The 42,038-nt window shown below is 63.6% G+C and carries 43 protein-coding genes and 5 tRNA genes (1 of these 48 only partly in view); 12 read left to right on the forward strand and 36 right to left on the reverse strand.

What is annotated here, in order from left to right:
- Both BG60_RS25450 and BG60_RS25455 read left to right on the forward strand, forming a co-directional pair.
- Positions 1 to 313, forward strand: the 3' portion of a protein-coding gene (locus BG60_RS25450) for an HlyD/EmrA/EmrK family protein (RefSeq protein ID WP_008349236.1). The gene continues 950 nt to the left of window position 1, outside the view; only the last 313 of its 1,263 coding nucleotides appear in the window; its start codon lies beyond the left edge, outside the window; its stop codon occupies positions 311 to 313.
- A gap of 13 nt (positions 314 to 326) precedes the next feature.
- Complete coding sequence (locus tag BG60_RS25455) at positions 327 to 1,886, forward strand: DHA2 family efflux MFS transporter permease subunit (protein ID WP_034473204.1); 1,560 nt, start codon at positions 327 to 329, stop codon at positions 1,884 to 1,886.
- Between the two features lie 55 nt (positions 1,887 to 1,941).
- Here the strand turns inward: BG60_RS25455 and truB are convergent, their stop codons facing one another.
- From truB to BG60_RS25500, 9 genes are all read right to left on the reverse strand, one after another.
- On the reverse strand, positions 1,942 to 2,865 hold the full coding sequence (gene truB, locus BG60_RS25460; protein WP_034473205.1) for a tRNA pseudouridine(55) synthase TruB: 924 nt from the start codon (positions 2,863 to 2,865) through the stop codon (positions 1,942 to 1,944).
- Positions 2,866 to 3,243, reverse strand: a complete 378-nt coding sequence (gene rbfA / locus BG60_RS25465) for a 30S ribosome-binding factor RbfA (protein WP_008349233.1) — start codon at positions 3,241 to 3,243, stop codon at positions 2,866 to 2,868.
- 94 nt (positions 3,244 to 3,337) lie between these two features.
- Positions 3,338 to 6,319: a translation initiation factor IF-2 gene (infB, locus tag BG60_RS25470; RefSeq protein ID WP_033536385.1), complete on the reverse strand. Its 2,982-nt coding sequence runs from the start codon at positions 6,317 to 6,319 to the stop codon at positions 3,338 to 3,340.
- Positions 6,320 to 6,412: 93 nt separating this feature from the next.
- A complete protein-coding gene (gene nusA, locus BG60_RS25475) occupies positions 6,413 to 7,888 on the reverse strand; it encodes a transcription termination factor NusA (protein WP_008349231.1) in 1,476 nt (491 codons plus the stop codon).
- Positions 7,885 to 8,343, reverse strand: coding sequence for a ribosome maturation factor RimP (rimP, locus tag BG60_RS25480; protein WP_008349230.1), 459 nt, complete (start codon positions 8,341 to 8,343; stop codon positions 7,885 to 7,887). Before rimP ends, nusA begins: the two co-directional genes overlap by 4 nt.
- A 385-nt stretch (positions 8,344 to 8,728) precedes the next feature.
- A complete protein-coding gene (gene rluB, locus BG60_RS25485) occupies positions 8,729 to 10,618 on the reverse strand; it encodes a 23S rRNA pseudouridine(2605) synthase RluB (RefSeq protein ID WP_034473207.1) in 1,890 nt (629 codons plus the stop codon).
- 131 nt (positions 10,619 to 10,749) lie between these two features.
- Positions 10,750 to 11,709, reverse strand: a complete 960-nt coding sequence (gene scpB, locus BG60_RS25490) for an SMC-Scp complex subunit ScpB (RefSeq protein ID WP_008349227.1) — start codon at positions 11,707 to 11,709, stop codon at positions 10,750 to 10,752.
- 352 nt (positions 11,710 to 12,061) lie between these two features.
- A complete protein-coding gene (locus tag BG60_RS25495) occupies positions 12,062 to 13,297 on the reverse strand; it encodes a pyridoxal phosphate-dependent aminotransferase (RefSeq protein WP_034473209.1) in 1,236 nt (411 codons plus the stop codon).
- A gap of 72 nt (positions 13,298 to 13,369) precedes the next feature.
- Complete coding sequence (locus tag BG60_RS25500) at positions 13,370 to 14,272, reverse strand: LysR family transcriptional regulator (RefSeq protein WP_008349225.1); 903 nt, start codon at positions 14,270 to 14,272, stop codon at positions 13,370 to 13,372.
- Positions 14,273 to 14,697: 425 nt separating this feature from the next.
- Here BG60_RS25500 and BG60_RS25505 point away from each other — a divergent pair, with 425 nt between their 5' ends.
- Entirely contained in the window at positions 14,698 to 15,099 is a 402-nt protein-coding gene (locus tag BG60_RS25505) for a transposase (protein ID WP_008349224.1), read from the forward strand.
- A 248-nt stretch (positions 15,100 to 15,347) separates the two neighbouring features.
- Complete coding sequence (locus tag BG60_RS25510) at positions 15,348 to 15,605, forward strand: hypothetical protein (RefSeq protein WP_008349223.1); 258 nt, start codon at positions 15,348 to 15,350, stop codon at positions 15,603 to 15,605.
- Between the two features lie 248 nt (positions 15,606 to 15,853).
- On the opposite strand, the gene BG60_RS25515 is transcribed toward BG60_RS25510, so the two are convergent.
- Together BG60_RS25515 and BG60_RS39105 are read right to left on the reverse strand one after the other, a co-directional pair.
- Positions 15,854 to 16,165, reverse strand: coding sequence for a hypothetical protein (locus BG60_RS25515; RefSeq protein WP_008349222.1), 312 nt, complete (start codon positions 16,163 to 16,165; stop codon positions 15,854 to 15,856).
- On the reverse strand, positions 16,162 to 16,518 hold the full coding sequence (locus tag BG60_RS39105) for a hypothetical protein (RefSeq protein ID WP_167561866.1): 357 nt from the start codon (positions 16,516 to 16,518) through the stop codon (positions 16,162 to 16,164). Before BG60_RS39105 ends, BG60_RS25515 begins: the two co-directional genes overlap by 4 nt.
- Before the next feature lies 1 nt (position 16,519).
- Here BG60_RS39105 and BG60_RS25520 point away from each other — a divergent pair, with 1 nt between their 5' ends.
- Complete coding sequence (locus tag BG60_RS25520) at positions 16,520 to 17,155, forward strand: YdcF family protein (RefSeq protein ID WP_241484886.1); 636 nt, start codon at positions 16,520 to 16,522, stop codon at positions 17,153 to 17,155.
- A 269-nt stretch (positions 17,156 to 17,424) separates the two neighbouring features.
- Positions 17,425 to 17,667 carry a hypothetical protein gene (locus BG60_RS25525; protein ID WP_008349220.1) on the forward strand — a complete coding sequence of 81 codons (243 nt, stop codon included), beginning with the start codon at positions 17,425 to 17,427 and terminating at the stop codon, positions 17,665 to 17,667.
- A 100-nt stretch (positions 17,668 to 17,767) separates the two neighbouring features.
- Here BG60_RS25525 and BG60_RS25530 read toward each other — a convergent pair whose 3' ends face one another.
- Complete coding sequence (locus BG60_RS25530; protein WP_034473211.1) at positions 17,768 to 18,184, reverse strand: gamma-glutamylcyclotransferase family protein; 417 nt, start codon at positions 18,182 to 18,184, stop codon at positions 17,768 to 17,770.
- Positions 18,185 to 18,334: 150 nt separating this feature from the next.
- On the opposite strand from BG60_RS25530, the gene BG60_RS25535 reads away from it, so the two are divergent.
- Positions 18,335 to 19,168: an AraC family transcriptional regulator gene (locus BG60_RS25535; protein WP_008349217.1), complete on the forward strand. Its 834-nt coding sequence runs from the start codon at positions 18,335 to 18,337 to the stop codon at positions 19,166 to 19,168.
- An 18-nt stretch (positions 19,169 to 19,186) separates the two neighbouring features.
- Here BG60_RS25535 and BG60_RS25540 read toward each other — a convergent pair whose 3' ends face one another.
- The 7 genes from BG60_RS25540 to gltX form a co-directional block, all read right to left on the reverse strand.
- A complete protein-coding gene (locus BG60_RS25540) occupies positions 19,187 to 19,651 on the reverse strand; it encodes a GNAT family N-acetyltransferase (protein WP_008349215.1) in 465 nt (154 codons plus the stop codon).
- 175 nt (positions 19,652 to 19,826) lie between these two features.
- Positions 19,827 to 19,903 (reverse strand) — tRNA-Asp (locus BG60_RS25545).
- A 69-nt stretch (positions 19,904 to 19,972) separates the two neighbouring features.
- A tRNA-Glu gene (locus BG60_RS25550) sits at positions 19,973 to 20,048 on the reverse strand.
- Between the two features lie 72 nt (positions 20,049 to 20,120).
- A tRNA-Asp gene (locus BG60_RS25555) sits at positions 20,121 to 20,197 on the reverse strand.
- 70 nt (positions 20,198 to 20,267) lie between these two features.
- A tRNA-Glu gene (locus BG60_RS25560) sits at positions 20,268 to 20,343 on the reverse strand.
- 164 nt (positions 20,344 to 20,507) lie between these two features.
- Positions 20,508 to 20,583: transfer RNA gene (locus BG60_RS25565), tRNA-Ala, on the reverse strand.
- 135 nt (positions 20,584 to 20,718) lie between these two features.
- Positions 20,719 to 22,128 (reverse strand): glutamate--tRNA ligase, encoded by a 1,410-nt coding sequence (gltX, locus tag BG60_RS25570; RefSeq protein ID WP_034473213.1) that lies wholly within the window; start codon positions 22,126 to 22,128, stop codon positions 20,719 to 20,721.
- A gap of 158 nt (positions 22,129 to 22,286) precedes the next feature.
- Here gltX and BG60_RS25575 point away from each other — a divergent pair, with 158 nt between their 5' ends.
- Positions 22,287 to 23,261 carry a patatin-like phospholipase family protein gene (locus tag BG60_RS25575; protein WP_250439922.1) on the forward strand — a complete coding sequence of 325 codons (975 nt, stop codon included), beginning with the start codon at positions 22,287 to 22,289 and terminating at the stop codon, positions 23,259 to 23,261.
- 93 nt (positions 23,262 to 23,354) lie between these two features.
- Here the strand turns inward: BG60_RS25575 and iscX are convergent, their stop codons facing one another.
- From iscX to BG60_RS25630, 11 genes are all read right to left on the reverse strand, one after another.
- Positions 23,355 to 23,552: a Fe-S cluster assembly protein IscX gene (gene iscX / locus BG60_RS25580; protein WP_008349212.1), complete on the reverse strand. Its 198-nt coding sequence runs from the start codon at positions 23,550 to 23,552 to the stop codon at positions 23,355 to 23,357.
- A gap of 14 nt (positions 23,553 to 23,566) precedes the next feature.
- Positions 23,567 to 23,908 (reverse strand): ISC system 2Fe-2S type ferredoxin, encoded by a 342-nt coding sequence (fdx, locus tag BG60_RS25585; protein ID WP_008349211.1) that lies wholly within the window; start codon positions 23,906 to 23,908, stop codon positions 23,567 to 23,569.
- A 27-nt stretch (positions 23,909 to 23,935) separates the two neighbouring features.
- Positions 23,936 to 25,801: a Fe-S protein assembly chaperone HscA gene (gene hscA, locus BG60_RS25590; RefSeq protein WP_034473214.1), complete on the reverse strand. Its 1,866-nt coding sequence runs from the start codon at positions 25,799 to 25,801 to the stop codon at positions 23,936 to 23,938.
- A 37-nt stretch (positions 25,802 to 25,838) separates the two neighbouring features.
- Positions 25,839 to 26,366: a Fe-S protein assembly co-chaperone HscB gene (gene hscB / locus BG60_RS25595; protein ID WP_008349209.1), complete on the reverse strand. Its 528-nt coding sequence runs from the start codon at positions 26,364 to 26,366 to the stop codon at positions 25,839 to 25,841.
- Positions 26,367 to 26,449: 83 nt separating this feature from the next.
- Entirely contained in the window at positions 26,450 to 26,773 is a 324-nt protein-coding gene (gene iscA / locus BG60_RS25600; protein ID WP_008349207.1) for an iron-sulfur cluster assembly protein IscA, read from the reverse strand.
- A 50-nt stretch (positions 26,774 to 26,823) separates the two neighbouring features.
- On the reverse strand, positions 26,824 to 27,252 hold the full coding sequence (iscU, locus tag BG60_RS25605; protein ID WP_008349206.1) for a Fe-S cluster assembly scaffold IscU: 429 nt from the start codon (positions 27,250 to 27,252) through the stop codon (positions 26,824 to 26,826).
- A gap of 48 nt (positions 27,253 to 27,300) precedes the next feature.
- A complete protein-coding gene (locus BG60_RS25610; RefSeq protein WP_008349205.1) occupies positions 27,301 to 28,524 on the reverse strand; it encodes an IscS subfamily cysteine desulfurase in 1,224 nt (407 codons plus the stop codon).
- Positions 28,525 to 28,608: 84 nt separating this feature from the next.
- Entirely contained in the window at positions 28,609 to 29,136 is a 528-nt protein-coding gene (gene iscR / locus BG60_RS25615) for a Fe-S cluster assembly transcriptional regulator IscR (protein WP_008349204.1), read from the reverse strand.
- A 131-nt stretch (positions 29,137 to 29,267) separates the two neighbouring features.
- Complete coding sequence (locus BG60_RS25620; RefSeq protein ID WP_008349203.1) at positions 29,268 to 29,750, reverse strand: low molecular weight protein-tyrosine-phosphatase; 483 nt, start codon at positions 29,748 to 29,750, stop codon at positions 29,268 to 29,270.
- Positions 29,751 to 29,871: 121 nt separating this feature from the next.
- On the reverse strand, positions 29,872 to 31,092 hold the full coding sequence (locus BG60_RS25625; protein ID WP_051996637.1) for a DUF3734 domain-containing protein: 1,221 nt from the start codon (positions 31,090 to 31,092) through the stop codon (positions 29,872 to 29,874).
- 14 nt (positions 31,093 to 31,106) lie between these two features.
- Complete coding sequence (locus BG60_RS25630) at positions 31,107 to 31,901, reverse strand: 3-hydroxybutyrate dehydrogenase (protein WP_008349201.1); 795 nt, start codon at positions 31,899 to 31,901, stop codon at positions 31,107 to 31,109.
- A gap of 289 nt (positions 31,902 to 32,190) precedes the next feature.
- On the opposite strand from BG60_RS25630, the gene BG60_RS25635 reads away from it, so the two are divergent.
- The gene (locus BG60_RS25635; protein ID WP_034473215.1) at positions 32,191 to 33,036 is read left to right on the forward strand and encodes a 23S rRNA (adenine(2030)-N(6))-methyltransferase RlmJ; all 846 of its coding nucleotides are present in this window, start codon (positions 32,191 to 32,193) and stop codon (positions 33,034 to 33,036) included.
- A gap of 14 nt (positions 33,037 to 33,050) precedes the next feature.
- Here BG60_RS25635 and BG60_RS25640 read toward each other — a convergent pair whose 3' ends face one another.
- Complete coding sequence (locus BG60_RS25640; RefSeq protein ID WP_008349199.1) at positions 33,051 to 33,422, reverse strand: hypothetical protein; 372 nt, start codon at positions 33,420 to 33,422, stop codon at positions 33,051 to 33,053.
- A gap of 113 nt (positions 33,423 to 33,535) precedes the next feature.
- Between BG60_RS25640 and copM the strand changes: the two genes are divergently transcribed.
- Positions 33,536 to 33,934, forward strand: coding sequence for a CopM family metallochaperone (gene copM, locus BG60_RS25645; RefSeq protein WP_008349197.1), 399 nt, complete (start codon positions 33,536 to 33,538; stop codon positions 33,932 to 33,934).
- Between the two features lie 96 nt (positions 33,935 to 34,030).
- Here the strand turns inward: copM and BG60_RS37150 are convergent, their stop codons facing one another.
- Entirely contained in the window at positions 34,031 to 34,177 is a 147-nt protein-coding gene (locus tag BG60_RS37150) for a DUF3563 family protein (RefSeq protein WP_008349196.1), read from the reverse strand.
- 234 nt (positions 34,178 to 34,411) lie between these two features.
- A complete protein-coding gene (cueR, locus tag BG60_RS25650) occupies positions 34,412 to 34,798 on the reverse strand; it encodes a Cu(I)-responsive transcriptional regulator (protein WP_008349194.1) in 387 nt (128 codons plus the stop codon).
- A 97-nt stretch (positions 34,799 to 34,895) separates the two neighbouring features.
- Between cueR and BG60_RS25655 the strand changes: the two genes are divergently transcribed.
- Entirely contained in the window at positions 34,896 to 35,102 is a 207-nt protein-coding gene (locus BG60_RS25655; RefSeq protein WP_008349193.1) for a heavy-metal-associated domain-containing protein, read from the forward strand.
- Positions 35,099 to 36,037 (forward strand): dTDP-4-dehydrorhamnose reductase family protein, encoded by a 939-nt coding sequence (locus BG60_RS25660; protein WP_034473216.1) that lies wholly within the window; start codon positions 35,099 to 35,101, stop codon positions 36,035 to 36,037. The genes BG60_RS25655 and BG60_RS25660 overlap by 4 nt, the downstream gene beginning before the upstream one ends.
- On the opposite strand, the gene BG60_RS25665 is transcribed toward BG60_RS25660, so the two are convergent.
- The 3 genes from BG60_RS25665 to imuA are packed head-to-tail and all read right to left on the reverse strand — an operon-like array spanning position 36,031 to position 41,857.
- Entirely contained in the window at positions 36,031 to 39,483 is a 3,453-nt protein-coding gene (locus tag BG60_RS25665; RefSeq protein WP_081851885.1) for an error-prone DNA polymerase, read from the reverse strand. The two genes, BG60_RS25660 and BG60_RS25665, sit on opposite strands and share 7 nt — an antisense overlap.
- Positions 39,484 to 39,489: 6 nt before the next feature.
- Positions 39,490 to 41,049, reverse strand: a complete 1,560-nt coding sequence (locus tag BG60_RS25670) for a Y-family DNA polymerase (RefSeq protein WP_008349190.1) — start codon at positions 41,047 to 41,049, stop codon at positions 39,490 to 39,492.
- Complete coding sequence (imuA, locus tag BG60_RS25675) at positions 40,994 to 41,857, reverse strand: translesion DNA synthesis-associated protein ImuA (RefSeq protein ID WP_008349189.1); 864 nt, start codon at positions 41,855 to 41,857, stop codon at positions 40,994 to 40,996. Before imuA ends, BG60_RS25670 begins: the two co-directional genes overlap by 56 nt.
- Positions 41,858 to 42,038: the final 181 nt, after the last annotated feature.

Consider the following 42,038-nt stretch of genomic DNA (forward strand, 5'->3'; position numbering starts at 1 on the left):
GGTCGTGCAGCGCCTGCCGGTGCGCATCCAGCTCGATCCGAAGGAACTGGAAGCGCATCCGCTGCGTATCGGCCTGTCGATGAACGTCGACGTCACCATCAAGGACGAGCAAGGCGGCCAGCTCGGCAACGCGCAGAACACGGTCTACCAGACGAATGTGTTCGACAACTACGGCGCGCAGGCCGATCAGGAGATCGCGCGCATCATCCAGCAGAACGCGGGTACGGGTGCGGGCGCAGGGTCGTCGGCGCAGAGCGCGTCGCCGGCGCACGGGCGCGCGACGAAGTCGGCGTCGGCCGCCAAGCTGATGTAAGCGGACTCGCCACATGTCTTCGCAAAACGTCGTACATCCGCCGCTGTCGGGCGGAAAGCTCGTCATCGGGACGATCGCCGTATCGCTCGCGGTGTTCATGAACGTGCTCGACACGTCGATCGCGAACGTCTCGATTCCGTCGATCTCCGGCGATCTCGGCGTGTCGTCGGATCAGGGCACGTGGGTCATCACGTCGTTCGCGGTCGCCAACGCGATCTCGGTGCCGTTGACCGGCTGGCTCACGCAGCGTCTCGGGCAGGTGCGGCTCTTTCTCGGCTCGATCATCCTGTTCGTGATCGCGTCGTGGCTCTGCGGTCTCGCGCCGACGCTCCCCTTCCTGCTCGCCGCGCGCGTATTCCAGGGCGCCGTCGCCGGCCCGATGATCCCGCTGTCGCAAACGCTGCTGCTCGCGAGCTATCCGCGCGAAAAAGCGCCGATGGCGCTATCGATGTGGTCGATGACCACGCTGATCGCGCCGGTCGCGGGGCCAGTCCTCGGCGGATGGATCTCGGACAACATCTCGTGGCCGTGGATCTTCTATGTGAACATTCCGGTCGGCATCGCGGCGGCGCTCGCTACGTTCGCGATCTTCCGCGACCGCGATTCCGCGATCCGCAAGGCGCCGATCGACACGGTCGGGCTCGGGCTGCTCGTCGTCTGGGTCGGCTCGCTGCAGATCATGCTCGACAAAGGCAAGGATCTCGACTGGTTCAACTCGACGACGATCGTCGTGCTCGCGCTCATCGCCGTGATCGCGTTCGCGTTCTTCATCGTGTGGGAGCTGACGGCGGAGCATCCGGTCGTGGATTTGTCGCTCTTCGAGCTGCGCAACTTCACCGGCGGAACGATCGCGCTGTCGATCGGATACGGGCTCTACTTCGGCAATCTCGTTCTGCTCCCGCTGTGGCTGCAGACGGATATCGGCTACACGGCGACGAACGCCGGTCTCGTGATGGCGCCCGTCGGCGTGTTCGCGATCCTGCTTTCTCCGATCACCGGCAAATTCCTGCCGCGCACCGATCCGCGTTACATCGCGACCGCCGCGTTCCTCGTCTTCGCGCTGTGTTTCTGGATGCGTTCACGCTACACGACCGGCGTCGACACTTGGGCGCTCACGATACCGACGCTGATTCAGGGCATCGGCATGGCGGGCTTCTTCATTCCGCTCGTGTCGATCACGCTGTCGGGCTTGCCGGGACATCGAATTCCGGCGGCGTCGGGGCTGTCGAACTTCGTGCGGATCATGTGCGGCGGCATCGGCACGTCGATCTTCTCGACGGCGTGGGAGCATCGTTCGATCGTGCATCACGCGCAACTCGTCGAAAGCGCCAATTCGTACAACCCGGTGTTCGCGAATTCGATGCAGCAGATGGGCGCGCTCGGTCTGACGCACGAGCAGACCGTCGGCCTCTATAACAGCATGGCGACGCAGCAGGCCGCGCAGCTCGGCGTGAACGACATGTTCTATATTTCGGCGGGGATTTTCGTCGCGCTGATCGTGCTGATCTGGATCACGCGGCCCGAGCGTTCGGGCGGTGGAGATTCGGCGGCGGCGGCATCGGCGGCGCACTGATCGCCTGACTGCTCCCAAAAGAACAGAGCCCGGTCGACATCGACCGGGCTCTTTTTCATTGCGCCGTGACGATGAGCCGTTCCGGCGCGAGCACACCCTCGCCCGCGCGCGCCACGCCCAGCAGACGGCCGCCTTCTTGCGCATAAACGCGCACGCGGCCTGCTTCGAGACGCGTTTTCACGACGTCCGCGAGCTTCAGACGTTGGCCGTGCAGGAAGCGCTGCGTCGCTTCGTCGTTCAACTGAACCGCGGGAAACGTGGATAGCAGTGCATCGACGGGCTGAAGCCGCTCGTCGCGCTCCGCTTCGCTCAGGCTCGCGAGGTGATCGAGCGTGACCGCGTGTTCGAGCGTCAGCGCGCCGACACCGGTGCGCCGCAACGCCGTCAGATGCGCGCCGCAGCCGAGCGCTTCGCCGATGTCCTCGGCCAGCGTCCGTACGTAAGTGCCCTTGCTGCACGTCACGCGAAACGTCACGAGGGGCAGCGCGCACGCGATCAACTGCAGCGCGTGAATCGTCACTTGCCTGCCCTCACGCTCGACCGTCTGACCGGCGCGCGCGTATTCGTAGAGCGGCTTGCCGTCCCGCTTGAGCGCCGAGTACATCGGCGGGACTTGCACGATTTCGCCGATGAACCGCGTCATCGCTTCGACGACGGCAGCTTCGTCGCACGTCACGTCGCGGGTATCCACCGCCTCGCCTTCGGCATCGCCGGTCGTCGTGCGGATACCGAGGCGCATCGTCGCTTCGTAGGTCTTGTCGGCATCGAGCAGGTCTTGCGAGAACTTCGTCGCTTCGCCGAAGCACAACGGCAGCAGACCGGTTGCGAGCGGATCGAGCGTACCCGTGTGGCCCGCCTTCTTCGCCAGATAAATCCGCTTTGCCTTGATGAGCGCATCGTTGCTCGACAGCCCGAGCGGCTTGTCCAGCAAGAGCACGCCGTCGAGCGCGCGGCGGGGAATCTTCGGACCGCCCCTCACTCACGCACCTTCTTCGTCATCTTTTGCGCGCGTCGCGTTTGCCTCGTCGATCAGGCGCGACATCTCGACGGCCTTCTCGATCGTCTGGTCATAGTGGAAATGCAGCGTCGGCACCGTGTGGATGTGCAGGCGCTTGAACAGCATATTGTGCAGATGTCCCGCCGCATGATTGAGCCCTTCCTGCGTCTGCTTCGGATCGCCCGTCAGCGTCGTGAAGTAGACCTTCGCGTGCGCGTAGTCAGGCGTGAGCTCGACGCTCTGAATCGTCACGAGTCCGACGCGCGGGTCTTTCACCTCGCGCATCAGTTCCGAAAGATCGCGCTGGATCTGATCCGCAATCTGCACGTTGCGGTTCGCGGATGTCCGTTTTTTAGCCATGATTTCGTTTCCGTATTCTTGTCGCGCCGCCTGAAGCAAAAAGGGCGGAGCGAGCCGCAAGGCTCACCCCGCCCTTTTTTCAGCGGCTAGCGCATTACAGCGTGCGAGCCACTTCCGTCACTTCGAAGACTTCGAACTGATCGCCTTCGACGATATCGCTGAAGTTCTTGATCGACATACCGCACTCGAAGCCCTGACGCACTTCCTTGACGTCGTCCTTGAAGCGCTTGAGCGAATCGAGCTCGCCGGTGTGAATCACGACGTTGTTGCGGATCACGCGCACCGACGAGGAACGCTTGACCACGCCGTCCGTGACCATACAACCCGCGATCAGGCCGACCTTCGGCACGCGGATGACCTGGCGCACCTCGACCATGCCCGTCACCGTTTCGCGCTTCTCCGGCGCGAGCATGCCGGACATCGCCGCCTTCACCTCATCCACTGCGTCATAGATGATGTTGTAGTAGCGGATGTCGATGCCGTTCGCCTCGGCCACCTTGCGCGCCTGAGCATCCGCACGCGTGTTGAAGCCGATGATGACCGCCTTCGATGCCGTCGCCAGGTTGACGTCCGATTCGCTGATCGCGCCAACCGCGCTGTGCACGATCTGCACGCGCACCTCGTTGGTCGACAGCTTCTGCAGCGACTGGACCAGCGCTTCCTGCGAGCCCTGCACGTCCGCCTTGACGATGAGCGGCAGGTTCTGCACTTCGCCTTCGCCCATCTGCTCGAGCATGTTCTCGAGCTTGGCGGCCTGTTGCTTCGCAAGCTTGACGTCGCGGAACTTGCCCTGACGGAACAGCGCAATTTCGCGCGCCTTGCGCTCGTCCGGCAGCACGATGACTTCCTCGCCCGCCGCCGGCACTTCCGACAGACCCTGGATTTCCACCGGGATCGACGGACCCGCCGTCTTCGTCGGCTTGCCGGTTTCGTCGAGCATGGCTCGCACGCGACCGTAGGCGCTGCCCGCGAGAACCACGTCGCCGCGGTTCAGCGTGCCCGACTGCACCAGAATGGTCGCGACCGGGCCCTTGCCCTTGTCCAGCTTCGCTTCGATGACGAGACCCTTCGCAGCGGCTTCCACCGGCGCGGTGAGTTCCAGCACTTCGGCTTGCAGCGACACGTTTTCGAGCAGATCGTCGATGCCCCGGCCGGTCTTCGCCGACACTTCGATGAACGGCGAATCGCCGCCGTACTCTTCCGGCACCACGCCTTCCGCGACGAGTTCCTGCTTCACGCGGTCGGGGTTCGCTTCCGGCTTGTCGATCTTGTTGATCGCAACGACGATCGGCACGCCGCCCGCCTTCGCGTGAGCGATCGCTTCCTTCGTCTGCGGCATCACGCCGTCGTCGGCTGCGACCACCAGAATGACGATGTCGGTCGCTTTCGCGCCGCGCGCACGCATGGCCGTGAAGGCCTCGTGACCCGGCGTGTCGAGGAAGGTGATGACGCCGCGCGGCGTATCGACGTGATATGCGCCGATATGCTGCGTGATGCCGCCCGCTTCGCCCGCCGCCACTTTCGCGCGACGGATGTAGTCCAGCAGCGAGGTCTTGCCGTGGTCGACGTGACCCATGACGGTGACAACCGGCGGACGCGGCAGCTTCTCTGCCGTTTCCTCGGTGGTTTCGCCTTCGATCAGCAACGCTTCCGGGTCGTCCAGCTTCGCCGCGACCGCGCGATGGCCCAGTTCCTCGACGACGATCATCGCCGTTTCCTGGTCCAGCACCTGGTTGATCGTGACCATCTGGCCGAGCTTCATCATCACCTTGATGACTTCCGAAGCCTTCACCGACATCTTGTGCGCGAGGTCCGCGACGGAAATGGTTTCCGGCACGTGCACTTCACGGACGATCGGCTCGGTCGGCGCCTGGAATGACGTCTGTTCCTGATGCTTGCCGCGACCCTTCGGACCGCCGCGCCAGCCGCGATCGACACCACCGCTCGAATCGCCACGCGTCTTCATGCCGCGACGCTTCGATGCGTCGTCCTGCTGCCAGCCGCCCTTGCCAGCCTTCTTCTTGTCGCCGGCGCCTGCGGGAGCCGTCGATGCGGGTGCCGGCGCGCCTGCAGCCGGCTTCTTCGCCGCTGCGGGACGTGCCGCCTGCGCGCCTTCCGGCTTCGCGGGCTTGTGCAGCGTGCCCTTCGCTTCGGCGGCCTTCGCCGCTTCGGCGGGCTTCGGTGCAGGCGCGGGTTCCGGCGCCTTTACTTGCGCCTTGCGCGGGGTGTTCATCATTTCGCGGATCGCGCGGGCTTCGGCTTCCGCCGCCGCACGGCGCTTCGCGATGGCTTCCTGCTCGAGCCGAGCCTTTTCGGCCTTCGCCTTCGCGTCTTCTTCCGCCTTCTTCGCGGCTTCACGCTGCGCGGCACGCTCGCTCGCAGCCTTCTCTTCCGCTGCCTTTTCGGCGGCTTCGCGCTGCGCGGTGTCGTCCTGCTTCGGTTCCGGCTTCGCTTCGACGGCCGGTTGCGTGCGCGCTTCCTGACGCGCAGCCTGCGCCGCACGCGAGATTTCGGCAGCCTGAGCCGCAGCCGCCGCGCGGCGCGCCGCTTCCTCTTCCTGCTTCTTGCGCTCGGCTTCCGCCGCTTCCTCGCGAGCGCGGCGCTCGGCTTCTTCGCGCTCCAGCTTCGCCTGCTGTTCCTTCAGCTCGCGCTCTTCGCGCTCGAGCTGCTCGGCGGCACGGCGCGCTTCTTCCTCGCGACGCTGCAGTTCGGCTTCGTCGACTTCCGGCTCTTCGACGTGATTCGGCGCGGCCTCGGCCTGCTCCACACCGGTTTCGTCGCGTTTCACGAAAACACGCTTCTTGCGCACCTCGACCTGAATGGTGCGAGCTTTACCCGTTGCGTCGGATTGCTTGATTTCCGACGTATGCCGGCGGGTCAAAGTGATCTTGCGCTTGTCGGCGTCGGCGGAACCGTGCGACTTGCGCAAATGATCGAGCAGACGCGCCTTGTCCGTCTCGGACAGATCGTCGTTCGCGCTCGCTTTCTGGACGCCAGCCGCCTGCAACTGCTCGAGCAGGACGCCCGCAGGCATTTTGAGTTCCGCGGCAAATTGGGCTACGTTGTTACTCGCCATTCATTCCTCTTGATGCAAGGACCAATCCTTGCGGTTAGATCGGGGTCACGCGGCCAGACAGGCCGCCAAATATCAGTGCGCCATGGTCATTTCTCACTGGAACCAGTGTTCACGTGCTTTCATGATCAACGCCTTAGCGGCATCCTCTTGCATTCCGGTCATTTCGACCAGTTCATCTACTGCCAGCTCCGCGAGATCGTCGCGGGTCTGAATCTGGTGCTCGGCGAGCTTTGCGAGAAGCTCGTTGTCCATGCCGTCGAGGCTCTTCAAATCGAGGGCAACACCTTCCACCTTCTCTTCGTTGGCGATCGCCATCGTGAGGAGCGCGTCGCGCGAGCGATTGCGCAGCTCGTGCACGGTGTCTTCGTCGAACGCTTCGATTTCGAGCATTTCGTTGAGCGGCACGTAGGCGATTTCTTCGAGACTCGTGAAGCCTTCGTCGATCAGGATGTCGGCGACTTCCTCGTCCACATCCAGACGCGCCATGAACAGGTCGCGCAACTTGCCACGCTCTTCGTTCTGCTTCAGCGCGGACTCGTCCGGCGTCATGATATTGATTTGCCAGCCGGTGAGTTCGCTCGCGAGCCTCACGTTCTGGCCGGCGCGGCCGATGGCGACGGCGAGCTCGTTTTCGTCCACGACGACGTCCATCGAATGCTTTTCTTCATCGACGACGATCGACTGGACGGCTGCCGGCGCGAGAGCGCCGATCACGAACTGCGCGGGATCTTCCGACCATAGCACGATGTCGACGTTCTCGCCACCGAGCTCGTTACGCACGGCCTGCACGCGCGAACCGCGGATGCCGACGCAAGTGCCGATAGGATCGATCCGCTTGTCGTAGGCGATCACGCCGATTTTCGCACGCACGCCGGGATCGCGCGCGGCGGCCTTGATTTCCAGCAGACCTTGCTCGATTTCCGGTACTTCGAGTTCGAACAGCTTCATCAGGAACTCGGGCGCGGTGCGCGAGAGTTCGATCTGCGGGCCGCGCGCGGTGCGGTCGACCTTCGCGATGTACGCGCGCACGCGGTCGCCCACGCGCAGGTTTTCCTTCGGAATCAGCTGGTCGCGGCGCAGCAGCGCTTCGACACGGCCCGACTCGACAATGAAATTACCCTTGTCCAGGCGCTTCACCGAGCCGGTCATGATCTTTTCGCCGCGCTCGAGGAAGTCGTTCAGAATCTGTTCGCGCTCGGCGTCGCGCACCTTCTGCAGGATCACCTGCTTGGCGGCCTGCGCGCCGATACGGCCGAATTCGATCGACGGAATCGGCTCCTCGATGAATTCGTCAACTTGCGCGTCGGGCTTTTGCTCCTTCGCTTCGAACAGCAGGATTTCCTGATCCGGCTCTTGCAGGCCGGCCTCGTCCGGCACGACGCGCCAGCGGCGGAAAGTTTCGTGTTCGCCGCTCTCACGGTCGATGGCGACACGAATATCCACGTCTTCCTCGAAGAGCTTCTTCGTTGCCGAAGCAAGCGCAGCTTCCAGCGCTGCGTACACGACGTCCTTGTTGACGTTCTTTTCGCGTGCCAGCGCATCCGCCAGCATCAATACTTCGCGACTCATTGTTTGCGGCTCCTAAAGTCAACCTTGGGGACGAGACGTGCCTTATCGAGGTCCGCGAGCGTGAAATCGAGCATCGCAGCGCCGTCCTTCCCTTCAAATTCCAATCCGATCGTTTCGCCGTCAGGGGCGTGCAGGATGCCGCGGAACGACTTGCGCCCGTCCAGCGGCTTCTTCAATGTAATGGCGACTTCGCTCCCCGCGAAGCGCTCGAAATCCGCCAGTTTCTTGAGCGGGCGGTCGAGCCCCGGCGACGATACTTCGAGCCGGTCGTAGTCGATGTTCTCGACTTCAAACAAATATTGGAGCTGACGGGTGACCTTCTCGCAGTCTTCGATCGCGATACCAGCCGGCTGGTCGATGTAGACACGCAGCATGCCGCCTCCCGAACGCTCGAGATCGACAAGCTCGTAGCCAAGGCTCGAGACCGTGGTTTCAATCAATTCCGTCAGTTGCACAGTAACTCCAAGGTGTTCGCGCGCTCCACGCCGAAACACCTGCGGGCGAGCGCCTTCATGCGGGCGCGCACCCCTGCTCCCGAGATGCCGAACCGAATAGCCAAAAAAAAATGGGCGCAACGCCCACATTTTTCAACCGAGGTCGCACTCAGGGCAGCGAAAGAAAACTACGTGCCCAGCGACTTCATGATTTTAGCCATTTTTCAGGATAAACGCAAACGTAACGCGCACTTTCGCCCCTGTTGGACCCGGTTTCACGCCGGTTTGTCCTAACGATCAGAAAGAGCGAAACGCGAGATTTTCGTCGCCGGGGGCGGACCGATGCTTCGCATCCCGCTTTTGGACTTCCCCCGGCGACGTCTTTGCGATTTTTTACATATCGCGCTCAGCGGCCGCGCGAGCGATTACGCGCGCCCCGGCCCGCGCCGCCGGCTTTGTTCTGGCCAGCGCCCTGCTGTCCGCCGCCCTGGCGATTGCCCCGCGGTGCGTTGCCACCGGCGGCACGCTTGCCGGCGCCGCCCGCGCCCTGCGGACCGCCGCCTTGCGGACGCGCGCCGCGCGGACCCGGCCGTGCGCCGTTAGCGCGATTGCCGTTGGGCTCGTTGCCGATGCGGTTGCCGTTCGGCTCCCGGCCGCCGCGACGGCCCATGCCGCCCCCGTTGCCTGCATTGCCCGTGTTGCCGCCGAATCCGCCCATGCCGCCGAGCCCGAAGCTGCCCGGCACACCGCCCGGCTGGCCGCGCCGGCCGCCGCGTCCCGGCGTCTGCTGCTGCGTCATGCGCGAGTGCGAGCTCAGCACCGGCTCGCGCGTGATGAAGCCCATCGACGTCTGCATCGGATCGGGTTGCACACGCGGCGCGGCGCTGCGTCCGCCCTTCTCGGCCGTCGGCAATTTCAGCCCGACCGACGCCATCAGGCTGCGCACCTGATTGTCCTCGAGCTCTTCCCAGCGGCCGCGCTTCAGGCCGCGCGGCAGCGCGATCGGACCATGACGCGTGCGGATCAGGCGGCTCACCATCAGGCCGGCCGCCTCGAACATACGGCGCACTTCGCGATTCCGGCCTTCCGCCAGCGCGACGTGATACCAGTGATTCGTGCCTTCGCCGCCGCCGTCCTGGATGCGCAAGAAGTTGGCGGGACCGTCGTCGAGCTCGACGCCTTTCAGCAGCTTCTGCTTCATCGCCTCGGACAGTTGTCCGACCACGCGCACCGCGTACTCACGCTCGACGCTGTAGCGCGGATGCATGAAGCGGTTCGCCAGATCGCCGGACGTCGTGAGCAACAGCAGGCCTTCCGTATTGAAGTCGAGACGCCCGACCGCGAGCCATTTGGCGGTTTTCATCGACGGCAGCTTGTCGAACACGGACGGACGCCCTTCCGGGTCGGCATGGCTGACGATCTCGCCCGTCGGCTTGTGATACAGCAGGATGCGCGGCGGCTTGCTCGCGAGCTTGCGCTTGAGCGGCTTGCCGTTGATGCGCACCTGATCGGTCGGCATGATGCGCTGGCCGATATGCGCCGGCTCGCCGTTCACCGATACGCGCCCGGCGATGATCAACTCTTCCATGTCGCGCCGCGAACCCATGCCCGCATCCGCGAGCACCTTGTGCAGCTTCGGCGCGTCTTCGTCCGGTTCCAGCACGCGCTTTTGCGGTGCATTGCGGCCGCGTCGCAGCATCGGGGCGCGCACGCCGGCCGAACCGTTGTCGGCGTCGAAGGCCGGCGAGGTCACGTAGGCGAACACGTCGTCGACGGCTGCAGCAGCCGCGCTCTCGACGGTCGCCGGTCCCGCGTCGCTGCGCTTGCCGCGCTTTTGCTGCGGCGGATTCTTGCGCCGGCCGCCTTCGCGCGGCGCGGGCGCGGCGGCCTGTACGCCGGCCTCGTCCGCTGCTTCGACGCCGGTTTCGCCCGCTTCCGCGCGCGCGCTCTTGCGGCCGCGCGGACTCGCCCCTTCGCCCTTGCGCGGCTTCGCGCCCGGATCCTTGCGCGGGGTACGCACTTGTGCCGCCACGACGCCATCGGGCGGCGTCTCGTTGACGGCGCCCGGCGCGCCTGGCGCAGCGTCGGCGCCCTTGGTCTTCGCGACAGCGCGACGCCGTGCGATCAGGCTGCGCGGCCCGCGGCGCAATCCGCGGCGCGGACGGTCATCGCCCTCGCCGCCTTCATCGGCGCGGTCGGTGCGCGTGCTGTCGCCGGCATCGGCCGACTCAGGTGCGTCCGCGGCGTGCACGGGGCGCGCGGATTCAGGCGAATCGCTGTCGTGGGAGTGTGTCAAAACAACCTCAAATGTCGAATCGCGCGCCCGTCGCGGGCGCGTCAAAAAATCCGCTGACCGGTCCGGCTGGTCGTCTCGAAATAATCTTTATGGAGAGCCGGATTGCCAGATCAGGGGCCATGCAAATTGCGTCAGGCGCGGCGCGCCTTCGGTTCTTCGGAGTCGTCGTCCAGTTCGGCTTCGTTCGATGGACTCGCATCTCTTTCGTCTTCACGCGGCATCGGAACGGGCGCATCGTGCGCGGTGCCCAAAGGCTGTGCGTGAATCCCGGCTGTCGACGCGGCGCGCTCGTCCAGCGCATCCGCACGTTCCGTTCCGAGTCTTTCCTGCTGTTCTTCTGTCTGTTCTTGCTCCGCCGGCCCGGCGGCCGCGCGCTCATCGGCCGAAGCGTCGGGCTCGGCGGATTCCGCCGATTCCAGCGCTTCAACGGCGAAGACCTGCGCCGGGGCGTCAGGTTCCCCGTCATTCGACGCTTGTGGCGTGGCCGGCGGCTCGATGCCCGCCGGCGGCGCATTCCCGGCGATGCTGTCGGGAAATTCGATCGAATGCTGCGCGAGCAGCGATGCTTCGAGCTGCGCCGACGGATTGTCCAGCGCGGGCAACTCGTCGAGCGCGGTCAGGCCGAGATCGTCGAGAAACTGCTTGGTCGTCGCGTACAGTGCCGGGCGGCCCGGCACGTCGCGATGACCGATCACCTCGATCCAGCCACGGTCCTCCAGTTGCTTCACGACCTGCGTGTTCACCGTCACGCCGCGGATCTCTTCGATATCGCCCCGCGTCACTGGTTGCCGATAGGCAATGATCGCCAGCGTTTCGAGTACGGCCCGCGAATACTTGGGCGGCTTTTCCGGGTGCAGCCTGTCGAGATAGGCCCGCATCGCGGGCTTGCTCTGAAAACGCCAGCCCGAGGCAAGCGCGACCAGTTCCACGCCGCGTCCCGACCAGTCGGCCTTGAGCGCTTCGAGCAACGTGCGAACGGTATCCGCCGAAATGTCGTCGGCGAACAGCTTGCGCAATTCATTCAGCCTCAGCGGTTCCTGCGCGCAAATCAAAGCAGTCTCGAGGACGATCTTCGCCTCTTGGGTATTCATGCAGCTTGGGTCAACCCTATATGGTCAATGATTCAATTCAAATCGAGCTTGCGCAGGACCGAACGCCACCAAAATGGTGCGAACGATAAAGCTGGACGCGGAGTTTCAAGACGCGCTCGCCCGATTGTAATCGGTCATATTGATTGGGAGCACGCACCGGGGAGAGGCGTAAAGGGCGATCGGTGAGCGAACGCCGGGCCATCCAGCCGGACGAGGTGGCGCTTTCCTAGGCGAAAGCGCGTGACTGAGCGCCATATTACGCAAAAACAACCGGGGCGTAAAGGTGATCGATTGATCGGCGCCCGGACTCACTCGACGCCGGTCGTGCGCGGCCGACGTCGATCGGCACGGCTCAGGCGACGCCGCGCGCCGTCAGGAATCGCTGCAGGCGTTCGACGCCCGCGTCCAGCCGTGCGGGATCGCACGCGTAGCACCAGCGCACGAAGCCTTCGCCTTCCGGGCCAAACGCGCTGCCCGGCGCAAGTCCGAGACGGGCTTCGCGCACCAGCGATTTGCACAGTTCGAGGCTGTTTTGCGCGCCCGGTAGCGAGAAAAACAGGTACATCGCGCCGTCGGGCGTGCGCACGTCGACGCCCTCGATCGCCTGAAGCGCCTGCACGAGATGATCGCGGCTTGCACGCAGATCCGCGACGAGCGCCTGAGTAAAGCGCTCGCCCTCTTCCACCGCGACGACGCCCGCCTGCTGCACGAACGACGGCGCGCACGACGTGTTGTACTCGACCAGCTTGCCGAGATCGTCCATCAGTTGCGTCGGGGCGACGAGCCAGCCGAGGCGCCAGCCGGTCATCAGCCACGCCTTCGAAAACGAATTCACCGCGATCACGCGCTCGTCGCGCGCGGCGAGATCGAGAAAGGACGGCGCGACGCGAGCGTCATCGCCGTAGTACAGGCGTTCGTAGACTTCGTCCGCGACGATCCAGATTCCGTGACGGCGGCAATGCGCGAGCACGGCGCGCTGCTGATCGCGCGTCATCGTCCAGCCGGTCGGGTTGTTCGGCGAGTTGATCATCAGCATGCGCGTGTTGGGCGTGAGCGCCGCGAGCAGGCGGTCGAGATCGAGCGTCCAGCCACGCGGGCCGTAAGTCAGCGAAACGGTATCGACGCTCGCGCCGAGGATTTTCGGAATCTCGACGAGATTCGGCCATAGCGGCGTCACGGCGACGACGCGATCGCCCGCACCGACCACGAGTTGCGCCGCGAGCATCAGCGCGTTCACGCCGGCGCTCGTCACGGCGATGTGCGCCGGCGTCGTCGCGCCGTGCAGCGCGCTCACGTAGCGGCTGAGCGATTCGCGCAGCGGGGCGATGCCGAGATTGTGCGTGTAGAACGTGGCGCCATCGGCAAGCGCGCGGCTTGCGGCATCGCGGATGAATTGCGGCGTCACGCGATCCGATTCGCCGAACCAGAACGGCAGCACATCGGCGACGCCGAAACCCGCGTTTGCGACCTCGCGGATCTGCGACGGCCTCAACGCCCGCACGGCGTCGCGCGCATTCGGCGCACCCGATGCGTGCGCGCCCGCCAATTGACTCAGTTCGCTGACCACCGCGCCTTCCGATTCACTCATCGCTCGCCCCGTCGTCTTGTCTTAAAAAAGAAGTCTAACGCGCGCGCCGTGATTTTCGCGATGAACGGAGGCTTATCCGAGGTCTTCCGCACGCGGCGGCAGCGAGGCGATCAGCGACCACACCGATTCCGCCGCGGGCGACAGCGAGCGATCGCGCCGCCGCACGAGCTCCACGGTCCGTTCGGCGCGCGGTTCGAGCGGCAACGCGACCAGCGACGAATCCGCCGGCAGCGGCAGCGCGAGCCACGGCAGCACGCTCACGCCGACGCCCGCTTCCACGAGCCCGAACACCGTCGCCGAGTGTCCGAGTTCCTGCACCACTTGCGCCTCGACGCCGTGCTCCTGCATGACGGCATCGATGATCGGCCGGCTGCCCGACGCGTAGTCGAGCATCACGAGCCGCTCGCCCGCGAGCGCTTCCCACGGCACCGCCGTCTCGCGCCCGAGCGGATGATCGCGCCGCGCGACGAGACAGAATGAATCGGTCATCACGGGTTCGCCATGGAGTTCGTCGGAGGAAAACGGGCCGATCACGACGCCGAAATCGACCTCGCCCGACTTCACCTTGCGCAGGACATCAGACTGGACGTCGTCGCGCAGACTCAGCGTGATGAGCGGAAACTGCCGCAAGCACGACGCGATCACGCGCGGCATCAGCCGGCAGGCGACCGTCGGACTCGCCGCGACGATCACGCGTCCGCGGCGCTGCTGGCCGAGATCGCGGACCTCGCGCAGCGCTTCGTCCAGGTCGGCCAGCAGGCGCGACACCGTGCCGACGAGATTCACGCCGACATCGGTCAGCTGAACTTCGCGCGTCGTCCGGTCGATCAGCTTGAGACCAATTTCCCCTTCCAGCTCGCGCACGCACCGGCTGACCGCCGACTGCGTGAGGCCGATTTCATCGCCTGCGCGGCTGAAGCTGCGCAGCCTCGATACTTCGATAAAGACGCGCAGTTGCCGCAACGTCACGTTCAATGACGCGTTCATTCAGATTGCTCATCAATATCCACAATTCATGCACGGATTATAGCGAGCATTGGTCTGAACTCATGCCCGAACGCGCGTTTCGCTGCGGTGCAGCAAATCCTCACGACGCACGCTGGATGGGCCTATTGCACTTGATTGGTGATTGTCCCGATTTCTTAATCAGTGTGTTTCGGGTCTGATACGGGCCATGCTGGCATCGCGTCAGCCTACTGCCATGCGGGTTTCCCGGATTTAGCAACAAGCATGGCACGGTTCTCGCATTTCATTGCGCACAGAGGTTGGAGCCATTCGCGGTTACATCGAACATCGTCCGCCGCAATCGCTCTGGCCTTCCCAGGTATTCGTTCATCGGATTCCGACCAGAGTGCGCGGCGCGGGGCAGCGCACCGGGGTTAGCTTCGCTGAGGTGAGATATGGTGCTGTTCGACGATTTGAGAGATAACGAGTGGGCGCTGGTTGAGGCGTTGTTCTGTTCCGAGCCGGCGCGCAGCGAACGGCGCGGCCGTCCGCGCGTCGAAGCGCGGGCCGTGGTCAACGCGGTTTTGTGGGTGCTGTCGACGGGCGAAGGCTGGTCGAAGCTGCCCGGACGCTACCCGTCCCCGCCGACCTGCCGCCGCCGCTTCGACGAGTGGCAGGCAGACGGCACGCTGGCCGAGATCGTGAAGCGCCTGTCCAGCAACGGCCGTGAAGTGTCGCTGCGCGGACGCATCGGTTCCAGCGCCGCCAAACCGCCCGCGCCGCCGAGCCGCGATCGCCTGCGTGGCGCGTTCTGGACGAACCCGGAATCGTGGCGCGCTCCGGCCAAGATGGCCTGAACGGTTCTTTGCATCGACCGAAGCCGGCGCTCGCTGGCTTCACCCAGACATTTCACCTCTCGCGCGGGCCGCGGCCTGCGCGAATCTTTCTCCCCTTTGCGTTGTCGCATTCGGATGTCGTAGCACAGTCGCGCGCACTGCGTCGTCGACGAAACAACTCTTTACGATTCCTTACAGCGCCCCGGCGGATCGCAGCATAGCTTGGTGATTAATCGAACAAGCCCCACGAAGGCTTCGAGGATTTCACCATGAAGGCATCGACTCTGCTCGCTCATGGCGCCTTCGTCGCGCTGACGAGCACTGCGGCGATGAGCCAGGCGCAGCCGCCACCTCCCGCATCCGACTTTCACGTCAGCACGAAGGCTTCGATGGCCGCGCCGCAGAATGCCGGCCGCAATCGCGATGCGACGCCGCCCGCGCCACGCGGCGACCTGCGCGGCGATATCGCGAGCAACGTGCGCGCGCGTCCCGATACCGAACGCGATGCGCGTTCACAACATCATTGAGTTCGTCTGAACGATGCGCGTTTGACGGAACCACTCCGGCGCGCGGCAGTCACACCTCGTGCCATGAGCACAGCATGGCGACAGTGAGATCCGGTATGCCCGTGTCGTTCGCGATACGGGCACTTTTTTGGGGTATTGCCGTTGGCTGCAGGCAGATTGTCGGCTCTTTCATCCGACGACAACGCTCCCTCGACCCATGCGTCGACTGTCGACCGCTGCCGGCCTCGCTGCCGACGTGTCCGGCAGTGCTAGACTCGCGCCTCCAGGACCGCTTCCTGACCACCGAACGTATAAGGTTCCATGCGGCGCAAGTCCCAGTCGCTGCCACGTTCGTCGCGCGAAAGACGCGTGAATTCGTGCTTGCCGCGTTCGGTCACGACCGCGATATCGACCGGTGCGTGAAATCCGGGCGCGGGCGCCACGGTGCGCTGCCGGGCGAGTTCGAGCAAACCGAGCGCGCGCAAGAGATCGAAAACGTTGGGGCGTTTCGCCCAAGGAACCTGACGATACTGCGCTCGGCGAAGTGCTTCGAGTACAACTTCGTTGGAATACGTGGTCATCTCGTTGTTTCTTCCTGTGCAGCCATGACGACGCTCGTGACGGTCGCAAGACGGTCCGCGACGTCGACTAAACGCGGCGCGCCGAATTCCGATTGCGACGAACGACTCGCAGCCGAATGTTTGGCCACCGCTTGCGTTAGGTGCTGCTTTCTATTACAAGCCCCCGTTGACAGCGCGCTAATCACGCGCTCTGCTGCGACATCCGCCGATGCGTTCCGAAGCACGCGATGACGGAACGAATTGCCCTTAAACCAATACGTTACCCCAATCAAATTGGTTCTATTCACTTTATTGCTGCTTTTTTGTGCGTTATTCGCACTATGGCGACGCCGCCGCATCCAGATTGCGATCATCGTGGCGGCGCTCGCGTGGGCGATCGGCGCGGGATGGTTCGCAACGCCTTTGCTCGATCTCGCCCAGCACGGCTATCGTCACACGGACGTGCCTTCGTTCGCACCGAAGACGACGATCGTGCTGATGGGCGGCGGCACGCATCGCAGCGAAGCGGGGCTCGTTCCGAAGTCCAACGCGGTGCGGCGCATCGACGCCGTGGCAACGCTGTATCGCGAATGCCGCGAAACCGGCGCGTCGTGCAAGGTGATTCTGAGCGGCGGCGATCCGGAACATCACGGGCAGGCCGAAGCCGACAATTACGCGCCATACGTGCTTGCGCAAGGCGTCGTTGCGGACGACCTCGTGCGCGAGAATCAAAGCCTCAATACTTACCAGAACGCGCGAAACGTGGCCGGTATTCTCGGCCACGCACATGACAACCGTTTGATCGTCGTCACATCCGCGTATCACATGCGCCGCGCGTTGCGTGCTTTCGAGGCTTTCGGCTATGCGCCGGTGCCGTATGTGTCGGATGTATGGCCCACTCGCCCGACGTTCTTTCCCCGTGTGCGGGGCTTCACGAACAGCGAGCTCGCGATGCACGAACTCGTCGGGCTCGCGCGCTTCGACGTGTATCGCTGGCTGCATCTCTATTAGCGCCTCGTGATTCGGGAGCGAAGCGCATTGATAAGCACTGGAAAATAATTCGACGCTTTTGCTCGATCATGCGCGTCCGCTTTTCGGACAGACGCACGACACACCCTTGCCCGATTCAAGGCTTATGATTCAGGTTGTCTGATGGTCAGACGCGCGAGGTTAGCGGCTGACTTCCCGCACAGCGGGAGCGATTTTTGCTCAGACACAAGTGTCGTTCCAACGGATCGGACAGACGATTCCCAGGTTCCAACTGCCACTCGGAGGTAACAATGAAGAAAGTGTCCCTGGCTGTTCTGTTGTCCCTCAGCGCGGTCGCATCGGCCGCGTATGCCCAGAGCGATCAAGGCGTGACCATGAGCACCGATCCCGCCAAAATTGCTGATGTCGAGTCGCGCGCGCAGGCTCTGCAGTCGCGTCAGGAAAGCCAAAAGATGACCGAGCAGACGCCTTCTTCGCACAAGTCGATGCATCACAAGAAATCGCACAGCAAGCCGGCGGCCCCGAGCCAGTAAGCCGGTTCCCGCTGCAAGGCGCGGGGCCATTCACGCCGCGGTGAGTCGACGCATCGGCTCACCGCGGCGCGAGCAAAATCAGTTTCCCTGCTTCGCGCATTCAGGCGCGTTCGGCGCGATGCGTCACCCAGTCGCCGCCTTCGATGCACGGCAGCCCAGCAGCGGACGCAGCCCCGACGGGATAGATCAGGCAATCGACCCGATCCTTTCTCCCCTCGATTTCCACCTCCACATGCAGGCGATGCGAGCGGAATAAGCCTTCCACGCCCGGATACACATGTTCGATCTCGTCGAGCACGGGCACGAGCGCGTCCTCGATCCGGTAGACATCGCCGCGAATCGGCGCGCCCTTCTCATCGATCACGAGGCCCGGATAGTTGCCGAAGTCGAAAAGCTGACCCCGAACGTGGGCGGCACCGATCCATTCGGGCGTAGCGATGCCGTTTCGCGCGGCTGCGTGGTTGATATCGTTGGCCTCGCCCGCGCGCAGCGTGCCGTAGACAAAAACGTATTGCATTGGGAAAAACGCTCCTGTTGTCGCAAAAGGTGACGACGGGCATTATGCGCCGGGCAATATTCGCGGTGCGCCCGGGCGAGCGCTTTCGGCTACCATCGGCGCGTGGCGGTCGATGAATCCGGCCGCCTGCAACCATCAACTCGAGCGAACATGGCCACCTTTGTCGAATCGAACTCGTCGGGCGAAGAAGTCGAGCATCTCGACATTCCCGTCGAGCATTCGCCGACGCTCGATCATCCGATTCGCGTGCGCTCGCGGCCCGTTCCCTACGGCGTGCGGATCGCGCTGCATACGCATCCGTGGGCGCAGGTCGCCTATACGTCGCGCGGGGTCTTGCGTGTCGCGACAGCGGATTCGACTTGGATGGTGCCGCCTTCGCGCGCGATCTGGGTGCCGCCCAATGTCACGCACGAGGTCGTGATCGTCGAGGACGCTTATCTGCGGACGCTTTACGTCGACGCGAGCGTCGTGCCGGCGGGTCTCGGCGCGTGTCGCGTCGTCGAGGTGTCGCCGCTTTTGCGCGAAGTCATCGCGGCGCTCGATGAAGAACCGATCTCGCGTCAGCGCGAGCGACTGCTGGGCACGCTCGCGCTCGATGAAATCATCCGCTCGCAGCCGCTGCCGCTCTCCGTGCCGATGCCGAACGAGAAGCGCCTGCGCGCCCTGTGCAACGCCGTGCTCGCCGATCCGTCGCATTCCGATCTGGAGCGGTGGTCATCGGAGGCCGGCGCGAGTTCGCGCACCATCGCGCGGCTTTTCAGACGCGAACTCGGCGTGAGTTTTTCCCAGTGGCGTCAGCAGGCCGTTCTTGCGCGCGCCATTCCGCTGCTCAGCCAGGGCCGTCCGCTCGCGCAAGTTGCGCGTGAACTGGGCTATCAGAGCCAGAGCGCATTCTCCGCGATGTTTCGCCGTGCGTTCGGCGAAAGCCCGCGCGCATTTTTCGCCCGCGATGGCCGCGACGAGCGCGACATCGACGGCTCTTAGCGCGTGTGCGCGCTTTCTTCAGACGCGCCGCACCATGTGCCGGATTGCGCCGAGCTGCGCGAGCCGCGGTCCGGCCGGCCGGTATCCGAGCCGAATGTAAAGACGCGCCGCGGGGTTATCGACGAACACGCGCAACTGACATTCGGCGAGCCCGCGCGCCCTCGCCCATCGATGCGCCGTGTTAAGCAGAAAGGTCCCGGCGCCGTGTCCACGATAGCCCTTCGCGATCTGCACGTCGCGAATATGCAGCGAATTGTCTTCCTCGGTGACACGCATGACGCCAATGGGAACGCCATCCGCCTGCAGGATGAAATTTTCGGACTCGCGCCAGCTGGAAAGGAAAAGATCGCCGCGCCACACGAGATTGTGACGCCGATAGTAGCCCACCATGTTGTCGTGCGTGAGCGCTTCGGCGAAGGCGAAGTCCGCCATGTTCGCCTGGCGCAGTTGATAGAGCGAGAGGTCTTCGGTCGGGTCGAGCATCGCACGGGCACGAGAAACAGGTGCCTAAACACTAAGACAGTGTGCGCGGGCTGGCAATGGCCATTAGCACGGTCGAATGCGCAGGGAACGCGTACGAAAGGGAATCGGATATGGCGAGCGGCGGAAAGCGGGCAAAAAAAATCCAGCCCGAAGGCTGGATTTCCTTAAAACAGCTTGGCGGAGCGGACGGGGCTCGAACCCGCGACCCCCGGCGTGACAGGCCGGTATTCTAACCAACTGAACTACCGCTCCACTTCTTTTCATCGTTCACAGTGTCACTTGTGAACTTGCAGCGCTTTTGACTAGCAGCCGCCGATGTTCTGGCGTCCCCTAGGGGATTCGAACCCCTGTACTCACCGTGAAAGGGTGATGTCCTAGGCCTCTAGACGAAGGGGACTTCAACTTCTGCACACCCTGCGGCGAAAAAAAACCGGCTCTCATTAGCCGGAGTGTTTCTGCTCGCAAGTGTTGGCGGAGCGGACGGGGCTCGAACCCGCGACCCCCGGCGTGACAGGCCGGTATTCTAACCAACTGAACTACCGCTCCACTTCTTTTCATCCGTTCACAGTGTCACCTGTGAACTTGCAGCGCTTTCTACTAGCAGCCGCCGATGTTCTGGCGTCCCCTAGGGGATTCGAACCCCTGTACTCACCGTGAAAGGGTGATGTCCTAGGCCTCTAGACGAAGGGGACAGAAACTTGTGATTCTGTCTTTACTACTGCTCCGCTGATCTACTTGCCGCCGATCAGCGAAGACCGAAATTCTATACAACTTCGTGTTACTTGTGAAGTATTTTTTGCGACTTCCGTTTCCGGAGAACAAGCTTCGCACTACTTCAACTGCTTTTTGCTGTTCTTGGTGGAGGTAAGCGGGATCGAACCGCTGACCTCTTGCATGCCATGCAAGCGCTCTCCCAGCTGAGCTATACCCCCTTGCAGAACAGAAACGAGATTGTATAGGGCCTTTTCGAAGTTGTAAATACCCTCTGACGACTTCAGTGAAACTTTTTGCCTCGACAGACGCCGATGCGCGCAATGGATCACGCCCCGCGATCCATTGCGCGGACCTCAACCCGCCGCCTTTTCCAGACGCGCCAACACGACATCGCGTCCGAAGAGCATCAGGACGGCATCGATCGACGGCGTGTGGGTCGTGCCCGCGACCAGCAGGCGCACCGGCATCGCGAGTTGCGGCATTTTCAGCTTGTGCGCGGCGAGCGTCGCCTTGAGCGCGGCCGCGATCGCTTCCTTGGTCCACTCGATGTTCGCGAGCGCCGCACGCAGGTCCGCGATAGCCGGACGCACCGCATCGGTGACGTGCTGCGCGAAGGCGTCCGCATCGATCACCGGCTCACGATAGAACATGGCGGCGTTATCGGCGATTTCCTTCACCGTCGATGCGCGGTCCTTCAAGAGCCCGATCACCTGATCGAGCGGCGCGCCGCCGTCGATCGCCGCGGCATCGATACCGGCCTGCAGCAGGAACGGCTTCGTCAGCTCGGCGAGACGCGCGTTGTCCGCTTCCTTGATGTAGTGCGCGTTGAGCCAGTTCAGCTTGTCGTGGTCGTACTGCGCGGGCGACTTGCCGAGATGCTCGAGATCGAACCATTCGACGAACTGCTCGCGCGAGAAAATCTCCGCATCGCCATGCGACCAGCCGAGGCGCGCCAGATAGTTGACCACCGCTTCCGGCAGATAGCCATTGTCGCGATAGCCCGTCACGCTCATCGCGCCGTGGCGCTTGCTCATCTTCTCGCCCTGCTCGTTCAGCACGGTCGGCAGATGCGCGTACACCGGCACCTCGCCGCCGAGCGCGCGCAGAATGTTGATCTGGCGCGGCGTGTTGTTGACGTGATCGTCGCCGCGAATCACATGCGTGATCTTCATGTCGAGATCGTCGACGACCACGCAGAAGTTATACGTCGGCGTGCCGTCGGGGCGCGCGATCACGAGGTCGTCGAGTTCCTCGTTCGAAATTTCGATGTGGCCTTTCACCGCGTCGTCCCATGCGACCGTGCCCGAGAGCGGATTGCGAAAGCGCACGACAGGCTTCACGCCTTCCGGAACCGGCGGCAGCACCTTGCCCGGCTCGGGGCGCCACGTACCGTCGTAGCGCGGCTTCTCGCCCGCGGCGCGCTGACGCTCGCGCAGCGCGTCGAGCTCTTCCGTCGACATGTAGCAGTGATACGCGAGCCCCTTTTCCATCATCTGCGCGATGACCTCGCGATAACGGTCCATGCGCTGCATCTGATAGAACGGGCCTTCGTCGAAATCGAGCCCGAGCCACGCCATGCCTTCGAGAATCGCATCGACCGACGCATCGGTGGAGCGCTCGAGATCGGTGTCCTCGATGCGCAGCACGAAAGTGCCCTTCATCTTGCGCGCGAACGCCCACGGATAGAGCGCGGAGCGGATGTTGCCGAGATGGATGAAGCCGGTCGGACTCGGAGCGAAGCGTGTGCGGACTTGGGTGGTCATTGCTGTTTACTCGATGAATGGCAGTGCGCCAGGCGCTGAAATGCCGCGCAAAATGAGACGAAATTATACTCGCCGCCCGCTTCGCGCCGGTCCGCGCGCCTTTTGTTTTATGATGTGCGCGCTTTTCAAGATCTCCCCGAACGCCCGCATCGACGGGCCTGCCGGAACCCGCCGCACCGCTGGAGCACACTTTGAGTTCATCGTCACCCCGTCTTTCGCGCCGCGCGTTTTCGCTCGCGGCCGCGTCGTCCGTTCTCGCCGCCTGCACTACCACGAGCGGCGGCAATTCAGGCGAAACGGCGATCGTCACGCCGCCGGCGCCGCCGAAGGCAGAACCGCAACAACCGATGCGTATCGGGCTCGCGCTCGGCGGCGGCGCCGCGCGCGGCTTCGCGCATATCGGCGTGATCAAGGCGCTCGAGGCGCGCAACGTGCGCGTGGATCTCGTCGCGGGCACGAGCGCCGGCTCGGTCATCGCGGCGCTGTACGCATCGGGGATGAGCGGCATCGCGATCAACAAGCTCGCCCTCACGATGGACGAAGCCTCGATCAGCGACTGGGCGATGCCCTTTCGCGCGCGCGGCATCCTGCAAGGCGTCGCGCTGCAGAACTACCTGAACAGGACGCTCGACAACCGTCCGATCGAAAAGATGGCGAAGCCGCTCGGCATCGTCGCCACGGATCTGAAGAGCGGCCAGCCGATTCTCTTTCAGCGCGGCAACACGGGCGTCGCTGTGCGGGCGTCGTGCAGCGTGCCGTCGATTTTCGAGCCGGTGAAGATCGGCGATCGCGAGTATGTCGACGGCGGGCTCGTGAGTCCGGTGCCAGCGGCGTTCGCGCACAAGATGGGCGCGGATTTCGTGATCGCCGTCGATATTTCGGCGCGGCCGGAAAGCGGGCTGACATCGAGCTCGTTCGACGTGCTGATGCAGACCTTCACGATCATGGGCCAGACCATCAAGGCCTACGAGCTCGACAAATACGCGAACGCGGTCGTTCGCCCCAACCTCAACGCGATGAGCAGCAGCGATTTCAGCCAGCGCAATGCATCGATTCTCGCGGGCGAGGAAGCCGTCGCCAAGATGTGGCCGACGTTGCAGCGACAGCTCGCGGAGCGCGGCGCGAAGGTCTGAACTTCTGCAATGCGAAGCATCGGCGCAAAAGAATGCCCGCAAAACAAAACGGCGGCTTCTCACGAAGCCGCCGTCATGGCGAATTAGAACCGGTCAGTAGTCCGCGTCCTCGATCCAGGCCGCCTGGATTGCCTCGAGAATCTTCTCGTTGGACTTTTCGGGATCGTCGTCGAAACCGTCGAGTTCGGTGATCCAGCGATGCAGGTCAGTGAAACGCACATATTGGGGATCGACATCCTGATGCGCGTCGGTGAGTGCCATCGCGATCTCCTGGGTATCTGTCCACTTCATGGGCGAGCCTCCTGTCAGTGATTTTCTTTGGCGTGATTGATGGAGTACCGCGGGATCTCGACCACCAGATCCTCGTCGGCAGGCACCATTGCCTGACATGATAACCGCGATGTCGGTTCGAGACCCCACGCTTTATCGAGCAGATCGTCCTCGTCTTCCTCGGACGGCTCGAGCGCGTTGAAGCCCTCGCGAATGATGACGTGGCACGTCGTGCACGCGCACGATTTCTCGCAGGCGTGCTCGATCTCGATGCCGTGATCCAGCAGATTGTCGCAGATGCTCTTGCCGATGTCGGCGTCGATCACCGCGCCGTCCGGGCAAAGCTCCACGTGAGGCAGCACAACGATTTGAGGCATGTTTCGTAATTTCTCGAATAGGATGATTTAGACGTCGTCGAGCTTGCGGCCCGCGAGCGCGCGGCGGATGCTCTTGTTCATGCGGCGCGCGGCGAATTCATCGGTGCCGGTGGCGAGCGTCTTCGTCGCATCTTCGATCTTCTCGACCGAATCGCCGTTCGCGAGCGCCGCCAGTTCGGTCACGAGCGCGACGATTTGCGCGCGTTCATCGTCGTCGAGCAGTTCGCCGTCGGTTTCGAGCGCAACGTGCGTCGCTTCGATGAGACGCTCCGCTTCCACCTGCGCCTCGCGCAACGCACGCGCGCGCATGTCCGTCTCGGCGGTCTTGAAGCTCTCTTCGAGCATGCGGGCGACTTCGTCGTCGGCGAGTCCGTACGACGGCTTCACGACCACCGACGCCTCCACGCCCGACATCTGCTCGCGCGCGAACACGGACAAGAGACCGTCCGCGTCGACCTGATAGGTCACACGAATGCGCGCCGCGCCCGCCGCCATCGGCGGAATGCCGCGCAACTCGAAGCGCGCGAGCGACCGGCAATCGGACACGAGTTCGCGCTCGCCCTGAACGACGTGGATCGCCATCGCGGTCTGGCCGTCCTTGAAGGTCGTGAAATCCTGTGCGCGCGCGGTCGGGATCGTCGAATTGCGTGGGATGATTTTCTCGGTGAGGCCGCCCATCGTTTCGACGCCGAGCGACAGCGGAATCACGTCGAGCAGCAGCCAGTCGTCGCCTTCGCCGCGACGGTTGCCCGCGAGCAGATCGGCCTGAATCGCAGCGCCCAGCGCGACGACCTGATCTGGATCGAGATTGATGAGCGGCGGCTGGCCGAAGAACGTTTCGACCGCGCGGCGGATCACCGGCATGCGCGTGGCGCCGCCAACCAGTACGACGCCCTTGATGTCCTTCGCGGCGACCTTCGCATCGCGCAGCGCCTTTTTCGTCGGCGTGAGCGTGCGCGCGACGAGCGCCTCGGTCAGCGCGGCGAACTCCGCTTCGGTCACGGCGACATCGATCTGCTGGCCGGTCGAGAGCGTCGCCTGGACGCGCGTTTCGTTCGTCGACGACAGCGCTTCCTTCGCGTTGCGAACGAGATCGAGCAGCAGGCGCACGTCTTCCGGCGCATCGACCGACACGCCCGCCGCCGTCAAGACGTGCCGATACAGCGCGTGATCGAAATCGTCGCCGCCGAGCGCGGAATCGCCGCCCGCCGCGAGCACTTCGAAGACGCCTTTCGTGAGCTTGAGAATCGACAGATCGAATGTGCCGCCGCCGAGGTCGTAGACGGCGTAGAGGCCTTCCGCGCCGTTATCGAGACCGTAAGCGATCGCGGCTGCGGTCGGCTCGTTGAGCAGGCGCAGCACGTTCAGGCCGGCGAGCTTCGCCGCGTCCTTCGTCGCCTGACGCTGGGCTTCGTCGAAATAGGCGGGCACCGTGATCACCGCGCCGACGAGATCCTCGCCGAGCGTGTCTTCCGCGCGATAACGCAGCGTCGCGAGAATTTCCGCCGATACTTCGACCGGGCTTTTCACGCCGTCGACGGTGCGAATCTGCACCATGCCCGGCGCGTCGATGAAATCGTACGGCGCGTTCTCCGCGCCCTCGACCTCGCTCTTGCCGCGGCCCATGAAACGCTTGACCGAGACGATCGTATTGCGCGGATCGATGACCGCTTCTTCCTTCGCGGCGCGGCCGATGCGCCGTCCGCCCTTCTCCAGATAGCGCACGACCGACGGCAGCAGCACGTGGCCGTCCTCGTCGGGCAGCGCTTCGGGCACGCTGCTGCGCACGGCCGCGACGAGCGAGTTCGTCGTGCCGAGATCGATGCCGACCGCCACGCGCCTTTGATGCGGCGCCGGCGCCATGCCGGGTTCTGAGATTTGCAGTAAAGCCATCGTTGGTCTTATGGGGTTGTATGCGGCGCGTTTGCCTTTAGTGTTCGAGCCGTTCGATCTGCGCGCCGATTTCATGCGCCACGCGTTCGATGAACATCAACTGACGCACGGCCTCGCCCGCCGCCTGATCCGACTTGCTGTCGATCAGCGCCTCGAGCTTGGTGAAGCGCATGCGCTCTTCGTCGCGCAGTTCGTCGAGCAGCGCTTCGAGCGCACCGATGTTCTTCGCGTTCGCCGCATCCTCGATATTTTCGCGCCATTCCATCTGCTGCATCAGGAACGCCGGCTCCATCGCGGTGTTGTTCTCCGCGCCGACGTCGATGCCGCGCTGCGCGAGCATATAGCGCGCGCGCTTCAGCGGATCGCGCAGCGTCTGATACGCCTCGTTCGCGTGCGTGGCCCACTGCATCGCGAGACGCTTCTGCGCATCGCCGGCCGCGGCGAAACGGTCCGGATGCACTTGCGCCTGCACGGTGCGATAAGCGTCGTCGAGCTTCTGCTGGTCGACGGCGAAGGTCTGCGGCAGATCGAAGAGATCGAAGTGACTGTCGGTGAGCGTGGCCATGCTATGTCTGTGAATTCAGTGTGCGCGAATGAAAAAGGCGGCACGCGCCGCCTCTTTTGCCGATACCGCCGGCGTCATTCCCGTCAGACGCGGAACGATTCGCCGCAGCCGCATTCGTCCTTCGCGTTCGGATTGTTGAACTTGAAGCCTTCGTTCAGGCCTTCGCGGGCGAAGTCCAGCTCGGTGCCGTCGAGATACGGAAGACTCTTCGGATCGATCACGATCTTCACGCCCGACGACTCGAACACGGTGTCTTCCGGTGCGAGCTCGTCGACATACTCGAGCTTGTACGCGAGGCCCGAACAGCCCGTCGTCCGCACGCCCAGCCGCAAGCCGACGCCCTTGCCGCGCCGCGTCAGATACTTCTGTACGTGTTGTGCCGCTTTATCCGTCAACGTGATTGCCATAGTCTTCGCTTCTCTCTTCGGGGCGCCGCCCCGGACGCCCGTCGTCACAATTACGCCGCTGCCTGCTTCGATTCCGCCGCTGCCGCTTCCGGCGCCGCGACGCCATGACGCTGCTTGTAGTCCGCAACCGCCGCCTTGATCGCGTCTTCCGCGAGGATCGAGCAGTGGATCTTCACCGGCGGCAGCGCCAGTTCTTCGGCGATCTGCGTGTTCTTGATGGTGAGCGCCTGATCCAGCGTCTTGCCCTTCACCCATTCGGTGACGAGCGAGCTCGATGCGATCGCCGAGCCGCAGCCGTAGGTCTTGAACTTCGCGTCCTCGATCACGCCATCCGCGCCCACGCGGATCTGCAGCTTCATCACGTCGCCGCACGCCGGCGCGCCGACCATGCCGGTGCCGACGGTGTCGTCGTCCTTCGAAAACGAGCCGACGTTACGCGGGTTTTCGTAGTGGTCCAGAACCTTGTCGCTATAAGCCATGATTCAAACTCTCCTAATATTCGGTGTCGCGTGGCGCTCAGTGGTCGCTTAGTGCGCAGCCCACTGGATGGTCGAGATGTCGATGCCGTCCTTGTGCATTTCCCAGAGCGGCGACAGATCGCGCAGTTTCGCGATCTTGTTCTTCAGCAGGTTGATCACATAGTCGACGTCCTGCTCGGTGGTGAAGCGGCCGACCGTGAAGCGGATCGAGCTGTGCGCGAGTTCGTCGTTACGGCCGAGCGCGCGCAGCACATAAGAGGGCTCGAGCGACGCCGACGTGCACGCCGAACCCGACGACACCGCGACGTCCTTCACCGCCATGATCAGCGATTCGCCTTCGACGAAGTTGAAGCTGATGTTGAGGTTGTGCGGCACGCGGCGTTCCATGTCGCCGTTGACGTACACCTCTTCGATGTCCTGCAGCCCCTTCAGCAGACGGTCGCGCAGCATGCGGATGCGCTCGTTCTCCGTCGCCATTTCCTCACGCGCGATGCGGAACGCTTCGCCCATGCCGACGATCTGATGCGTCGCGAGCGTGCCCGAACGCATGCCGCGCTCGTGACCGCCGCCGTGCATCTGCGCTTCGATGCGCACGCGCGGCTTGCGACGCACGTACAGCGCGCCGATGCCCTTCGGACCGTACGTCTTGTGAGCCGAAAACGACATCAGATCGACCTTCAGCTTTTGCAGATCGATTTCGATCTTGCCGGTGGCTTGCGCCGCATCGACGTGGAAAATGATGCCCTTCTCGCGCGTGATCTCGCCGATCGCCTCGATGTCCTGAATCACGCCGATTTCGTTGTTCACGCTCATCACGGAGACGAGGATCGTGTCCGGACGGATCGCCGCCTTGAACTTTTCCAGATCGATGAGACCGTCGTCCTTCACGTCGAGATACGTGACTTCGTAGCCTTCGCGCTCCAGCTCACGCGTGGTGTCGAGCACGGCCTTGTGCTCGGTCTTCACGGTGATGATGTGCTTGCCCTTGCTCTTGTAGAAGTGCGCCGCGCCCTTGATGGCGAGGTTGTCCGATTCCGTCGCACCCGACGTCCAGATGATCTCGCGCGGATCGCAATTCACGAGCGCCGCGACGTTCTCGCGCGCTTCCTCGACCGCACGCTCCGCATCCCAGCCGTACTGGTGGCTGCGCGAGGCCGGATTGCCGAACTGCTCGCGAAGATACGGAATCATCTTGTCCACCACGCGCGGATCGACGGGGGTCGTCGCGCTGTAGTCCATGTAAATGGGCAGGTGGGGAATATCGTTGTTCATCAGTCGCTCCGGGAAAATCGGTCAAAGCTCTTGGCTGGGACGCTTTCGTCTGCGCGCGCGGCTCGCGCCGGCGCGGCGGTTATGTCATCCGGCCAGATTGAAAATGGAATTCGGCCCCTTGGGCACGACACGCGCGGCCTCGACGCCAGCCGATTCCGCGCGCCGGTCGCGCAGCACCGCCGACGAACCTTCGCGCGCACGCTGCTGGTCGACCAGATCCTTCAACGAGACGGAATCGAGATACTCGACCATCTTCTGGTTCAGTGTCGCCCAGAGCTCGTGCGTCATGCAGTGGCCGTCGTGCTGCTTCGTGCCTTCGCACGTGCCCTTGCCGCCGCACTGCGTGGCGTCGATCGGCTCGTCGACCGCGATGATGATGTCGGCAACCGTGACGTTCTCCGCGCGGCGCGCGAGGTTGTAGCCGCCGCCCGGTCCGCGAACCGATTCGACGATCTCATGCCGCCGCAGCTTGCCGAAGAGCTGTTCGAGGTAGGAAAGCGAGATGCGCTGGCGCTGACTGATGCCTGCCAGCGTCACCGGGCCCTGCTCCTGGCGCAGCGCCAGGTCGATCATCGCCGTGACGGCGAAACGGCCTTTCGTGGTGAGTCTCATAATTGGGGGCTAACGCTAATACTCGATGGTTTTCGTCAAGTATAAATAGCCCACGTTTTTAGTCAAGTATCCGGGGCGAGATAAGTAGTCTTTTAACGCGTTTTTTTCGGATCGCGCGGCCGCGCCGCCGCTCAGGCAGTCAACTGAGCGCGTAAGGCTTTCAGCAAGCCTTCACATGCGTCCTCGCATTGGTCGAGCACTTTTTCGAAGCCCTCTTCGCCACCGAAATAGGGATCGACCACCACGCGGCTGTCGTCGCGCGTCGCGAACTCCATCAGCAGGCGAATCTTGTCGCGGTGCTCGGACGGGCAGACTTCCGCCAAGGCGGCGGCGTTGGCGTCGTCCATGACGATGAACAGATCGAAGCGCGCGAAATCGGCCGCGGCGACCTGACGGCCGCGCAACTTCGACAGATCGTAGCCGCGCTTCTTCGCTGCCTTTTGCGCGCGTTCGTCCGGTGGCTCGCCGATGTGCCAGTCGCCGGTGCCCGCCGAATCGATCACGATGCGCTCAGCCAGTTTCGCGCGCTCGACGAGGTCGCGCATCACCGCTTCCGCGCTGGGCGAGCGGCAGATATTGCCGAGACAGACGAAGCAGACCGCGATCGAGTTCATCTAAAGCGGGGAAAAGTCGTGATGTCCGGCGTCGATAGAAACAGCACCGGAATGCGTCCCGAATTATACAAAGGGGCACAAATTCTCGCCCACACGGCTCATTCCATCTTGCGCAACGCTTTCATCGCTCGTCCCGATGGATGTCATGCGTGATGAAGCGCGACTCGCCGTTGGGCATGTCGAGCCAGTCGCGATGCGCAAGCGTGCGGCGCATATCGGAGAGACCGCTTTCCCAGTGTTCGCGCATTGTCGAAAAGCCGAACTGGTAGTCCTTGAAATGCCCCTCGTACTCTTTTTGCCGGTATATCAGGTGGATGATGTTGTAACGCTTCGAACATGCCAGTTCGGCGGCGAGCCTGCACCATTCGTCGCCCTCGCGGACGTCTTCGGGCACGAGATCGAGAACGTGCTGCAACACGTTACGGTAGCGCTGCGCGCGCTGCATCTGATCCGTGACGAGACGCGTGCGGCTCGAATACTGCACGTCCTTCACGCGCCCCATCACGTCGACGATGCTGTCGGGCACCGGCCCGCGCGCGCTCCACAGATCGACCTGGAAGGCGAGCGTGTCGCGGCGCGGCGTCGCCTGCGCGATTTCGTAGAGCGGCGTGTTCGACATGAGACCGCCGTCCCAATAGAACTGGCCGTCGATCTCGACTGCGGCGAAGCCCGGCGGCAAGGCGCCCGAGGCAATGAAATGCTCGGCGCGCAAGCGGATCTGCGTGTTGTCGAAATACGCGAAGTTGCCGGTCGCGACGTTCACCGCGCCTACCGACACGCGCGTTTCGCCGGAATTGATGCGGTCGAAATCGCAAAGCCGCTCGAGCGTGGCCTTGAGCGGCGTGGTGTCGTAATAGCTCGCGGTCTGCGGCGAGCTCGACGCGATCGGCGACGGCGGCGGAAAGCGCGGGATGAAAAATCCCTTCTGCCCTTCGACGATCGCACCGAAAGCCTGCATCGCGGTGAACGCCTTGCGAATTTCGTCGGCGGAATCGAATAGCGCGCGCTCGAGGAACGCGGGCAACGGGAAACCGAACGCGGGCCGGCAGATCGTCTCCCAGAATTCAAGCAGACGCGTCACGCGATGCTCGGGCGCGTTGCCCGCGATGATCGCCGTGTTAAGCGCGCCGATCGAGATGCCGGCGATCCAGTTCGGATGGATGTCCGCCTCGTGCAACCCTTGATAGACGCCCGCCTGATAGGCGCCGAGCGCGCCCCCGCCCTGGAGCATGAGCGCGATCGTCTCGTAGGGCGGCAGGTGCACGCGGGTTTGCTGCCCGGCGGACGCCCGAGTCCGCGCGCCTTCCCGTCCTATGACTTCTTCGTTCTCGATTTCCGACATCCCGCGCGTTCTCCTTATTGCATGAACCAGCCGTGACTCACGACGAACGATTGCCCCGTCAGCGCCGCCGTTTCGAACGCGGAAAGGAAGAGCACGGTCTGAGCGACGTCCTCGACGGTCGTGAATACGCCATCGACCGTACCACCGAGCATCACGCGCCTGACGACTTCTTCCTCGCTGATTTTCAACTCCTTGGCCTGCTCGGGAATTTGCTTGTCGACGAGCGGCGTACGCACGAAGCCCGGACAGACGACGTGCGAGCGCACGTTGTGCTTCGCGCCTTCCTTCGCCAGCACGCGCGCGAGGCCGAGCAGTCCGTGTTTCGCGGTCACATAGGCGGACTTCAGCGGCGACGCCTCGTGCGAATGCACCGAACCCATATAGATCACTACCCCGCCGCGATCGTCCTTGTACATATGCTTGAGCGCGGCTTTGGTGGTGAGAAACGCGCCGTCGACGTGGATCGCCATCATCTTCTTCCAGTCGGCGTACGCGTAGTTTTCGATGGGATTGACGATCTGAATGCCCGCGTTCGACACGAGGATGTCCACAGAGCCCAGTTCCGCAGCGACGCGATCGATGCCCTGATTGACGGCGTCTTCGTTCGTCACGTCCATCGCGATGCCGATAGCCTTGCCGCCCTTGCCGCGGATCTCTTCGGCGACCGCGTCCGCGCCCGCCTGATTCAGATCGGCGATGGCGACCGCCGCGCCCGCGCCGGCGAGCGTGAACGCGATAGCCTTGCCGATACCGCTCGCCGCGCCCGTCACGATCGCGGCCTTGCCGTCGAGCTTACCGTTTGATGACATGCGAACCTCCTATCCAGTGGGAAGACATCGGGTGTATGACAACATCCGTCGGCACGGCTATCAAGCTGGCCGTTCGGCATAGGAAAAGTCGGGCGAAACTCAGAACGCTTAGGCCGTTCGGCCGACTGTTCATGAAAGTCCGGGAGCGGTTATTGTGCATGAAGGACGCAATGCGCCGCAGCACGCGCTGGGCGTCGTGAGTCATGCAGCGCACGGGGTCGGCTAGAATAGGCGCCCTTCCGCCGCACCTTTTCATTTTGCTTCTCGCGCCCGACGCGGGCCTCCTGTCATGCTCAGTTACCGTCACGCCTTTCATGCGGGCAACCACGCCGATGTGCTGAAACACGCGATCGTCATTCAGATGCTTCGCTATCTCGGCCAGAAGGACAAATCGTATTGGTATGTCGACACGCACGCCGGCGCCGGAGTGTATTCGCTCACCGAAGGCTTCGCGACGAAGAACGCCGAGTTCGAGACGGGCATCGGCAAGCTTTGGGATCGCGGCGACCTGCCGGCGCTGCTCGCCGACTATGTCGACGAAGTGAAGGCATTGAATCCCGATGGCGGTCTGCGTTTCTATCCCGGCTCGCCCTATCTGGCCTGGCGCACGATGCGCGAGCAGGATCGCATGCGGCTTTTCGAGTTGCACAGCACGGAAATCGACGTGCTGCGCCACAATTTCCGCGATGCCGGCCGGCGCGCGATGATCTACGAAGGCGACGGCTTCGACGGCATTAAGGCGATTCTTCCGCCGCCGCCGAGGCGTGCGCTCGTGCTGATCGATCCGTCGTACGAGGACAAGCGCGACTACGCCCGCACGATTACGTGCCTCGAAGAAAGTATCAAGCGCTTCTCGACCGGAACGTATGCGGTCTGGTACCCCATCGTCACGCGCCAGGAGTCGCAGCGTTTCGCCGATCAGCTGAAGGCCATCCAGCCGAACGGCTGGCTGCATGCGGCCCTCGCGGTGAGGAAACCGCCGACGGACGGCTTCGGGTTGTTCGGCAGCGGCATGTTCGTAATCAACCCGCCCTACACGCTGGCGAAGGAACTGAAGGAATCACTGCCCTACCTCGTCGACGCGCTCGGCGAGGACGGCAACGCTTCGTTCAAGCTTGAACATCGCGCCGACTGAGCACGGTTTCGGGGTCAGGGATGAGGCGCGCGCGGAGTTCTGGGGCGCACGCCGCCGCCAGGCTGAACGGGCACCGTGTTCTGTCCGCTTGAATATTCGACGTATGGTGAAACGACGATGGGCGGTTGAGCCTCCTGCGGGATGCCGGGCAATGTCGCCATCGGCACCATGCCCGGGCCGCCGAGCGGGCCGCTCTGGAGCACCGTGCCGCTCACGCCGCTGTGGATACCGGTTTGCGTATCGAGTACGAGCGGTTCGCCGCCCGGCTTGGCGAGCGCCGGTTGCGAGCCGGGCAAGACTGCGGCGAGCGCGATGCAAACCTGCGTGACTTTCGTGATTCGATGGCGGAACCCGATATTCGTCGTGTCATTGATATGGCCTGGCATCGCGCGCTCTTTTGTGTAGACGAAACCGCTTTACCTTACCCCGGTGGCAAGCTTTAGGCTAGGTGGTTCGACACATAAGCAGCCTTGCAACCGCCCCTTCCACAGGAGATACGATGAAATCAACAAGAATCGCACTTGCCATCTTCACCATCCTCTGCAGCGCAAGCGTGAATGCCCAGACCGCCGCGCCGGCGAGCGATGCAATGCCAGGCATGAATATGGAACAGCACGAGCCGAAGCCGACGGACGTCTCGTCCACCGCCGCGTTCCAGGCCGCCGATCAGAAAATGATGTCGGGCATGTCGAGCATCGAGTACACGGGGGACGCCGACCGGGATTTCGTCGCGCACATGATTCCGCATCATCAGGGCGCGGTGGAAATGGCGAAGGTCGAACTGAAGTACGGCAAGGACGCCAAGCTGCGCAAGCTGGCGAAGGACATCATCGCCGCGCAGAACAAGGAAATCGCATTCATGAAACAGTGGCTGGAGCAGCATCCGCACAAGCAGTAAAACGCTCCGCTCACGTGACGAGCAAAAAGCAAAAGCCCAGCAATTGCGGGGCTTTTGCTTTCACATCGGGCGTGTTCGACGCCAGGAACGAAACGCTTAAGCGTTGTAGCCGTTCGTTTCCAGCGAGCGGATGCGCTGTTCAAGCTGGACGATGTCCGTCGATTGCGCAAGATAGGCTTCGCGGCGGCGCTGCTCGGCGGCTTCAAACCAGATGCTCAGTTTTTCGATGAGGAATGCAAACATGGTGTTCTCCAAGGTCTTCGAAAGATCCCTGGCGGTTCGGGTCAGGGATTACCCGCGTTAGGGAATACCCGGATTATAGGGGAGAACGTCCGTGCCGGGGTAGTGAAATGCTTGAATAGTGTGCATTCGGATTCGGAATGGTGCAGGCCGCATTCTTGCTTAAACCACTGATTTCTCGTATCAATTCGCTCTTTGTCAACAATCTGGTCGTTGCACATGCACCCATTTAGGGCATTACTGCGCCAGCTTGTCCAAGATCGGGCAATCCGGCCGCGCGTCGCCGTGACAATGATTAGCCAGATGCGACAGCGTGTCGCGCATCTCGGTTAATTCGGCGATCCGCCGGTCAAGTTCCGCAACGTGTTCCAGCGCAATCGACTTCACCTCCGCGCTCGCCCGCGACCGGTCCTGCCACAAGGCGAGCAGCTTGCGGATATCGTCGACGAGAAAACCGAGCCGGCGTGCCTGCCGCACGAAACGCAGCGCGTGGACCTCGTGATCGCCATACACGCGATATCCCGATGACGTCCGTCCGACCGGATTGAGCAATCCGACGCTCTCGTAGTAGCGGATCATTTTCGCGGTCACGCCCGAGGCGCGGGCCGCTTCGCCGATATTCATCGTCTGCTCCTGAAAAATGTCATTCCGACTCTACACCTTCCCATGATGGCAAGGTATACGATGTCGTTGATCCGGACTTTTTCAAGGGGAAACAGCAATGACCGAATTCGAAGTTCAGGGCATGAGTTGCCAGCACTGCGTCGCCGCTGTGACGCGCTCGATTCAGGAAATCGATCCGCAAGCGCAAGTTCGCGTCGATCTGGAGCGAGGCAAGGTCGCCGTCGAATCCGCAAAATCGAACGATGCGCTCAAGGAAGCCATCGACGAGGCCGGCTATACGGTCGTCGGCGTCGCTTCGGCATGAGGCAAAACGAGCGCTTTACCGTCGCGCTGATCGGGGCGTCGGGGTTGCTGGGCCGGGCGGTTGCCACGGAACTGGCGAGCGCGGCCAGCACGCAGACGTGGCGCGTCGTGCATACGGCTCACCGGCGCGCCGACGCCGCGAGCGTGAAGCTCGACCTGCTCGACCATGACGCGGTACGCGCGTTCGTGCGCGATCTCGCGCCGGATGCGATCGTGGTCGCGGCAGCGGAGCGGCGTCCGGACATCTGCGAAAACGATCCGGCGCTCGCGCGCGCGTTGAATGTCGAGGCGTTGAGCGTGATCGCCACCGAAGCGCGCGCGCTCGGCACATGGGTATTGTCGATTTCGACCGACTACGTCTTCGACGGCGCGTCGCCGCCCTATTTGCCCGACGACGCGCCCGCGCCGCTCAACGCCTACGGCCAGAGCAAGCTCGACGGCGAACGCGCGCTGCTCGCGAGCGATCCGATGTCCTGCGTGCTGCGTCTGCCGCTGCTTTACGGGCCGTTCACCGACTGGAGCGAATCTGCGGTGACGAGCCTCACGCCCGCGATCGTGAAATCGTCCGAGGCGGCCGGCGCGCCCGCCTCGATGGACGCCTGGGCGACGCGTTATCCGACATACACGCCCGATGTCGCCGTGGTGATTCGCGGCATGCTCGAACATCACGCGAAAGGCGCGACGATCTCCGGGATCGCGCAATGGTCCGGCGACGAGCCGATGACGAAGTTCGATATCGCCGAACGCATCGCGCGAGCACTGAAAGTGGACGCGAAGCTCGTTGCGCAGCGCACGCCCGCGGACGCGACGCCGCGCCCGCGCGACTGTCATCTCGATTCCGGCCGGCTGGAAGCGCTGGGCATCGGCCGGCGCACGCCGTTCGACATCGCGATCGGCAGACTGCTCGCGAAGTATCCGGACGTCTCATCTCAGTGAAAATCGCGGCTCGGCGCGGCCAGGCGGCCGAGCAAAGCACTATGGTCTTCGAGCCGCTGCGCCACCAGATGGCGCACCTCGCCTTCCATTTGCCAGACGCCGTGCACGCCGAGCAGCGACGCGCCTAGCAGCACCTTGCGCTGTTTCTCGACGAGCCCCGGCCAGACGATCACGTTGATTGCGCCCGTTTCGTCCTCGATCGATACGAAAATCGTGCCGTTGGCCGTGCCCGGCCGCTGCCGCACCGTCACGATGCCGCACGCCCGCACGAAGCGCCCGTTTCTGATATCCGCGAGTTCGGCCGCGGTCTTGAAGCGCATACGCGCGAGCTTCGCGCGCAAAAGCGCGAGCGGATGCCGATTGAGCGTGAGCCCGAGACTCGCGTAATCGTCGACGATTTCGCGACCTTCCGATGCTTCCGGCAGCAGCAGCGGCGCCTCGCTCATCGGCGCGTCGCGCAGCAATTCCGGCGCGCGCTGCTGTGCGGTGACCGCCCACCACGCCTGACGCCGGTGTCCTGCAATGCTCGCGAGCGCATTGCCCGCCGCGAGCGCTTCGAGTTCGCGGCGCGACAACGCGGCACGGCGCGTGAGATCGTCGACATCGATGAACGGCGCTTCTGCGCGCGCGGCCATGATCCGCTCGGCCGCCGCTTGCGGCAGACCTTTGATCAGTTGCAGGCCGATCCGCACGCCTGGCCCTTTCGCGCCGTATTGCCGTCCATCCAGCTCGACGCGCTTTCTGAGCCTGCGCGCCGCTCGCTGCACGGTCTTCCGGAACACGCGATCCGACTCTGCCGCACCGTAAAACTGTTGACGCCGCCGCTCCTTGCCGGCATCGAACCCGATGCGCTCGCCATCGCCGGCGCGCGCTTCCAGCACCGACTCCCAATCACTCAGCGAAACATCGGGCGCGAACACCGGCACGCCGTGACGCCGCGCGTCCTGCACGAGTTGCGACGGCGAATAAAAGCCGAGCGGCTGGCTGTTCAGCAGGCCGGCCAGAAACGCCGCGGGCTCGTAACGCTTGATCCACGCGCTGAAATAGACGAGCAGCGCGAAGCTCGCCGAGTGACTCTCAGGAAAGCCGTATTCGCCGAAACCCTCGATCTGCTTGCACACGCGCGCGGCGAAATCGTGCTCGTAGCCGCGCGCGAGCATCTTCTGCATGAGATCGGCTTGATACTTTTCCAGATGACTGCCGCGGCGCCACGCGGCCATCGCGCGGCGCAACTGATCGGCCTGTTCCGCCGTGTAGCCCGCCGCGACCATCGCGAGCTTCATCACCTGCTCCTGAAAGATCGGCACGCCGAGCGTGCGGCCGAGCACCGGCCGCAGTTCCTCTTTCGGATAATCCTCCTCTTCCAGGCCCTGCTTGCGGCGCAAATACGGATGCACCATGCCGCCCTGGATCGGGCCGGGCCGCACGATCGCCACTTCGATGACGAGGTCGTAATACTTCTGAGGCCGCAAGCGCGGCAGCATGCTCTGCTGCGCACGCGATTCGATCTGAAACACGCCGATGGTGTCCGCGCGGCAGCACATTTCGTAGACGGCCTTGTCCTCGCGACGAATATGCGACAGCCCGAAGCCCGGCACGCCGCGCCGCAGCGCGACGAATTCGAGCGCGCGCCGGATCGCCGAAAGCATGCCGAGCGCGAGCACGTCGACTTTCAGGAGCTTCAGCTGATCGATGTCGTCCTTGTCCCATTGAATCACGCAGCGGTCCTTCATCGCGGCGTTTTCGATCGGCACGAGCCGCGACAGACGTTCCCGCGCGATCACGAAGCCACCGACATGCTGCGACAAATGCCGCGGAAAGCCGCGCAACTCGCGCGTGAGCCGGATCAGATGCGTCGTGACGTGCGAATCGTCGCTGAAGCCGGCTTCCCGGAGATAACCCGCCACCGCCGACGGCCCGTCCCACCATTGCTGCGATTTGCCGATGCGCTCGATCAGCGATGCATCGAGCCCGAGCGCCTTGCCGACATCCTTCAGCGCGCTGCGCGTGTGATACGTGATGAGCGACGCCGCCAGCGACGCGCGATGCCGCCCGTACTTCTGATAGATGTACTGGATGACTTCCTCGCGCCGCTGATGCTCGAAATCGACATCGATGTCGGGGGGCTCGTTGCGCGCTTGCGAGATGAAGCGCTCGATCAGGAGACCCATCCGCACCGGATCGAGCTCGGTGATGAAGAGGCAATAACAAATGATCGAATTCGCCGCCGAGCCGCGTCCCTGACACAAAATCCCTTTGCTGCGCGCGAACGCGACGATGTCGTAGACCGTCAGGAAGTACTTCTCGTATTCCAGCTTCGCGACGAGCGCCAGTTCCTTGTCGATGAGACCGATCGTCTCGGCGTCCATGCCGTTCGGCCAGCGCTGCAGCGCGCCCGCCATCACCCGCTTGCGCAGATAGCTCGCGGGCGTCTCGCCGGGCGGCACCAGTTCCTCGGGATATTCGTACTTGAGTTCGTCGAGCGAGAAGGTGCAGCGCGCGGCCACCTTCAACGTTTCCCGGATCGCCTCTTTCGGATAAAGCGCGCCGATGCGCAACCGCGTGCGCAGATGCCGCTCCGCGTTCGCTTCGAGCGCATAGCCGCATTCGGCGAGCGGCCGGTTCAGGCGAATCGCGGTGAGCGTGTCCTGCAAGGGCTTGCGCGAGCGCGCGTGCATCAGCGCACCGCTTGCCGCGATGAGCGGCAATCCGCTCGCCTGCGCGATCACGCGGCACGAAGCGAGACGCTCGTCGTCGCTGCCGTCCTGCCAGAGCTCCAGCGCGAGCCACGCGCGGCCCGCGGCGAAACCGGCCAGCCAGTGCGCGCGATCGAGCGTATCGGCGAGCGTCGCTGCGCGCTGCGGCACGAGAATCAGCAGGCAATCGGGCAAGTGCTTCAGATGCGCGATATCGCCGCGCAAGTCCGATGTATCGGATGAAGCGGCGGGATCGGTGAAGTCTTCCGGACCGATCCGATAGCTGCCCTTCGGCGAACGCGCGCGCGCGTGCGAAATCAGCTCGGACAGGTTGCCGTAGCCCGCCCGATTCGTCGCGAGCGCGATAAGCGTGCAGAACGGCTCGCCATCGGCGTCCGTGAGATGCAGTTCGCTGCCGATGATCAGCTTCAGATCCTGGCTCTTGGGCGGCGGCTCGCCGGCAAGCCGCGCGGCTTCGGCGTCGGCTTGCGCCTTCGCCTCGATGTCCTTGATCGCGGCATGCGCGCGCACGACGCCCGCGAGCGAGCATTCATCCGTAATCGCGAGCGCGGTGTAGCCGTGTTCGAGCGCGGCCGCCGCCAGTTCCTGCGGATGCGATGCGCCGCGCAGAAACGAAAAGTTACTCAGGCAATGCAGTTCGGCATAACCGGGCAACAACGCCGACGCCGACATCGAGCCGGGAAACGCGTTGTCTCCATCCAGACCGATGATGTCGTTCAGATCATCCATCGCGTATCATCCGAAAAAACCGTGCAGGAACCAGTCGCCCGTAAGACGTTCGCGATAGAGCCAGAACATGCGCCCGCGATCGTCGGCGGCGACGTAGTAATCGCGCTGGACGCCGTTGCCGTCCCACCATCCCGCCTCGATACGCTCGGTCCGGCTGATCAGCTTCAACGGACGCCGATAGAACGGCCGCTCGTTGCGCAGCATCAGCTTTTGCGGCGTTTCGAGTATCCACGACGGACGCGGCTGCTGAGGCACGGCGAGATCGGGAAGTTCGAGCGGTTCGTCTGACTCCGTTTGCACTTCGGGTTCTGCTTCTGCCCTTGACGTTTGCGTCTTCGGCGACTTTTTTCCGCGCTTGGGTTTCGTTTCGCTTGCGGGCTTATAAGGTTCGACGGTCATCGCCGCCTCGGGCCGATGATCGTCGCGCGCGACCAGTTGCACCACGTTCTCCGCGCCCAGCCGCGCGCTCAGGCGTTCGAGCAGTTGCGCCATCGATTCGCTGTCGGAACCAGGCATCGGAAACAAGGTGTCGGGCGGCGGCGCATGCTCGCTGACCTTGTCGGCCAGGAGTTTCATCTCGATGACGGGCGCGGCGAGCGTCGTCTGATTCAGCTTCTCGCGCAAGAGCCACAGGATGTGGTCGGCGTCGCGCGTCGGCACGGCCCACGCCACCTTGAATGTCGACGTTTTCGGCGTGTGACGGGCGGCCAGTTCGTGTTCGAGCAAGAGCGAAAATTCGCTGACCGCCGCATGATGCGCAGAGAGCCAGCCGGCGAGTTGCAGCACGAGCCGGCGCGCGGCGAACAGCAGCGCCTCGGCGCTTTCCACGCGCGCCTGCAATTCGAGCCGCGCTTCGAACGACGCCGGCGCACAAAATGCCTCGCGCGGGTCGGGCGCCTGTCCGTACGCTTGCGCGAGCCATTGCAGAACGCCTTGCCCGAAGCGGCGCGCGACGCCCTTGCGCGGCAGACGACGCAAATCGGCGAGCGTCGCGCAACCGATCTGCTCGAACACGTTGCCGTGCGAATGCGCCGATGGGATGAGCGATACGGGCAACTCATCGAGTACGTGCACGAGCGTCGTCTCTTTCACGATGCGTACGCGCCGCGCGACCCGGCGCGTGCGCGCGTGCGCCAGCAGCCACGCGCCCCACGCTGTCGGCGCGCAGCCCATGCGGGACGTGAAGCCACATCCTTTAACCGTCGATGTCACGCTGGACAGCAACGCGCGCAATCCGCCGAAGAGCCGCATGCTGGCGCCGACTTCGAGCAGTACCGTATTCGCATGCGCGAGCACGACTTTGGGCGTGAACGCGAGCAGCGCCAGCGCAACGGCTTCGAGCGCGTTCTGCTCCTCGCGAATGTCGACGGCAAGCAACGTCAGTTGGGGCGCGAGCGCGAACGCATGCGAGCGCGTGCTGCCGGGCCGCACGCCGAGCCGAAACGCGACGAGATCGGGCATCAGGACGCGCGCGTGATCGGCTAGCGCGAAGCATGACTGATCGATATTGTCATTCGCCGTCGAGCTCGCTCCAGGCGATGTCGAGTTCGCCGGCGCTGAGGGCATCGAAGGCGGCCTGACGGCTTCGAGCGATAAAAGCGGCAATGTCACCGCTATCCACAACATGTTTGACCTCTCGTGCTTTCCTTGCCTGATGCGCCCGACGAATATGTTCGGGCAGCGCAGGCATCTGCAGCGGCAAGTTCAACTGCAAGGGCTTGCCGAGCAATGGGCCGCGCCGCTTGATGATGTCGATTTCGAGCATGACGGCCTGCATCCATTCGCGACGGTTCATCGTCTGCGCGTTGGCGGGAAGTATCGGCTTGCAGACCATGCGCAGCGGCGCAGCGGAGGATTGCTTCGCCGCTTTGAGCGGGCGGAACAGAAATGCCAGCGACTGCGCTTCCTGAGCCGCCACCTGCAGTCTTCGCAAGGCTTTGGCATCGACTTGTGGTAGCCAGATCAGCACTGCGCCGATGCCTTCCTGCTTCAACGACTGCTCCGCGGCCCAGAGCACCTGATCCTCGGCCGCTTTGACCCAGACCAGCTTGTTCACCGCGATGTTCATCGTCCGAAGCGCGGCCAGATTGGGCTTCCACGGTGGCGCGACGAAGATGACGGAGCGGCCTTTGCTTGCTGTCAGTTCGCGGATCGAGTGCGCGAGCAGTCTGATTTCGCCTACGCCACTCTCTTCGATCAGCAACTCGGTGACTGAGCCGGGCATCCAGCCTGCGCCGGGCAAGGCCAAGTCGAGCGCTCGAAAGCCGCTCGAGATGATGTTCGAATCGGGATCGTTGACCGGACTGCCCTGCCAGACCTGACGCTGCAGATGCGATGTCAGCCCGATGTCGAGCAATGAAAGTGCTGCACCCATGAGTTTTCCCCGTCCGACGCGAATACAGGGGCCTGCTCATGGCGCAAGCGCTCGGTGGCCTCCGGTTTACTGTATATTTATACAGTATTTTTGCGGGCGAGGGTAAACAGCTGGCGGATAGAAGGATGCGCCGATGGGGCGCGAGGCAAGTCACAGCGCGGGTTATCCGGATTCACGGTTG

The sequence above is a fragment of the Caballeronia zhejiangensis genome (genome assembly GCF_000698575.1).
Classification (GTDB): Bacteria; Pseudomonadota; Gammaproteobacteria; order Burkholderiales; family Burkholderiaceae; genus Caballeronia; species Caballeronia zhejiangensis.

Bases quoted from the DNA above. Each gene is read 5' to 3' on its own strand.
- BG60_RS25455 (WP_034473204.1), top strand. From the start codon at position 327: ATGTCTTCGCAAAACGTCGTACATCCGCCGCTGTCGGGCGGAAAGCTC.
- hscA (WP_034473214.1), bottom strand. From the start codon at position 25,801: ATGGCTTTACTGCAAATCTCAGAACCCGGCATGGCGCCGGCGCCGCAT.
- fdx (WP_008349211.1), bottom strand. From the start codon at position 23,908: ATGCCTCAAATCGTTGTGCTGCCTCACGTGGAGCTTTGCCCGGACGGC.
- BG60_RS25540 (WP_008349215.1), bottom strand. From the start codon at position 19,651: ATGCTCGACCCGACCGAAGACCTCTCGCTCTATCAACTGCGCCAGGCG.
- BG60_RS25660 (WP_034473216.1), top strand. From the start codon at position 35,099: ATGAGGCAAAACGAGCGCTTTACCGTCGCGCTGATCGGGGCGTCGGGG.
- iscA (WP_008349207.1), bottom strand. From the start codon at position 26,773: ATGGCAATCACGTTGACGGATAAAGCGGCACAACACGTACAGAAGTAT.
- BG60_RS25530 (WP_034473211.1), bottom strand. From the start codon at position 18,184: ATGCAATACGTTTTTGTCTACGGCACGCTGCGCGCGGGCGAGGCCAAC.
- BG60_RS37150 (WP_008349196.1), bottom strand. From the start codon at position 34,177: ATGTTTGCATTCCTCATCGAAAAACTGAGCATCTGGTTTGAAGCCGCC.
- gltX (WP_034473213.1), bottom strand. From the start codon at position 22,128: ATGACCACCCAAGTCCGCACACGCTTCGCTCCGAGTCCGACCGGCTTC.
- hscB (WP_008349209.1), bottom strand. From the start codon at position 26,366: ATGGCCACGCTCACCGACAGTCACTTCGATCTCTTCGATCTGCCGCAG.
- copM (WP_008349197.1), top strand. From the start codon at position 33,536: ATGAAATCAACAAGAATCGCACTTGCCATCTTCACCATCCTCTGCAGC.
- BG60_RS25640 (WP_008349199.1), bottom strand. From the start codon at position 33,422: ATGCCAGGCCATATCAATGACACGACGAATATCGGGTTCCGCCATCGA.
- BG60_RS25535 (WP_008349217.1), top strand. From the start codon at position 18,335: ATGGCCACCTTTGTCGAATCGAACTCGTCGGGCGAAGAAGTCGAGCAT.
- scpB (WP_008349227.1), bottom strand. From the start codon at position 11,709: ATGAATACCCAAGAGGCGAAGATCGTCCTCGAGACTGCTTTGATTTGC.
- BG60_RS25655 (WP_008349193.1), top strand. From the start codon at position 34,896: ATGACCGAATTCGAAGTTCAGGGCATGAGTTGCCAGCACTGCGTCGCC.
- BG60_RS25610 (WP_008349205.1), bottom strand. From the start codon at position 28,524: ATGAACAACGATATTCCCCACCTGCCCATTTACATGGACTACAGCGCG.
- BG60_RS25635 (WP_034473215.1), top strand. From the start codon at position 32,191: ATGCTCAGTTACCGTCACGCCTTTCATGCGGGCAACCACGCCGATGTG.
- BG60_RS25525 (WP_008349220.1), top strand. From the start codon at position 17,425: ATGAAGAAAGTGTCCCTGGCTGTTCTGTTGTCCCTCAGCGCGGTCGCA.
- iscU (WP_008349206.1), bottom strand. From the start codon at position 27,252: ATGGCTTATAGCGACAAGGTTCTGGACCACTACGAAAACCCGCGTAAC.
- BG60_RS25665 (WP_081851885.1), bottom strand. From the start codon at position 39,483: ATGGATGATCTGAACGACATCATCGGTCTGGATGGAGACAACGCGTTT.
- BG60_RS25620 (WP_008349203.1), bottom strand. From the start codon at position 29,750: ATGAACTCGATCGCGGTCTGCTTCGTCTGTCTCGGCAATATCTGCCGC.
- imuA (WP_008349189.1), bottom strand. From the start codon at position 41,857: ATGGGTGCAGCACTTTCATTGCTCGACATCGGGCTGACATCGCATCTG.
- nusA (WP_008349231.1), bottom strand. From the start codon at position 7,888: ATGAGTCGCGAAGTATTGATGCTGGCGGATGCGCTGGCACGCGAAAAG.
- BG60_RS39105 (WP_167561866.1), bottom strand. From the start codon at position 16,518: ATGATCGCAATCTGGATGCGGCGGCGTCGCCATAGTGCGAATAACGCA.
- cueR (WP_008349194.1), bottom strand. From the start codon at position 34,798: ATGAATATCGGCGAAGCGGCCCGCGCCTCGGGCGTGACCGCGAAAATG.
- rbfA (WP_008349233.1), bottom strand. From the start codon at position 3,243: ATGGCTAAAAAACGGACATCCGCGAACCGCAACGTGCAGATTGCGGAT.
- BG60_RS25505 (WP_008349224.1), top strand. From the start codon at position 14,698: ATGGTGCTGTTCGACGATTTGAGAGATAACGAGTGGGCGCTGGTTGAG.
- BG60_RS25625 (WP_051996637.1), bottom strand. From the start codon at position 31,092: ATGTCGGAAATCGAGAACGAAGAAGTCATAGGACGGGAAGGCGCGCGG.
- iscX (WP_008349212.1), bottom strand. From the start codon at position 23,552: ATGAAGTGGACAGATACCCAGGAGATCGCGATGGCACTCACCGACGCG.
- iscR (WP_008349204.1), bottom strand. From the start codon at position 29,136: ATGAGACTCACCACGAAAGGCCGTTTCGCCGTCACGGCGATGATCGAC.
- infB (WP_033536385.1), bottom strand. From the start codon at position 6,319: ATGGCGAGTAACAACGTAGCCCAATTTGCCGCGGAACTCAAAATGCCT.
- BG60_RS25515 (WP_008349222.1), bottom strand. From the start codon at position 16,165: ATGACCACGTATTCCAACGAAGTTGTACTCGAAGCACTTCGCCGAGCG.
- BG60_RS25510 (WP_008349223.1), top strand. From the start codon at position 15,348: ATGAAGGCATCGACTCTGCTCGCTCATGGCGCCTTCGTCGCGCTGACG.
- BG60_RS25670 (WP_008349190.1), bottom strand. From the start codon at position 41,049: ATGCCCTCAGCGCCGGCGAACTCGACATCGCCTGGAGCGAGCTCGACG.
- BG60_RS25495 (WP_034473209.1), bottom strand. From the start codon at position 13,297: ATGAGTGAATCGGAAGGCGCGGTGGTCAGCGAACTGAGTCAATTGGCG.
- BG60_RS25630 (WP_008349201.1), bottom strand. From the start codon at position 31,901: ATGTCATCAAACGGTAAGCTCGACGGCAAGGCCGCGATCGTGACGGGC.